The 57,671-nt window shown below is 72.2% G+C and carries 40 protein-coding genes and 1 pseudogene (2 of these 41 cut by a window edge); 18 read left to right on the top strand and 23 right to left on the bottom strand.

Going from position 1 to position 57,671, the window contains the following annotated elements; genetic code table 11:
* The 3 genes from AC6JBM_RS00420 to AC6JBM_RS00410 form a co-directional block, all read right to left on the bottom strand.
* Window positions 1–601, bottom strand: the 5' end (the start) of a protein-coding gene (locus tag AC6JBM_RS00420; protein ID WP_497981612.1) for an aromatic ring-hydroxylating oxygenase subunit alpha. It extends 764 nt beyond the left edge of the window; 601 of the gene's 1,365 nt are visible here — the first part of the coding sequence; its start codon is at window positions 599–601; its stop codon lies off the left edge, out of view.
* A gap of 29 nt (window positions 602–630) precedes the next feature.
* Window positions 631–1,518, bottom strand: a complete 888-nt coding sequence (locus AC6JBM_RS00415; RefSeq protein ID WP_497981611.1) for a VOC family protein — start codon at window positions 1,516–1,518, stop codon at window positions 631–633.
* 111 nt (window positions 1,519–1,629) lie between these two features.
* On the bottom strand, window positions 1,630–2,415 hold the full coding sequence (locus tag AC6JBM_RS00410; protein ID WP_497981610.1) for an IclR family transcriptional regulator: 786 nt from the start codon (window positions 2,413–2,415) through the stop codon (window positions 1,630–1,632).
* A gap of 121 nt (window positions 2,416–2,536) precedes the next feature.
* Between AC6JBM_RS00410 and AC6JBM_RS00405 the strand changes: the two genes are divergently transcribed.
* Genes AC6JBM_RS00405 through hcaB form a run of 4 tightly spaced genes read left to right on the top strand, consistent with a single transcriptional unit; the run spans window position 2,537 to window position 5,821 of the window.
* The gene (locus AC6JBM_RS00405) at window positions 2,537–3,754 is read left to right on the top strand and encodes an NAD(P)/FAD-dependent oxidoreductase (protein WP_497981609.1); all 1,218 of its coding nucleotides are present in this window, start codon (window positions 2,537–2,539) and stop codon (window positions 3,752–3,754) included.
* A 37-nt stretch (window positions 3,755–3,791) separates the two neighbouring features.
* Window positions 3,792–4,100 carry a bifunctional 3-phenylpropionate/cinnamic acid dioxygenase ferredoxin subunit gene (locus AC6JBM_RS00400; RefSeq protein WP_497981608.1) on the top strand — a complete coding sequence of 103 codons (309 nt, stop codon included), beginning with the start codon at window positions 3,792–3,794 and terminating at the stop codon, window positions 4,098–4,100.
* Window positions 4,101–4,134: 34 nt separating this feature from the next.
* Complete coding sequence (locus tag AC6JBM_RS00395; protein WP_497981607.1) at window positions 4,135–5,004, top strand: alpha/beta fold hydrolase; 870 nt, start codon at window positions 4,135–4,137, stop codon at window positions 5,002–5,004.
* A 28-nt stretch (window positions 5,005–5,032) separates the two neighbouring features.
* Complete coding sequence (hcaB, locus tag AC6JBM_RS00390) at window positions 5,033–5,821, top strand: 3-(cis-5,6-dihydroxycyclohexa-1,3-dien-1-yl)propanoate dehydrogenase (RefSeq protein ID WP_497981606.1); 789 nt, start codon at window positions 5,033–5,035, stop codon at window positions 5,819–5,821.
* Here hcaB and AC6JBM_RS00385 read toward each other — a convergent pair.
* Complete coding sequence (locus AC6JBM_RS00385; RefSeq protein WP_497981605.1) at window positions 5,815–6,123, bottom strand: hypothetical protein; 309 nt, start codon at window positions 6,121–6,123, stop codon at window positions 5,815–5,817. The two genes, hcaB and AC6JBM_RS00385, sit on opposite strands and share 7 nt — an antisense overlap.
* Window positions 6,124–6,144: 21 nt before the next feature.
* Here AC6JBM_RS00385 and AC6JBM_RS00380 point away from each other — a divergent pair, with 21 nt between their 5' ends.
* Window positions 6,145–6,477, top strand: a complete 333-nt coding sequence (locus AC6JBM_RS00380) for a hypothetical protein (RefSeq protein WP_497981604.1) — start codon at window positions 6,145–6,147, stop codon at window positions 6,475–6,477.
* 193 nt (window positions 6,478–6,670) lie between these two features.
* Here AC6JBM_RS00380 and AC6JBM_RS00375 read toward each other — a convergent pair whose 3' ends face one another.
* The 3 genes from AC6JBM_RS00375 to AC6JBM_RS00365 all read right to left on the bottom strand — a co-directional run bounded on the left by AC6JBM_RS00375 (window position 6,671) and on the right by AC6JBM_RS00365 (window position 9,150).
* The gene (locus AC6JBM_RS00375) at window positions 6,671–6,958 is read right to left on the bottom strand and encodes a helix-turn-helix domain-containing protein (protein ID WP_497981603.1); all 288 of its coding nucleotides are present in this window, start codon (window positions 6,956–6,958) and stop codon (window positions 6,671–6,673) included.
* A gap of 152 nt (window positions 6,959–7,110) precedes the next feature.
* Window positions 7,111–7,692 carry a dihydrofolate reductase family protein gene (locus AC6JBM_RS00370; protein ID WP_497981602.1) on the bottom strand — a complete coding sequence of 194 codons (582 nt, stop codon included), beginning with the start codon at window positions 7,690–7,692 and terminating at the stop codon, window positions 7,111–7,113.
* A 105-nt stretch (window positions 7,693–7,797) separates the two neighbouring features.
* Complete coding sequence (locus AC6JBM_RS00365) at window positions 7,798–9,150, bottom strand: FAD-binding oxidoreductase (protein WP_497981601.1); 1,353 nt, start codon at window positions 9,148–9,150, stop codon at window positions 7,798–7,800.
* A 92-nt stretch (window positions 9,151–9,242) separates the two neighbouring features.
* On the opposite strand from AC6JBM_RS00365, the gene pdxR reads away from it, so the two are divergent.
* Both pdxR and AC6JBM_RS00355 read left to right on the top strand, forming a co-directional pair.
* Complete coding sequence (pdxR, locus tag AC6JBM_RS00360; protein WP_497981600.1) at window positions 9,243–10,643, top strand: MocR-like pyridoxine biosynthesis transcription factor PdxR; 1,401 nt, start codon at window positions 9,243–9,245, stop codon at window positions 10,641–10,643.
* A 573-nt stretch (window positions 10,644–11,216) separates the two neighbouring features.
* Entirely contained in the window at window positions 11,217–12,146 is a 930-nt protein-coding gene (locus tag AC6JBM_RS00355; protein ID WP_497981599.1) for a class I SAM-dependent methyltransferase, read from the top strand.
* A 248-nt stretch (window positions 12,147–12,394) separates the two neighbouring features.
* Here the strand turns inward: AC6JBM_RS00355 and AC6JBM_RS00350 are convergent, their stop codons facing one another.
* The 6 genes and pseudogenes from AC6JBM_RS00350 to AC6JBM_RS00325 all read right to left on the bottom strand — a co-directional run bounded on the left by AC6JBM_RS00350 (window position 12,395) and on the right by AC6JBM_RS00325 (window position 21,279).
* The gene (locus AC6JBM_RS00350; RefSeq protein WP_497986760.1) at window positions 12,395–12,664 is read right to left on the bottom strand and encodes a sensor histidine kinase; all 270 of its coding nucleotides are present in this window, start codon (window positions 12,662–12,664) and stop codon (window positions 12,395–12,397) included.
* A 124-nt stretch (window positions 12,665–12,788) separates the two neighbouring features.
* A pseudogene (locus AC6JBM_RS00345) lies at window positions 12,789–13,967 on the bottom strand (GAF domain-containing protein); the annotation flags it as partial.
* Window positions 13,968–14,112: 145 nt separating this feature from the next.
* Window positions 14,113–18,114 carry a glycoside hydrolase family 38 N-terminal domain-containing protein gene (locus tag AC6JBM_RS00340; protein ID WP_497981598.1) on the bottom strand — a complete coding sequence of 1,334 codons (4,002 nt, stop codon included), beginning with the start codon at window positions 18,112–18,114 and terminating at the stop codon, window positions 14,113–14,115.
* Window positions 18,111–18,974 (bottom strand): carbohydrate ABC transporter permease, encoded by an 864-nt coding sequence (locus AC6JBM_RS00335; protein WP_497986759.1) that lies wholly within the window; start codon window positions 18,972–18,974, stop codon window positions 18,111–18,113. The genes AC6JBM_RS00340 and AC6JBM_RS00335 overlap by 4 nt, the downstream gene beginning before the upstream one ends.
* Window positions 18,975–19,000: 26 nt before the next feature.
* On the bottom strand, window positions 19,001–19,978 hold the full coding sequence (locus tag AC6JBM_RS00330) for a carbohydrate ABC transporter permease (protein ID WP_497981597.1): 978 nt from the start codon (window positions 19,976–19,978) through the stop codon (window positions 19,001–19,003).
* A 32-nt stretch (window positions 19,979–20,010) separates the two neighbouring features.
* Complete coding sequence (locus AC6JBM_RS00325) at window positions 20,011–21,279, bottom strand: ABC transporter substrate-binding protein (RefSeq protein ID WP_497981596.1); 1,269 nt, start codon at window positions 21,277–21,279, stop codon at window positions 20,011–20,013.
* A gap of 548 nt (window positions 21,280–21,827) precedes the next feature.
* Between AC6JBM_RS00325 and AC6JBM_RS00320 the strand changes: the two genes are divergently transcribed.
* A complete protein-coding gene (locus AC6JBM_RS00320) occupies window positions 21,828–23,582 on the top strand; it encodes a non-ribosomal peptide synthetase (RefSeq protein WP_497981595.1) in 1,755 nt (584 codons plus the stop codon).
* Window positions 23,583–23,616: 34 nt separating this feature from the next.
* Complete coding sequence (locus AC6JBM_RS00315; protein ID WP_497981594.1) at window positions 23,617–32,067, top strand: non-ribosomal peptide synthetase/MFS transporter; 8,451 nt, start codon at window positions 23,617–23,619, stop codon at window positions 32,065–32,067.
* Window positions 32,068–33,025: 958 nt separating this feature from the next.
* On the opposite strand, the gene AC6JBM_RS00310 is transcribed toward AC6JBM_RS00315, so the two are convergent.
* The 3 genes from AC6JBM_RS00310 to AC6JBM_RS00300 form a co-directional block, all read right to left on the bottom strand.
* A complete protein-coding gene (locus tag AC6JBM_RS00310) occupies window positions 33,026–34,195 on the bottom strand; it encodes a zinc-dependent alcohol dehydrogenase (RefSeq protein WP_497981593.1) in 1,170 nt (389 codons plus the stop codon).
* On the bottom strand, window positions 34,192–34,548 hold the full coding sequence (locus AC6JBM_RS00305) for a hypothetical protein (RefSeq protein ID WP_497981592.1): 357 nt from the start codon (window positions 34,546–34,548) through the stop codon (window positions 34,192–34,194). The genes AC6JBM_RS00310 and AC6JBM_RS00305 overlap by 4 nt, the downstream gene beginning before the upstream one ends.
* A gap of 1,116 nt (window positions 34,549–35,664) precedes the next feature.
* Window positions 35,665–35,967 carry a helix-turn-helix domain-containing protein gene (locus AC6JBM_RS00300; protein ID WP_497981591.1) on the bottom strand — a complete coding sequence of 101 codons (303 nt, stop codon included), beginning with the start codon at window positions 35,965–35,967 and terminating at the stop codon, window positions 35,665–35,667.
* A gap of 886 nt (window positions 35,968–36,853) precedes the next feature.
* On the opposite strand from AC6JBM_RS00300, the gene AC6JBM_RS00295 reads away from it, so the two are divergent.
* The 3 genes from AC6JBM_RS00295 to AC6JBM_RS00285 are packed head-to-tail and all read left to right on the top strand — an operon-like array spanning window position 36,854 to window position 38,032.
* On the top strand, window positions 36,854–37,402 hold the full coding sequence (locus AC6JBM_RS00295) for a dihydrofolate reductase family protein (protein WP_497981590.1): 549 nt from the start codon (window positions 36,854–36,856) through the stop codon (window positions 37,400–37,402).
* Between the two features lie 14 nt (window positions 37,403–37,416).
* Window positions 37,417–37,773 carry a DUF1801 domain-containing protein gene (locus tag AC6JBM_RS00290; RefSeq protein ID WP_497981589.1) on the top strand — a complete coding sequence of 119 codons (357 nt, stop codon included), beginning with the start codon at window positions 37,417–37,419 and terminating at the stop codon, window positions 37,771–37,773.
* Between the two features lie 28 nt (window positions 37,774–37,801).
* Window positions 37,802–38,032 carry a YciI family protein gene (locus tag AC6JBM_RS00285; RefSeq protein WP_497981588.1) on the top strand — a complete coding sequence of 77 codons (231 nt, stop codon included), beginning with the start codon at window positions 37,802–37,804 and terminating at the stop codon, window positions 38,030–38,032.
* 349 nt (window positions 38,033–38,381) lie between these two features.
* Here AC6JBM_RS00285 and AC6JBM_RS00280 read toward each other — a convergent pair whose 3' ends face one another.
* The 3 genes from AC6JBM_RS00280 to fucP all read right to left on the bottom strand — a co-directional run bounded on the left by AC6JBM_RS00280 (window position 38,382) and on the right by fucP (window position 42,282).
* Complete coding sequence (locus AC6JBM_RS00280) at window positions 38,382–39,395, bottom strand: hypothetical protein (protein ID WP_497981587.1); 1,014 nt, start codon at window positions 39,393–39,395, stop codon at window positions 38,382–38,384.
* A 230-nt stretch (window positions 39,396–39,625) separates the two neighbouring features.
* Window positions 39,626–40,912, bottom strand: a complete 1,287-nt coding sequence (locus AC6JBM_RS00275; protein ID WP_497981586.1) for an ABC transporter substrate-binding protein — start codon at window positions 40,910–40,912, stop codon at window positions 39,626–39,628.
* Window positions 40,909–42,282, bottom strand: coding sequence for an L-fucose:H+ symporter permease (gene fucP / locus AC6JBM_RS00270; RefSeq protein ID WP_497981585.1), 1,374 nt, complete (start codon window positions 42,280–42,282; stop codon window positions 40,909–40,911). The genes AC6JBM_RS00275 and fucP overlap by 4 nt, the downstream gene beginning before the upstream one ends.
* Before the next feature lie 182 nt (window positions 42,283–42,464).
* Between fucP and AC6JBM_RS00265 the strand changes: the two genes are divergently transcribed.
* Entirely contained in the window at window positions 42,465–43,040 is a 576-nt protein-coding gene (locus AC6JBM_RS00265) for a hypothetical protein (protein WP_497981584.1), read from the top strand.
* Window positions 43,041–43,110: 70 nt separating this feature from the next.
* Complete coding sequence (locus AC6JBM_RS00260) at window positions 43,111–43,743, top strand: hypothetical protein (RefSeq protein ID WP_497981583.1); 633 nt, start codon at window positions 43,111–43,113, stop codon at window positions 43,741–43,743.
* A gap of 218 nt (window positions 43,744–43,961) precedes the next feature.
* On the opposite strand, the gene mhpA is transcribed toward AC6JBM_RS00260, so the two are convergent.
* The 3 genes from mhpA to AC6JBM_RS00245 all read right to left on the bottom strand — a co-directional run bounded on the left by mhpA (window position 43,962) and on the right by AC6JBM_RS00245 (window position 52,950).
* Entirely contained in the window at window positions 43,962–45,515 is a 1,554-nt protein-coding gene (mhpA, locus tag AC6JBM_RS00255) for a bifunctional 3-(3-hydroxy-phenyl)propionate/3-hydroxycinnamic acid hydroxylase MhpA (RefSeq protein WP_497981582.1), read from the bottom strand.
* A gap of 5 nt (window positions 45,516–45,520) precedes the next feature.
* Window positions 45,521–48,619: an ATP-binding protein gene (locus tag AC6JBM_RS00250; protein WP_497981581.1), complete on the bottom strand. Its 3,099-nt coding sequence runs from the start codon at window positions 48,617–48,619 to the stop codon at window positions 45,521–45,523.
* A gap of 641 nt (window positions 48,620–49,260) precedes the next feature.
* Complete coding sequence (locus tag AC6JBM_RS00245; RefSeq protein ID WP_497981580.1) at window positions 49,261–52,950, bottom strand: nSTAND1 domain-containing NTPase; 3,690 nt, start codon at window positions 52,948–52,950, stop codon at window positions 49,261–49,263.
* A gap of 393 nt (window positions 52,951–53,343) precedes the next feature.
* Between AC6JBM_RS00245 and AC6JBM_RS00240 the strand changes: the two genes are divergently transcribed.
* The 4 genes from AC6JBM_RS00240 (at window position 53,344) to AC6JBM_RS00225 (ending at window position 57,279) form a co-directional block, all read left to right on the top strand.
* On the top strand, window positions 53,344–53,856 hold the full coding sequence (locus tag AC6JBM_RS00240) for a peptidoglycan-binding domain-containing protein (RefSeq protein WP_497981579.1): 513 nt from the start codon (window positions 53,344–53,346) through the stop codon (window positions 53,854–53,856).
* A gap of 81 nt (window positions 53,857–53,937) precedes the next feature.
* Window positions 53,938–54,369 (top strand): hypothetical protein, encoded by a 432-nt coding sequence (locus tag AC6JBM_RS00235; RefSeq protein WP_350623266.1) that lies wholly within the window; start codon window positions 53,938–53,940, stop codon window positions 54,367–54,369.
* Window positions 54,370–54,635: 266 nt separating this feature from the next.
* Complete coding sequence (gene arfA / locus AC6JBM_RS00230) at window positions 54,636–56,156, top strand: arabinosylfuranosidase ArfA (RefSeq protein WP_497981578.1); 1,521 nt, start codon at window positions 54,636–54,638, stop codon at window positions 56,154–56,156.
* A gap of 262 nt (window positions 56,157–56,418) precedes the next feature.
* Entirely contained in the window at window positions 56,419–57,279 is an 861-nt protein-coding gene (locus tag AC6JBM_RS00225; protein ID WP_497981577.1) for a substrate-binding domain-containing protein, read from the top strand.
* A gap of 60 nt (window positions 57,280–57,339) precedes the next feature.
* On the opposite strand, the gene AC6JBM_RS00220 is transcribed toward AC6JBM_RS00225, so the two are convergent.
* Window positions 57,340–57,671 carry the final stretch of a sigma-70 family RNA polymerase sigma factor gene (locus tag AC6JBM_RS00220; RefSeq protein WP_497981576.1) on the bottom strand. The gene runs 1,213 nt beyond the window's last position, so only the last 332 of its 1,545 coding nucleotides appear in the window; the start codon falls outside the window, past its right edge — the gene reads right to left on this strand; it ends in the stop codon at window positions 57,340–57,342.

The following is a 57,671-nucleotide window of genomic DNA, read 5'->3' as shown; positions in this document are numbered from 1 at the left end:
TGCAGTTGAGCGTGAACTTCTGGACGCCCGGACGCGCCTCGATGTCACCCCGCTCGGCCAGCAGGTCGATGCCGATCCGGCCCGTGCGCCCGAGGAACTCCAGCAGCGGCGGGGCCTCCGGGTCCATGGTTGCGAAGACGAATCCCTTGTAGTTGTCGAGCTGGGCCACCTTGCGCAGGGGGTGCTTCGTCTTGTCCAGGTCGTCGTGGTAGAAGTCCGACATCCCGGGCACCCCGACGAGCTCGCCGTCCAGGCCGAACGTCCAGCCGTGGTAAGTGCACATGAAGTTCCTGACGTTGCCCTCCTCGGCCCGGCAGACCGCGTTGCCGCGGTGCGTGCAGGTGTTGAGCAGGGCCTTGATGCCGCCGTCGCGCTGGCGGACGACGAGCACATTGTCCTTGCCCATGGGCGCCTCGAAGAAGTCGCCCTTCTTCGGGATCTGCGTCTCGTGGCACAGGAAGAGCCAGGCTCGCCTGAAGATGTGCTTCATCTCCAGCTCGAAGATCTCCTCGTCACTGAAGATCCGGCGGTCCAGCTCCCCGGTCGCCACGTTGACGAGCGACTCGAGGTAGGCGGTGGTTCCGGGCGCCGCGATGGTCATGTCGGTTCTCCTATCGTTGCTCAGACAGGTCACGCAGGATCGAAGACGTGGCCCCAGTACGCCGAGGCGTCGTAGGTCACGACCGACCAGGTCTCGTCATCGATGAGCAGCCCGTCGGTGCCGTACTCGACGCCGAAGCCGGACGGGGACTGCACGTAGAAGGACAGCATCTTGTCGTTCGTGTGGCGGCCCAGCGTGGCCAGCTGCCGGATCTTGCGCTGATGCACCTTGTCCAGGGCGCGGCCGACGACGTCGAGGTCGTCGACCTCCACCATGAAGTGGTTGATCCCCGCCGGCCCGTCCCCGTAGATCGGAGCCACGGCGAGGGAGTGGTGCCGCGGGTTGGTGTGCAGGAAGGTGAGGAGCAGCCCCGGGACCGGGATGATGTGGTCGCTCACCTTGAAGCCCAGGACACGCCGGTAGAACTCGGTCGTCTCGACGGCGTTGTCGCAGACCACGACGACGTGGCCCAGTCCCGTGTCCGCGCCATCGGGAGCGGTGGTGACGAACCGCGCACCCGTGGGCGAAATGAACGGCTCCTGCATCATGGTCGCGCCGTAGTGGAACTCCAGCGCGTACCCAGCAGGATCGGTGCAGCTCAGCAGCCGGCGTACGCCACGGAGCTCGGCGAGCCTCGCATCGTCCTTGTAGATCACACCAGCCTCGTCGAGCGCGGCCGCCACCTCGTCCAGGGCATCAGGCCCGGAGACCTGCCAGCCGACGTAGTCGAGTTCGTCGTCGCCGGCCCGCAACGTGACGCGATGAGCGCGCTCGTCCATGCGCAGGACCAGGGCGTCCTCGCCGTCGATTTCCTGGCGAGATGCGGTCATGCCCAGGATCTCGGTCGCGAAGACCTCCCACTCCTCGAGGCTCTTCACCCGGAGCCCCAGGTAGCCGAGTGCTTCGACTCTCGTCATGCGTCGATCCGTCCCCTCTGGTTCACCTTGAGCTGGTCCACCGATGGTGCGAGTGGTCGGCGCGTCCGACAACGAAGCTGTTCCGTCTGGTGAACCGGATCGAGGGACGCATCAGGCGACCAACGTGCTAACGTGCCCAGAGAGCTGCTCGGCCGCCTTGAGTATCACGCCCTTGTAGCGCAGGACGGAGCGGCCGACAGCCGCGGCCGACAGTGACAGCGCGGCCACCGGCTTGTAGCTCCGCCGATCGAGGACCGGCACCGCGATGCACGAGACCCCGAGGAACGTCTCCTCGAAGTCGGTCGCGAACCCCTCCTGGCGGACCCGGTCGAGCGCCCGCCCCAGCAGGTCGGGGCTGGCGATCGTAAACGCGGTAAACCGGTAGTAGCGGGCCTGCATGGAGCCGCCGGTTTGCGGCTCGGAGAACGCGAGCATCGATTTCCCGAGCGCCGTCGCGTGCTGTGGCCGACGCATGCCGACCGTGGTGTTGATCCGAACGGACTCCGGTCCGAACAGCTTCTCGACGTACAACACGCTCGAGCCGGCAGGCACGGCGAGATGGACCGCCTCGCGGGTCTGCGCGTAGAGCTCGGTCAGCACCGGCATCGCGCGGTCGCGCAAGCCGTTCGCACGCGCGACCGCGACCTGGTTCCCTAGCTCGAACGCCCGGGTCGACAGTGCGTACTTGTCGCCCGCCCGCCGTACGTAACCGCTCTCGATGAGAACCATAAGGAGGCGGTGCGCGGTCGACTTGGGAAGGCTGACGACCCGAGCGAGCTCGGAGACGCCCATGACGGCGCGAGGGCCGCCCAGCGCATCCAGGAGGGCCAACGCCTTGCCTGCCGACGTGTCGTGACCGCTGCCGGCCCCTGCGTTCTTGGCCTGCTGGAGATCCACCAGACCCTCCTCTCGCACTGCTGTCCTCGTGCCGTTCCACCTTTGGGAACGGCGGAGATGTGAGATACGGTATCTCAGACGCCATAATTTTCAATTACAATCTCTTGAAGGGAGGAACGGGATGCGACACAGCGCGATCGTGGGCGCCAGCGCCGCGGGCATCTCAGCCGCGATCGCGATGCGCTCGCACGGCCATGCCGGACGGATCACGGTCATCGACCGTGACCCTCACCCGCCGTACGAGCGCCCCCCGCTGTCCAAGCTGGCGGACCGCACACTCCGCCCGATCGCTCCTCCGGGCAGGTTCGCGGAGCTCGACATCGAGCTGCGGCTCGGCATCGAGGTACGCGGAGTCGATCCGGTTTCCCGCACCCTCCATCTCGGTGCCGACGACTCCCTGAGGGTCGACACCCTCCTGCTGAGCACCGGGGTCGCCGCGCGGCGGCTGACTGTCCCGGGCTCCGACCTCTCCCACGTCCTTGTGCTGCGCGATGCGTCGGATGCCAACCTGCTGGCTGACCGCTTCTCTGTTGGCGGTCCGCTCGTCGTCGTCGGAGCGGGTTTCATCGGACTCGAGATCGCGGCACTCGCCCGCGAGCACGGGCTCGAGGTCACCGTGGTCGAGGTAGGCGCCCGGCCGCTCCAGGCCCTCGACGAGCGCATCGGTCTGCGGGCGCTGGAGCTCCACCAGGACCGCGGAGTGCGGTTCGTTCTGGGGCGGACGGTGGAGCGGTTCGAAGGGGTGGACGCTGTCGAGGAGGTCGTGCTCGACGACAGCACGCGGATCCCGGCGGCAACGGCGGTCGTCGGTGTCGGTGTCGAGCCCCGCACCGAACTGGCCCGCGCGATCGGCGTACGAACCGACGACCAGGGCATCGTCGTCGACGCCTACGGACGCACCGACGTGTCGTGGGTGTACGCCGCCGGCGACGTCGCGAGCCAGCCGCATCCCCACCTCATAGCCGGGCCGGGCCGGATCGAGCACTGGGACGTCGCTCTGAAGCACGGCGCCGCGGTGGGCGCGACTATGGCAGGGCATCCGACAGCGTTCACCGAGACGCCGTACGTCTGGTCCGACCAGTTCGGACTCACGTTCCAGATGTTCGGGCGCCCGCGCACGACCGACGAACTCGTCATGCGACGAGACTCGACATTGGAGTCCTACCTGGGTTTCTGGCTCCGCGACGGAGTCGTCGTCGCGGTGTGCGGTCTCGACCGCCCTCGCGATGTCGGGGCAGCGCGCCGGCTCATCCAGCTCCCCGTGGGAGCACATCGCGACGCTCTCGCCGACGGCGGCATCGAGCTCAGGGACCTGATCAAGACCATGACGCGCGGCTGACGCCCGCGATCCGACCCATGGAAGGTGTGGGGAGCGCGTGACCTGGACAAAGGCATGCAGCACGTCCGACATCGAGGAGGGCGAGGGCTTCCAGCTCAAGCGGGAGCGCCCGATCGCCCTCTTCAACATCGACGACGAGTACTTCGCGATCGACGACACCTGCACTCACGATGAGTCGTCGCTGGCCGAGGGGTACGTGGATGGGGACGTAGTCGAGTGTGCGTGGCACTTCGCCAAGTTCTGCATCAAGACCGGAGAGGTGCTCAGCCTTCCGGCCACCTGCCCGGTCGCCACCTACGCCGTCAAGGTCGAAGGCGACGACGTCTTCGTTGACCTCCCCGACTGAGCCCTCCGACCCGACACGAGGAGTCCGCACGCCCATGACGACCCAGACCGACTCAACACCAGCCCTGACCTACAACAGCACGAACCGGATCGTTCACACTCCGGACTACGAGATCCAGATCAACGAGGCCGGCGAAGGTCACCCGGTCCTGCTGATCCACGGCACCGGCCCAGGTGCCACGGGCTGGTCGAACTTCGCACCGAACATCGAGCCGCTGTCGCGACACTTCCGGGTCATCGCCGTGACGATGCCGGGCTGGGGTGAGTCGAGCCGGCAGAGCGCGGCGTCCGGCTTCGACCAGGGCGAAGCGGTCAAGCAGTTGATGGATGCACTCGACATCGAGCAGGCGGCCATCGTGGGTAACTCCATGGGCGGTGGGGTCGGCATCATCATGACCGCGAGGTGGCCGGAACGGGTGTCCCACCTGATCACGATGGGATCCGGAGTGTGGGGCGTGAATGTTTTGTCGCCAGCCGGGATGAGCGAAGGGTTCAAGGTCCTCGTCGAGGCCTACCAGGACCCGTCGCCGGCGAACTTCAAAAGGCTGGTCCACGTGATGTGTTTCGACCCCACCTTCGCCACCGACGAGCTCGCCGAGCAACGGTCCCAGGCGGCACTGGCCCACCCCGAGCACCTCGACGACTGGCTCGATCGCGCCAAGATCGGCTTGGGTCAGGAAGCCTTCATGTCCGCGGCGGGGGCGCTGTCGACCTCTAGCGTGCCGGCGCTCATCATCCATGGTCGCGATGACCGAACCGTCCACTGGGAGGTCAGTCTCCGCGCGATGTCGATGATCCAAGACTCGCGGATGGTCCTGCTGAACCGATGCGGTCATTGGGCGCAGCTCGAGCACGCCGCGGAGTTCAACCGGCTCGTGGCCGAATTCGTCACCAACCACCACTGACCGAACCCAAGGGAAAGGACAGCTCGACGTGCGCGGACTCGAGGAGCGTGTCGTCCTCGTCACCGGCGGCGGCTCCGGTATCGGGCGGGCCATCGTGGACCGCTTCCTCGATGAGGGCGCGCGTCTCGCGGTCCTCGAACGAGACGCCGACAACGTCGCCTCGCTGGAGTCGATCGGCAGCAACAAGCTCGTCACGGTGACCGGCGACGTCACCTCCTACGCAGACAACGAGCGGGCCGTCGCTGCGGCTGTGGACAAGTTCGGACGCCTCGACGTACTCATCGGCAACGTCGGCATGTGGGACTTCAGCCGCAATCTGGTGGACCTCTCGCCGAGCGAGCTCGAAGCGGGATTCCGTGACCTGTTCGCCGTGAACGTGCTCGGCTACCTGCTGGGCGCGAGGGCGGCAGCGGCAGCGCTCAAGAGGTCGCGCGGCGCGATCATCCTCACGCTCTCCAACGCGTCCTTCTACCCGCAGGGCGGCGGCGTCCTTTACACCGCGACGAAGCACGCCGGACTCGGCATCGTGCGGCAGCTGGCCTACGAGTTGGCGCCCGAGGTTCGGGTGAACGGAGTGGCTCCCGGAGGGATGGCCACCAACCTGAGTGGGCCGAAGTCGCTGGGCCTCGACCAGCGCCAGATCAAAGACATCCCGATCCAGGAGTACCTGGAGAAGTACTCGGCCCTCGAGCGGATGATCGAACCAGCGGACTACGTCGGTACCTACGTGCTGCTGGCTTCGAGCCACGACGCCCTCACCATCACCGGCACTGTCTTCGACATCAGTGCAGTGGGTACGCCGCATCGCGCTCAATGACACAGGGGTGACCAGTTCGGGTCACCGACCGGCAGTGGCGGGACGTCCAGGTCGCGAGCGAGGCCGCGGCCACGGGCCCAGATGATGAAGGGCCGCAGCGCGTACCTCGTGGTCGGCCCATCGCGCAGCCAGCGTTCGACGTGGCCTTGGTCGGCGGTGGCGAGGGTGGCCGGGATGGTGTCAAGCCAGGCGAGGAACCGTAGTGGCTGCATGACCCGGGACTTCCAGCCGTCGACGGCTCCGCGGGTGAGGGGCTGCCCGCGGGATCGCTGGCGGGCCCGGCGCAGGATCACCCACTGCACGAATGGCCGGACGATCGCGACATGCCCAGCTGGCCGATCGCGCAGCACCGTCGTCGTCCAGGCCGTGAGCCTCTCGATCTCCTCGTCGCGCGGTGGCAGGAGCTCGAGCGCGACGAGCAGGTCGCACAGGTGCCGCGTGTTGCCGTCGAGCTAGTCGATCGCCTCGTGGGTGGGCTGCTTCGGAGCGGCCACCAGCGCGCGCAACGCCGCGGCGGTGGCCGATTTGCCGAGCCAGGTAACACCGCTGGCCGGGTTGCGGCCGGCCACACCTGGCCGATCGGCTTGCCGCCGCGGTGGCTCGGACAGGCGCGCCGCCGACCGCAGCTGCCGCACATGTCGATCGGGCCCTGGTAGCAGCCGTTGCACAGGTCCGGCTGCCCGTCCCGGGCCCGCCGCGCGATCGCACCGACCCGGCCGCACCGCCCGCACAGCCGCTGCGGCGGCCGGTAGCAGCGGCGGCAGACCCGCTGCCGAGCCGGATCGAGCCGAGTCAGCGGGAGTTCCGCCCGCCCGCAGCCCGGGCAGACCGGCTCGTCCCCGCCAGTACTCATGCGCCTCTCGGCCTCCGGATCTGCGTGCGTTGCACCGGCGGCGGCACGCCAGCCGCGGCCGCGCGTTTGGCCACGGAGGTGTTGGTGGCCTCGACCTCGATCAAGTCATTCGGAGTGCACTCGAGGATGTCGCACAGCGCGGCCAGGGTGTCCATCGACAGCCGCTGCGGCGGCTGGGTGACGAGGCGGTAGACCTGCTCGCGTAACAGATCGACGCCCGCTCGGTGACAAACAACGCCGGGTGGGCGCCCGGCCCGAACCTGGGCCGCAGCTCGGTGAGCCATTGCTCGAGCACCGGAACCACCCAGTCCATCTCCGGCACCGTCAGCACAGTCCGCCGCTTCGGCGGCCCGCCGTTGCTGGACTTGCCATACCGCACGAACATGCCACCGATCTGGCCGTACGACCGTCGGGTGTCATCGCGAATCCCCTGCCGTCAGCGCAGCGCGCGGTAGCGAACGTGGGTGACGCCACCCTCGCCCTCGAGCACCCTGATCCGTTCCAGCCGGCTCGGTTCGATGCCGAGGTGCTCGAACAACCGGCGCCCGTCGCCGAGCAGGACCGGGATCAGGTGGATCTCAAGTTCGTCGAGGACCCCTGCGGTGAGCGCGCGTCGCACCATGACGCTCGCCCCGTGCACGAGCACATTCCGGTCGCCGGCCGCATGCTTGGCGTCTCGGACCGCGGCCGCCACGTCGCTCACGTAGTGCACTGCGGGCCATTGCGCCGCCCACGCGGGCGCCGGGTTGCGGCTGAGGACGTAGATCGGTACGCCATCGTGGTGGTCGCCGCCCCAGCCGTTGGCGGCCTCGAAGGTCCCACGTCCGGTGATCACGGCGCGGGTCGACATGGCCTCGTCGACGATCTGGCCGTTGACGCTTCCCGGGCCCCCGACGGTTTCCCTCGGACGACCACCGGCTTTGAAGAACCACTCGTGCAGTACTTCCCCGCCGTCGCCGAGACCGTTGCCCGGGCCTTCATTAGGTCCCGTGACGAATCCGTCGAGGGACATTGACATGTACAGCACAGTCGAAGACATCCGCTCACTTCCCTTTCAAGGTCGTCAGATAGAACGCGCGAGCTCGTCGGCGCAGCCCTACCCGCAAATGGCATACGGCAAGGCTCAGCGCCGGCCGTTGGGCACGATGTTCTGGTTGAGATGCAGGAGGTTGCCGGGGTCGTAGCGGTCCTTCAGCTCGGTCAGCCGGGCCAGCTTCGGCCCGCGGTAGGCGCGGCGGATCCCGTCCTGCCCTTCGTCGTTGAGCACGTTGACGTACGCGCCGCTCGCAAAAGGCTCCATCGTGGCCGCGTACCGGCGCGCTTCCGTGATCCGATCGGCGTCCTCGGCCGGGTCGCTCCACCGCGCCGCCACCACGAGTTCCACAAGTGCATCGCGCTGGCCGAAGGCCGACTCGTGATCCGGCACCTCTGCGATGGCACCGCCGTAGGCCTGGAGGCTTGCGGCCGGCGCGCACGGGCCCCGCTCCAGCGCCAAGAACCGCCGCAGCACTTCGTCGCCGAAGTCGCGGAAGTAGTGGCCCTTCCAATAGCGGCGATAGCGGTGCCCCTGCGTGTCGTCCTCCCGCCGCTGCAGCTCCAGATACGTCAGCTCCCCTACGACCTCGGAGACCGGCGAGGCCCCACCACGCAATGCCGGCAGAAAGCGTCGCCCGGCGTCCGGGTCCCCGACCCACACGTACCCGATGTTGGCCACCGGTTGCCCGCGCAGCGACGACGGTAGATGCGCCCAATCGCCGGCGGTACCGACCCAGGCGGTCAACGTCGCCTCACGCGGCGCCTCGGGCAGCAGGTCCCGCCAGCGACGCAACACCGGTTCGGCCTCGCGCAACGGAAAAAACATCTCAACGCTCAACGCACGGGTGTCCAACCGGTGCAGGACGAACTCGAACTCGGTGACTACTCCGAAGTTGCCGCCCCCACCGCGCAGCCCCCAGAACAGGTCGCGGTTTTCCCGAGCACTGGCTCTCAGCACCTCGCCACTGGGGATGACCACCTGGTACGACGCGACGTTGTCGCAGGTGAGGCCGACCTGACGGGCCAGCCAGCCCATGCCGCCACCGAGGGTCAGTCCACCGACTCCGGTGTGCGACACGTTTCCGGCGGTCGTCGCCAGGCCATGGCGCTGCGCGGCCTCGTCGAAGGCGCCGAGCAGCGCACCGCCCTGCACCCACGCCCGGCGCCGGTCCGCATCGACGCGAACCGCGTGCATCGGTGAGAGGTCCAGCATCAGACCGCCGTCGGGAACCGCGTGCCCGGCGATGCTGTGCCCGCCGCAGCGCACCCCGATCTCCAGCCCGGTCTCGGCGCCGAACCGCAGCGTCGCCGCCACATCCGCCGGTCCGGTACAGGCCACGACCGCGGCCGGTCGACGATTCACCATTCCGTTCCAGACCGATCGTGCCACGTCGTACGCCGCATCGCCCGATTGCCACACCGTTCCGGCGACGCGGTTCACGAGTGGATGCGGCCTCATCATGCCCGTTCCTCCTGCCGTAGGTGATGCGGACAACGCTAAAGGCATTTGGCTCGGTAGTACGATCCAAAGGCGTGGCCGATTCCCAGACCAATCTCGCCTGGAGCGCGCTGCTCGATGTTGCCGGCCCAGGTGCGAAGCACGAGCGGCTCATCCGGGCCCTGCGGGCGTCGATCCGCGCCGGTCAGTTGGCGACGGGCGCCGCCCTGCCGCCCAGCCGCACGCTGGCCGCCGACCTGGGCTGGTCCCGCTGGGTCGTCACGCAGGCGTACACCCAACTGGTCGCCGAGGGTTATCTGGATGCTCGGGTCGGGTCCGCGACCCGAGTGCGCTGGACGCCCGACACCCCGTCCGTCCTGCCAGAGGCGGACCCGGCGCCGCAGGTGCCGATGCGGTTCGACCTGACGCCGGGCCTTCCTGACCTGCGCGCCTTTCCGCGGGCCCGGTGGGGCGACGCGCTGCGCGACCAGGCGCGCCAGATGACCACCGCCGATCTCGGGTTTCCGCCGCCGGGCGGCCACCGCCGGCTCCGCCGGGTGCTGGCCGAGCACCTGCGCCGCAGCCGGGGTGCGATGGCGGCCGCCGACGACATCGTCGTCACCACGGGAGTCACGGACAGCGCCGCCCGGGTGTTCCGCGCCATCCGGCAGGAGGGCATCACCCGCGTGGCCGTCGAGGATCCCGGTTGGATCCAGCTGCACATGGTGGCGCGGGAGGCCGGGCTGACCGTCGTGCCGGTTCCGGTGGACCGGTATGGGCTACGGGTGGCCGAACTGGACGGCGACCCGGCGATCCGCGCGGTCCTCACCACGCCGTCCCACCAGTTCCCGACCGGTGTCTCCCTCAGCGCGGAACGCCGCGCCGCACTGGCTGACTGGGCGCAGCGCGTCGACGGGCTGGTGCTGGAGGACGACTACGACTCCGAGTTCCGGTACGACCACCGGCCGCTCAGCGCGATCCAGGGGATGAGCCCGTCGAGGGTCGTGCTGCTCTGCTCGGTCAGCAAGACCCTGTCGCCGGCCCTGGGCATCGGCTGGATGGTGCTGCCGTCCCGCTGGCGCCGCGTGCTGCTGGCGAGCGGCACGGCCCGGTCGGCGCCACCGGTCCTCGATCAGCTCGCATTCGCCCAGCTGATCGAGAACGGCGGCTACGACCGGCACCTGCGCTCGGTCCGGCAGCGCTACCGCAGCCGCCGAGCCGCCCTGCTACACGCCCTGCGCACCCGACTGCCCGCCTGCCGGGTCAGCGGTTCGGCCGCCGGTTTGCACCTGGTGGCCCACCTCGGCGACGAGGTGGAGGCGGCCGACGTCGTCGCGGCCGCTGCCACCCGCGGGCTCCGGCTGACCAGCCTGCGCACCTTCCAAGTGGACCGGCAGCAACCGGCGCACAGCCTCGTCCTCGGCTACGGCAACCTCCCCGACGCCGCCGTCGACGAGGCCGTCACCGTGCTGGCGACCGTAATTCAGCGGTTTTAGCCACGATCCGTGGATCAGCTCGGTCGGTGACGACGTAGACGTCCACGAGAGCGCCCTTCGAGCTGGGATAACCGGGCAGAGCTGGAGCCGACATGACGACGAATGAGAACGCCACCGCCGCCGAGCGTCATCCCAGGGGCGACAAGCGGCGAACAAGATCTGCGCCGCGAAGGAGGGAGCAACGCGTGACCGTGGGGGGACAGCGTCTTCGGCGCCCAGGACGTCTATCGCGTGCCGAACACGACGCGAGGTTCTGTTCTAGCAAGCAACTCGGCCCCTACCGTCTCCTGGACCATTCGCTGGCCCATGGCCAGCAATTGGGCAATGTACGGCGTGTTGCGTGGCTTGCCCCCAGCGACACACAAACGGTACAGCGTCGCGATGACGACGGTCTCGGTGTGGTCGAGATACTCGACTGTAGTGTCCTGCCCGTGTTCTGAACAGTCGACACTGGGGGTGAGACCGTTGACCAGCTCTCTTCCGTATGTCTGTCCCGTTTGCCGGGCCGGCTTCGCTACGCACGACGGGTTCTACTGCACGGGTTGCAACGTACGGTATCCCGTCATCCGCGGCATGCCCGTGCTGTGTCCTGCCCCGTATCGCCATCTCGGGGAGGAGGCTCTGCGCATCGTCGAATACCGCCAGAGCAACCGGGCTCACGGGAAAACGGTCCAACCGGACACGACATTGCTGGACGACATCTGCGACAAGATGACGGATGCGATCAGCCCGTTGCTGACCGTGCGGTCTGTCCTGGCCACCGCGGCCGCCCGGCCGCCGGTAAGGTCTCGAAACTCGTACTCGCCGGTGCAGTCCCTGCATTACCTGCGCCGAGACTGGAGCGGCACACCGGAGTGTGAGGAGGAGATCCAGGACGTCACCCAGGCGGCTCTCAAGGCACTGGACAACGCCGGCGGTGAGCGTTCGAGGATCCTGCTCCTGGGTGCGGGCACCGGGCGGTTCGCGAGCGTGCTATCGCCGCATTTCGCATCGACACACGCCATGGAGCTGTCAGTTCCCATGGGCCTCCTCAGGGACTTTCTGCGCGACGGACCGCTGCGCTTCACCGTTCTCGACCGGCGGAACCGGCGATCTGAGGCCGACCTACGCCAACAGCACACCGCGTCGAGCCTTGGCGTCGAGCTGGATTCGGTGGACTGGGCGATAGCGGACGCCTTGCACTGCCCATATCCCGACGGCTATTTCTCGACTGTGGCGTCGCTGTACTTCTCGGACGTCGTGCCGCCCAGTCGGTTACTGACCGAGGTGTCTCGCATACTCGCTCCGGGGGGAACCTTCGTGCACGTCGGTCCTCTGGGGTACCAGTTCGACCAGCCCGCCGACGACCATTGGCCGGCCGAGCGATGGCCCGGCGAGGTCGAGAAGTTCGGCCTGCGAGCGGTGTTCACCGACTGGGTTCGATCGACCCATCACGTCGATGCGTCGTCGATGTTCACCTCGCTGGTGGACAACTTCGTGCTCGCCTGCGAGAAGCGCGTGTGAGCGTCCCGCGCCCCGGGAGGTTCATGGGTGTACCTCGGCAGGGCGCGCGGGCGCGGGTGCCGGTGAACATGTCCAGCGCGGTCGTGACGCCCATGGTGGCGAGGTCGCCCAGCGCGGCCCGCTCGACGATGAACGTGATGGCGGCGCCGTCGAGGACGTCCTCGCCAACTCGCCGCCGTGCACGGGTGGGCGGCCGCACGGGCCGGCGGCTGACCTGGCGGTGAGCCGAAGAGCGGCGGGGACGGTGATCAGCTCCCGCTGATGGGAAGCTCGGCGTGGATCAGCGTCCCCTGGCCGGCGGGGCTGTGCACGCTCAGGGTTCCGCCGAGCGCCTCGACCCGGTCGGTGAGGCCGACGAGCCCGGAGCCTCGGGTGCGGTCGGCGCCGCCCACGCCGTCGTCGTGGACATTGATGTGCAGCAGCTCGTCCACGATGCCGGCGTTCACGTGTGCCATCGACGCCCTGGCGTGCTTGACGGCGTTGGTGAGCGCCTCGCTGACGACGTAGTAAGCCGCCACCTCGACCGGCGCCGGCAGGGGGATCTGGATGGCCACCTCGAGCCCCACGGGAATCCCGGCACGGCGGGCGAGTGCCTTGAGGGCGTGGGAGAGGCCCCCCCTGCGACAGGATCGCCGGATGGATGCCGCGGGAGATCTCGCGCAGTTCGTCGAGCGCGTCGTTGAGACTGTCCACGATGTGCCCCAGCTCCGCCTGCTGGTCACGTTGCTGCGGTGGCAGGGAACGCTGCAGGGTGCGCAGGTCCAGTCCCAGCGACACCAGCCGTTGCTGGGTCCCGTCGTGCAGGTCGCGCTCGATCCGCCGCCTCGTCTCGTCGCTGGTGGCCACGATCCGGGCCCGCGAAGCGGCCAGGTCCGTGCGTGCCTGCGCGTTGGAGATGGCGGTGGCGATGAGTTCGGTGAACTCGCTCATCCGCAGCTCGGCGTCCACGGGCATCGGCAGGGTCCGGACGGCCGCGGCGATCACTCCCCACAGCCGCCGGTTGACGAAGATCGGCCCGCCGGCCCCGGCGGTGTACCCCATCCGCCGGGCCAGCGCCGCCTCCAGGCCCGGCACGTTCGTGAAGTCGTCGACCCGGGCCGGCCGCCCGCTGCGGGATATCCTCCCGGCGACACCCTCGTCGTCAACGGTCCCCAGCCCGCCCGTCGGCACCCGCCCACCCACCTTGTTCCAGCCGGTCACGATGGTCACATCGCCGCCCGGCTCGATGCGGTAGATGGCCGTGGCGTCGACCTCGAGCACCTGTCCCACCTCGCGGGCAACGGCGGTGAGGATCTCCGCCGGTGGTGCTCCCCTGGCCACGAGGGTCGCGACGCGCCGCAGCGCGGCCTGTTCCTCGACCAACCGGCTCATTTCCTGCCGCACCTGCAGGGCCCAGATCGCCGCGCCCGTCAGTTCGGTGAGGTCTACGACGCGGTTCTCGGTGTCGCTGGGCAGCGGCTCCGGGCGCGTCACCGACACGACGATCGTGCCCCACAACCGGTCGTTCACGAGCACCGGCAATCCGACCGACCCGGAGACCCCCATCTCGCGAAGGCGCTCGGCGATCGGCCCTGAAGCATGGGCGTAGGTGTCGAACCTCGCGGGCTGACGTGTCCGCTTCACCAACGTCGCGATGTTGTGCCCGGCCACCGGGACCCGGACGCCGAGCGGCATCCCCAATCCGCCGTGGTCGCTCCACACCGCCTCCACGACGGCATGATCGCCGTCGTACCGCACCACGTGCGCGATGTCGGCGTGCACCAGCCGCCCGACCTCCTCCGCCACCGCGGCCAGCAGCTCCGGCAGGGGCGCCCCACGCATCACGAGCGCGGCGTTGCGCCGCACGGCGGCCCGCTCTTCGAGCAGCCATGCGCGCTGCTGCTCGTCAGTGGATGCGCCTTCCCGGCTGACCACGGGTCGCTCCCTCCATCAGCCTGACCACCAGCGTATCCCCGATAAGTCCGATCTATCCGGAGGCACCGGCGGGTCGGATGACGATGCGGACGGGTTCGCAGTAGGCGATCCGGCCGAGGGCGCAGATCTTGGGCTGGGCCCAGAACTGCCCGGGTGGCGTGCCGACCGGGACGGCGACGGGGAACTCGATGCTGCGCGTGGACCCGGGTTCGATAGTGAAGCCCCGGGTCGGCTCGCTCGTCAGCGGCCAGATGTAGTGCGGGGTGATGAGCTGGGCATGCCCCCGCAGCGGGGTGCGCAGCTCGTGGCTCACCCGCACGCGGACGTGGCCACGCACCCCGGGGTCCAGCGTCAGCTGCGGGGCCTCGGCCCGCGCGTGCAGCAGCGGCCCGGGCACGGGCCGGCCCACGGGCACGACCAGGGCGTCCTGCAACTCCTGGTCCTTGTGGGCGATGCTCGCCGCGATTGCGTACCAGCCGGGCTCGGCGTCGTCGGGAGCCGTGACGGTGACGGGCACGCCGAGGTGGCCGCCCGCGGCGACGGTCACGCGCCTCGACCGCGGGGTGGCGACCCAGCCCTGCGGCGCCGTGACGAGCAGGTCTCCGTCGTAGCCGGCGTCGGTGTCGTCGCAGACGACCTGGGCGCACAGCCGCACGCCCGCCGCGGCGCCGTCGTCGCGCGGCCGGTCGTCCGGCCGGAGGGTGAGCGCGACCGGCAGGTTGCCCATGGGCGCGGGGCCGCAGTTGTGCAGCCAGTACCGGGTGAACACGGGCTGCACGGGCTCGGCGCTCGCCGCGAGCGCCGTCCCGCCCCGCTCGGCGCGAGCCGGTGACAGGGCCAGCGACGCGATCCGGTACCCCTCGACGCCGAGCCGCACCTCCCCGCCGTCGTGCTCCAGGGGCGCGCCGGGGCGGTCGAGCAGGTCGGCGTCCGTGGCCGAGGCGATACCGCCGGCGAGGCGGATCGCGACGCGGCCGGAGCGGCCGTGGGGCTCGTAGCCGCGGACGATCAGGCCGTCACACGCGTCGGCAGGCGCCGCGGAGCCGGTGGCGAGCGGCTCCCCCAGCGGCTTGACCGCGGTGACGACGAAGTCCTCGGCGGGCTCGACGCTCAACAGCGATCCGGTGGCCGGCAGCGCCCCGTCGCCGGCCGGGGCGGCGGTCGCGGCGAGCGGATGGTTGACGGACTGCCCGGCGGCGACGAAGCCGGCGGTACGCCATCCGCCGGGGCCGCTCACCAGGTGGTACTCGAAGCGCCGGCTGGTGTGGTGCTGGAAGCTGCGCCCGCCCGGCGCGTTGCGGTCCGGGAAGTTGATCGCGGTTCCGGTGGGCCAGCCGGTGCAGGCGCGGGCCAGCGACATGTTCAGCGTGCCGTCGGGCTCGACCGCGAAACCGGGGGTGCCGCGGTTGAGCAGCGCGACGGCGTAGTCCTCGACGGTCGACTCGCCGTGGTGCAGCGCGGACGGCTGCGTGACGTGCACGCTCGCGTCGCCGAGGTCGTCGAGGAGCTCGGTCAGGGCCCGCCGCTCGGCGTCCGCGTCGTCGCCGGCGATCAGCAGGACGGGCAGGTCCCGGATCGAGCGCACGTCGGCGCCCGGCCGCCAGACCTCACCGAGCGGCCGCTCGGCCGGGATCCAGAGGCGGGCCGTGCCGGTGGCCGCGAGCCGGGCGGCCAGTTCGGCGGCGAACGGCGCTGGCGCCCGGTCGAGGAGCTCGGCGACGAACCCGTTGCGCTGCGGGGTGCCGACCGCGACACGGCAGTCGGGAAGGTTGGAGTCGGTGTCCAGCGCGCCGTAGCGGTTGCCCGTCGCGCTCGTCACGGTGGCGGTGACACCCGCCCGGGCCAGCCCGACGGCGAGCCCGCGGGTCGAGGGCAGGCCCTCGTCGCCGTCGGGAACGACGATCTCGGCGATGGAGACCGCTCGCGAGCGCTCGGCGCGCTCCTGTGGATCGTGCAGGTGGACGGTCAGTGCCGCGGCGAGGCCGAACCACTGGTGCGCCGTGTTGTCCAGGGTCCGGGGGTGCTCCGCGGCGTCGGCGTCGAGCAGGGCGTAGCCGCGGCCGATGACGGCGGCCGCGGTCTCGCTGACGGGCATGCCGCCGGGGACGTCGCAGGGTATGCGCACCCGCAGCAGCCGGTCGGTGGCGGCGAACCCGTCGATGCCGGTGGCGAAGTCGATCCGGTCGAGGCCGTACCACAGGGTCGTCTGCTGCGTGTAGCGGCATCCGTCGACCTCCGCGGTGGCCGTGATGCGCTCGCCGATCGGGCAGCGCTCGGCGGTGACGGCCGCCTCGGTGTCCGCGCTGCGCCAGGCGACGGCGTGGGGAAGCAGGTGCCACGGGCCCTCACCGAACTCGGGATGATCGCGGTGCTCGGCCACGCAGACCAGCTCGTTGCCCACCCGGCCCGGCGGGAGGAGGTCCCGGCCGGCGGCGAGGTCGGTGATCTCGGTCAGGGCGCCGCCCCGCGCGGGGTCCGCACGAACCCGGTAGCGGTCGTTGGCGATGCTCGTCGCCTCGACGGGTTGCCACGCGGACTCCGGCGGCTCCGCGGTGCCGGGCAGCAGGCGGTAGGTGCGGTAGCCCATCGACGGCACGTCGCGGGCGACCCACCGCAGCAGCACCCGGCCCGGCCGGCCGTCGGCGGCCGGCGCGAGGGCCTCGGTGAGGTACGGGACCGGGACCCCGCCGTCGTCGGTGAGCGTGAGGCCCACGGCGGGGTCGAGGTCGGCCTCCAGGCCGACGGTGTCCGTCCGGGGATGCGACAGCGGGTTGAACACGACGACCGCGGTGCCCTCCCCGCGGGTGTCGACGTGGCCGGCCAGGTGCCGGCGGGCCGAGCGGTCCACGTCGGCGGCCAGGTCGTGCGCCTCGCGCCAGCCGGCGACCAGGTCGAGATAGACCTGGTCGGACTGGGTGCCGGTGACCGCGTCGTGGTGCGCGCCGAACAGCAGCAGCCGCCACGCCTTGTCAACGGCCGCGGCGGGGTAGGCCGCGCCGTGCAGCGCGGCGAACGTGGCCCACTTCTCGGCGTCCAGCAGCAGCGTCTCCACCAGGCGATGGGCCTGCTTGGTGTCGATCGCGGTGACGTCCTTGCCGGTGTAGATCGGGTTCATGTCGCGGGTCTGCGGCGTGGCGTGCACGCCCCGCGCGGCCAGCTCGTCCCGCACGGCGGTGAAGAAGTCGCGCGGCAGGCCGTAGCGCAGCCGCACCTGCGGGTACCGCTCCTCCCAGGCCGCGCGCAGCTCGGTGACCCAGCGCATGGGAGGGCTGAAGTCGCTGCCCATCGGGATCATGACGTTGCGGGTCGCGGCGGCCGGGCGCAGCTGGGTGAACAGCTCGTGCAGCTCCGCCGCCGCGGTCTGCGGGTCCTGGGCGGCGTCGAGGCTGAAGCCGGCCGAGTAGTGGCCGGCCATGTAGTGGGTGAGCAGGCCGTCCCCGCCGGGCGACACCCACTCGAACTCGGTGGGGAACTGGGTCGGCGCGAAGGGCTTGCGGTGCTCGCGGATGTTCCAGCTGCTCAGCATCGGCCCCCACTGGTGGTAGGGGCCGCGGGCGAAGGCGATCGAGGTCAGCCCGGCGCCGGCCATCACCTGCGCGAACTGCGGATCGTGGCCGAACACGTCCAGCTGCCACGCGGTGGCCGGGACGCCGCCGACGACGTGGCGCTGGAACCCGGCGCCGTGCACGGCGTTGCGGATCGTCGTCTCGATGCCGGTGAGGTTGGTGTTGGGCTCGTTGTAGGTGCCCCCGACCAGCTCCAGGCGGCCGTCCGCGATCAGTCGCCGGATGAGCTCGCGGTCCTCGGGATACGTGTCCCAGTACGGCTTGAGGTAGTCGACCTCGGCGAGGACCACGCTGTACTGCGGATCCTCGCGGATCTTCGCCAGGTGCGCCTTGACGAGGCTGAACGCGCTGTGCCCGGGCCAGGCGAAGCGCGCCTCGCCCGCGTCGGGGGCCTGCGGCTGGTCCCAGGTCTGGGTGTACGCGGACTGGGTGTTCCACCACACCGGGTCGTAGTGGAAGTGCGGGATGAGCCAGACCGTCCAGCTCACGCCTTCACCGCCCCCTGCATGATGCCGCCGATGATCTGCTTGCCGAGGAAGAGGAACACCAGCAGCACGGGCGCCGTGCTGATCAGGGTTCCGGCGAGCACGAGCGAGTAGTCCATGTAGTAGCCGCCGGCCAGCGTGGACAGCGCGACCTGGGTGGTCGGGTTGCCCTGGCCCAGGGCCAGCAGCGGCCAGAAGAAGTCGTTCCAGGTGTTCATGAAGGTGAACAGCGCGAGCACCGCGGCGACGGGCCGCGCCGCCGGCAGCACGACGTGCCAGTACAGCCGGTGCGTGGAGCATCCGTCCATCCGGCCGGCCTCCAGCAGCGCGTCGGGCAGCGCCTCGGAGAGGTACTGGCGCATCAGGAAGACGCCGAAGGCGGAGGTGGCCGCTGGGACGATGACCGCCTGCAGGTGCCCGGTCCAGCCGAGCCACTGCGACATCATGATGTACAGCGGAATGATGCCCAGCTGGGCCGGCACCATCATCGTCACGAGCAGGAACCCGAGCAGGGCGTTGCGGCCGCGGAACCTGAGCTTCGCGAAGGCGAAACCGGCCAGCGTGCTGGTGAGCACGACGCAGACCGTGACCACGATCGAGACGATCATCGAGTTGGCCAGGGCGAGGCCGAAGTTCGCCTGGGTGTACGCCCGCTGCAGGTTCTCCCACAGGTGACTGCCGGGCAGCAGCCGGGGCGGCCAGCTGCCCGCCGCGGAGTTGTCGTTGGACGCGGCGACCAGCGACCAGTACAGCGGGAACGCCGACACCGCGCCGATGAGCCCCACCAGCAGGTAGGTCCTCGCTCCGGCGCGGCGCTGGCTGGGCGCCGCGGACCGCCCGCGGACGCGGCGAGGGCCGGTCATGGCCCGGGAGACCGGGATCAGGGTCGTCATGCGGAGCTCCGGATGCGTCGGGACAGCAGGTAGTTCACACCCACCGCCAGCACGATGATCATGAACATGGCCCAGGAGACCGTGGCGGCGTAGGAGTACTTGCCGTGGGTCCAGAACTGCTCGTACACGTACATGGCGAGGGTCTGGAACTCGCGGGAGTCACCGCCGGTCGGGCTCATCCCCGGGTTGAACATCAGTGGCTCGGTGAACAGCTGGATCGTGCCGATGGTCGACATGATCACGCTGAAGATGATGGTCGGGCGCAGCGCCGGGACGGTGATGGTCCGGAACTTGCGGAACTGCCCGGCGCCGTCGAGGTCGGCCGCCTCGTAGAGGTCGTCCGACACGGCCTGCAGCGCGGCGAGGTAGATCAGGGAGTTGTAGCCGGTCCAGCGCCAGGTCAGGATGACGGCCAGCGCCAGCCACGACTGCCAGGTGCCGGACTGCCAGTCGACCTTGCCCAGCCCGACCAGGCTGAGCACCCAGTTGATCAGGCCGAGGTCCCGCCCGAACAGCTGGGCGAAGATCAGCCCGACCGCGGCCACCGAGGTGATGTTCGGCAGCAGGACGCCCATCCGCAGCAGGGTGCGGGCGCGCATCCGGCGATGCAGCAGGTGGGCGATCCACATGGCCAGCAGCAACTGCGGCACGGTGCTCAGCACGCCGATCGCGACGGTGTTGAGCAGCGCGTTCCAGAAGTAGTCGTCGTGGATGAGCCGCACGAAGTTGCCCAGCCCGACGAAGGTGTGCTCGCTGCCGGGGATGTCGCGGTTCCACTGGGTGATGGCCATCCAGCCGGTGTAGAGCAGCGGGAACAACCCGAACGCCGCGAACACCACGAAGAACGGTGCGATGTAGAGGTACGGCGTGCCGCTCACGTCGAACTTGCGGCGCAGGTCGGACAACCGCCCGGCCTTGACCGGCGCGGTCTCCCGCCGCTCGGTCCGCACCGGCGGAGGTGCGATGACTGCCATCAGGCTCGTCCTTCCTTTCTGCTGCTCGGTGTTTACGGCTCGGTGGCGTTCGCGACGTCTTTGAGGACCTGGTCCCACGCCTGGCCGGGTTGCTGCTTGCCCTTGTCGACCCGGGTGATCCCGAGGCCGATCAGCGGTCCGATGTCGCCGTCCTTGGGGCCCTGGTACTGCGGCCGGAGGGTCCTCGCCGCCCCGGTGAAGATCCGGCCGGTGGGCGCGTTGTTGAAGAACGCGTTGGTGTTGCCCAGGACGGCCGGGTCGTTGTAGAGCGCGGCCTGGCTCGGCAGGTGGCCCTGGGTGCGGAAGATCCAGCTCGCCTGCTCGGGTGCGGTCAGGAACCTGGCGAGCTCGGCGGCCTCCTTGCGGTGCTTGCTCTGCTTCGGCACGGTCAGGAACGAGCCGCCCCAGTTGCCGCTGCCGCCGGGGATCGTGGCGATGTCCCACATGCCGCTGGTCTGCGGCGCGTTCTGCTTGATGGTGTCGGTCATCCACGCCGGGCAGACCACGGTGGCGAACGACCCCCGCTGGAACCCGGCGTTCCACTGCTGGCTGAACGTCGCCAGCTTCGCCGACTCGCCGGCCTGCACGGCCTCGACCGCGAGGTCGAATGCGTTCTTGACGGCCGGATTGTCCGCCACCACCACCTTGTTGCCGGGGGCGGTGTAGCCGACCGGTGCCTGGCCGATGATGGCGTTGAAGATGTTGGAACCGGAGTCGAACCAGGCCACGCCGCCGGGCGTGTTGGCCTTGAACCGCTTGCCGGTCGCGATGTACGACTGCCAGTCCGGCCACAGCTTGGCCACCTGGTCGCGGTCGGTCGGCAGGCCGGCCTGCGCGAACAGGTCCCGGCGGTAGCACATCGCCAGGCCGCCGACGTCCGCTCCCAGCCCCATCAGGCTGCCGTCGGGGCCGGTCGCCTGCTGCGACTTCCACGGCAGCCACTGGCCCGGGTCGGCGCCGTAGTCCCTGAAGTCGACGAACTTGTCGGACATGACCTTGAACTGCGAGATGTAGCCGCCGTCGATGGCCTCGATGTCGCCGGTTCCCGATCCGCCCAGCAGGTGCGCCTGCAGGTTCTTGTGGTGGTCGTCGTACGAGACGATGTGCTCGACGATCTTGACCCCGGGATGGCTCTGTTCGTACTTGGTGTACAGGTCGTGGTAGCCCAGGTCGCCGAAGATCTCGACCACGAGCTGCGTCTGGCCCGGCGTGGCGGAGCCGCACGCGCCTACCGTCGTGGCGACCAGCGCCAGGCAGCCCAGCATCAGCGCGATCAGCGTTGCGGGCCGGCGGGTACGCATCGGAACTCCTCCAGGTGTGTTCGGACTGCTGGCAGGATCGGATGCGCAGGAATGAGTTCACGGCATCGCCGCACGACGAGCGCGTCACCGAATCCGGGGGGGGTCGGCCCAGGGGGCCGTCGCCGGCCCGGTCGACCGGGCACGGACGCGAGGCCGCGGCGGAGGCGCTAGCAGGACGACGGCTTCATGCAATGCGATCATCAGCGCAGTGCACCCGGCCTCCGCGGCGGCAGTCGGCGCCGGCCCGCGATGCATCTCACGGAAGCGGCCCAACTTCCGGGAACTGTAGCCCGCTCGTTTTGGTCCTGTAAAGCCCGAATTACGGAGAACATTCGTATTGTCCGCTCGGCAACTATTGAGCAGAGAAAAAGGCCAGCTCAGCTGGCCTTTTTTGCCGGCATCCGGCACGGAAGGCTCGCGATAGCCAGAACTTAGCGTTCGGTTAGCGGGGGTTGGTAGGTTTGCGGCCGCTCGACGGTCTCGGCTCCCTGCGCCGACGAACGCGTGACGCTGACGCGGATCCGGGCCTCCGGGAAAGGAGACTCCGCATGCCCGACCGCATCGAGGTGGCGTTCGCCCGGCAGGTGCGCCGGACGCCGGACACCGACGCGCTCGTGGTCGGTACCCGCCGGTTCACCTACCGCGACGTCGATGCGCGCGCCGACGCGGTCGCCGTCCAGCTGCGCAGCCAGGGCGTGGGCCGCGACGAGTACGTGGGCGTCTGCCTCGACCGCGAGGAGTGGCTGATCCCGGCGCTGCTCGGGGTGCTCCGGGCGGGCGCGGCCTACGTACCGATGGACCCGGCCCATCCCGCCGAACGACAGACCTTCGTCATCGACGACGCGCGGCTGCGGCACGTCCTGGTGGACAAGCGGCAGGTCGACGCGGCGTGGCTGGGTGACGCCCGCCCGATGGTGCCGGGCGACGGCCCGGTCGCCTCGCCGGACGACGCCGGCGCCGACGGCCCGGCCGGCGGGGACGGACCGGCGTACCTGATCTACACCTCGGGGTCGACTGGAAAGCCCAAGGGCGTGGTCATCGACCACGGGCAGACGCTCAACCTCGTCCGGTGGGCGGTGGAGACGTACTCGGCCGACGAGCTGCGCGGCACGCTCGCCTCCACGTCGGTGTGCTTCGACGTGTCGGTCGTGGAAATGTTCGCGCCGTTGCTCAGCGGCGGCACGGTGATCCTCGCCGACTCGCTGCTCGCCCTCTCCGACCTGCCCGCCCGCGACGAGGTCACGTTCCTCAACGGGGTGCCGTCGGTGCTCGCCGTCCTGCTGGGCTCGCCGCTGCCGCCGTCGGTGCGCACGGTCAGCCCGGCCGGCGAGGCGCTGACCCGGGCGCTGGCCCGGCGGATCTACGCCAACCCCGGCGTCACCAGGTTGGTCAACTGCTACGGCCCGACCGAGTGCACCACCTACTGCCTCGTCGCCGAGGTGACGCGCGCCGACCTGGACGCCGCGCACGAGCCGCCGATCGGCGCGCCCATCGCCGGGGCGGTGGCGAGCGTGCGCGACGAGGAGGGGCGGCCGATGCCCGACGGCGCGGTCGGTGAGCTGTGGATCGCCGGGCCCGTCGTGAGCTCCGGATACCTCGACCGCCTCGAGCTGACCGCGCAACGGTTCCCGCCCGATCCCGACGACCCGGCCCGGCGGGCGTACCGCACGGGCGACCTGGTGCGCCGGGTCGACGGCGTCTACCACTACCTCGGCCGCAGCGACCACCAGGTCAAGATCCGCGGCATCCGGGTCGAGCTCGGCGAGGTCGAGGCGTTCCTGGCCGCCTGCCCGGGCGTCCAGCACGCGGTGGTGACCGCGCCGGCCGACGCCGCCGGCGACCGGCGGCTGGTCGGGTACGTCCAGGGCACCGGCACGGAGCCGATCGACGCGAACCGGTTGCACGACGACCTGAGCCGCCGGCTACCGGCCCACCTGGTGCCGAGCCGGATCGTGGTGCTCGACGAGCTCCCGCTCGGGCCGACCGGCAAGGTCGACCGGGCGGCGCTGCCGGTACCGGCCGACCCCACCCGGGTCCCGACGCCGCCGCGCACGCCCGTCGAGCGGTTCGTGGTCGGCGTCTGGGCCGACGCGCTCGGCGTCGCTGCGGAGACGATCGGCGTCGACGATCAGTTCATCCGGCTGGGCGGGCAGTCGCTGACGGCGGCCCGCGTGGTGGCACGGCTGCGGCCGGCACTGGGCTTCGCCGTGCCGGTCCGCCTGCTGTTCGACCATCCGGTGCTGGCCGACTTCGCCGCGGCGGTCGAGGAGCTGGCACTGACGGAACTCGCCCGCGAGGCCTGACCGGGCCCGGGCAACGTCCACGGGGGGCGGATCGATGACGGAACAGACGCGGGATCGGGCTGCGCTGCGCGCGCGCCTGGAGGCGCGGCTCGCCGCGTTCACAGCCGCCGAGCCGGCGGCGGAGCCCGACGACAGTCCACAGCCGGCGTTGCCGCTCACCGGCGCGGAGCGGGCGATGTGGCTCGCCTCCCAGCTCGACCCGGACAGCCCGGCCTACCACGTCCCGATCGTCGTGCGACTCGTCGGCCCGCTCGACCGGCCGGCGCTGCTCGCCGCCGTGCGCGACGTGATCGGGCGGCATCCCGCCCTGCGCAGCACGATCACGGTCGACGGCGGCACGCCCGTCGCCGTGGCCGCGCCGGCCGACGCGGTGCCCGTCGACGAGCGCGCGGTCACCCCGGACACGCTCGCCGCCGCGCTGTCCGACCACGCCCGCCGGCCGTTCCGGCTCGCCGCGGAGCCGCCGCTGCGCGTGACGCTGTTCGCGGCCGGCACCGGCGAGCACCACCTGGCGCTGACCGCGCACCACGTCGCCATGGACGACGCGTCGATCACGCTGCTGGTCGCCGAGCTGGCGGAGCGCTACGCCGGCCACCACGCGGGCGACGGCCCGCCCGCGCCGTTGCGGCCGGTCCGGGCGCGCGGACGGGCGCCGGAGCCCGACGAGGACGATCTGCGGTGGTGGACCCGGCGGCTGGCCGGGTTCGCGCCCGCGCCGTTGCCGGTCGGCCGGGTGACCGCGCCCGGCCGCACGCCCGACGATGCCGGGGCGCAGGTGCCGTTGACCGTGCCGGCCGCGCTCGCCGACCGGGTCCGCGCCGTCGCGGCCGCGCACGGCATGACGCCGTTCATGGTGCTGCTGGCGGCACTCCAGGCGATGCTGGCGCGCACCGGCGACGACCCCGACGTCGCCGTCGGCGTTCCCGAGGCGGGGCGCCGGGAGCCCGGCAGCGGGTCCGCGATCGGCTGTTTCGTCAACACCGTCGTGGTCCGCACCGACCTGTCCGGCGATCTCACCGGACGCGACGTGCTCTCCCGCGTCCGCGAGGCGGCCCTCGACGCCCTGAGCCACGCCGACGTGCCGCTCCCCCGGATCGTCGAGCTCGTCAACCCGCGCCGCGACGACGGCTCGACGCCGCTGTTCCGGGTCCTGCTCAACGTGGTCCCCGCCGACCCGCACCCGGCCACGTTCCCGGGGCTGGCCACGACGGTCACCGTCGGCGGCACCGACCGGGTCCGGTCCGACCTGACGGTACGGCTCAGCGACGCCGGCGACGGCCCGCTCGACGGCGTGGTGGAGTACCGGCTGCGCGACTGCGACGCGGCGGCCGCGCACCGGATCGCCGGGTGGTTGCTTGCCCAGCTCGCCGGCCTGACGTCCGATGTGGACAGTCCGATTCGGACGGTGCCGCTGCCGGGCAGCGTGGACCCGGCCGTGGCCGGTGCACCGGTGGACGCGCCGACCGGCACCCTGCATCCGATGGTCACCCGGTGGGCGGCGGCCACCCCGGACGCGACCGCCGTGGTCGCCGCCGACGGCACCCTCACCTACGCCGAGCTGGACCGCCGGGCGAACCGGGTCGCCCGTCGCCTGCTGGCCGACGGCGTGGCGCCGGACGCGCCGGTGGCGGTGCTCACCGAACGCAGCACCCACCTGCCGGTGGCGCTGCTCGGCATCCTCAAGGCCGGAGCGGCGTACCTGCCCGTCGACCCGACGTACCCGCCCGCGCGGCTGGCCGCACTCCTGCGGGCCGCGGGCGCCGCCACGGTGCTCGTCGCCGACGGGCTCGACGAGGCGCTGGCCGACGGGCTCGCCGACGCCGACCTGCCGGTCGCCGTGCGACGGCTGGACGATCCGGAGACCTTCACGGTGGGCCCGGACGGGGACCCGGGCGTGGAGTGCGACCCCGGCCGGCTGGCGTACGTCATCTTCACCTCGGGGTCCACCGGCACGCCGAAGGGTGTGGCCGTGGAGCACCGGGCGATCACCCGCTATCTCGCCGGGGTCGCCGACCGGCTACCGACCGGCGCCGCGTCGTTCGCCCTGGTCTCGACGCAGGCGGCCGACCTCGGGCTGACCATGCTGCTCGGTGCGCTGACCACCGGCGCGGCCGCCCACCTCGTCGACGTCGCGACGGCCACCGACGCCGCCGCGTTCGCCGGCTACCTGGCCCGCCACCCGGTCGACGTGCTCAAGCTCGTCCCCGGCCACCTGCACCTGCTGGCCTCGGAGACCGGCGCGGACCTCGCCGACGTGCTTCCACGCCGGCTGCTGATCCTGGCCGGCGAGGCGTGCCCGTGGGAGCTGGTCGACCGGGTCCGGGCCGCCCGGCCCGACCTCGCCGTCCAGGTGCACTACGGTCCGACCGAGACGACCGTCGCCGTCCTGGCCCTCGACGTGTCGACGGTGACCGACCGGGCCGGCGCCGGCGTGGTGCCGCTGGGCGGGCCGCTGCCGGGCGTGCGGTGCCGGGTCGCCGACCGTGCCGGCGCGCCGCTGCCCGCCGGCCTGCCGGGTGAGCTGTGGCTGGCCGGCCCGAGCCTCGCCCGCGGCTACCTGCACGACGACCGGCTGACCGCGCGGCGGTTCGTCACGGAGTCCGGGGTCCGCTGGTACCGCACCGGTGACCGGGTCCGCCTCCGCGCCGACGGCCACCTCGACTTCCTCGGTCGCACCGACGATCAGGTCAAGATTCAGGGGTACCGGGTGGAGCCCGGCGAGGTGGCCGCGGCGCTGCGCCGGCTCGACGGCGTGGACGCGGCGGTCGTGCTGCCGGTGGGCCCGCCCGGCGGGCGCCGGCTGGTGGCGTGGTTCACCGGCGCCGAGGGTGGCGGCCCCGACGAGGCGCGGCTGCGCGACGAGCTGCGCGGGCGGCTTCCGCGCTGGATGGTCCCGGCGTCGATCGTGCGGCTCGACGCCCTGCCGCTGACCCCGAACGGCAAGGTCGACCGGGCCCGGCTGCCCGAACCGGTGACGGCCGTCGACACCGGCCCGGTGTCGTTGAGTCCCACCGAGGAGGCGGTCGCCGCGGCGTGGCGCCAGGTCCTGGACGGCCGGCCCGGCGCGCCGGCCACCGGTGCCATCCGCCCGGACGACGACTTCTTCGCCCTCGGCGGGCACTCCTTCGCCGCCACCCGGGTCGCGGCGCTGCTGCGCACGACCACCGGCCGTGACGTGCCCGCCCGGCTCACGTTCCGCCACCCGGTACTGCGCGACTTCGCCGCCGCCCTGGACCGCACCGCACCACCCGCGAACGGCGTGGCGCCGGCGGCCGGCCAGCGCGGGCCCGGGACCGTGGTGCCGTTGTCGGCGGCCCAGGCCCGGCTGTGGTTCCTGGCCAGCCTCGACCCGGACAGCCCGACCTACCACGTGCCGATGGTCCTGCGTCTGCCGGCCGGCATCGACCGCACGGCGCTGCTGGACGCGGTCCGATTGCTCGCCGACCGGCACGAGGTCCTGCGCAGCACCGTGACCACGGTCGACGGGCAGCCGTGCGCCCGGATCGGCCGGGCCGCCGACGTGCCGGTCCGCGAGCGGGCGGTGCCCGCCGCCGACCTCGACCGCGTGCTGGCCGCCGAGGTGGCGCACCCGTTCGATCTCCAGCGGCACCCGGCGATGCGCGCCGTGCTGCTGCGGGTCGTCGACGGGGCCGACCACCTGGCGATCGTCTTCCACCACGTGGCCACCGACGCCTGGAGCCGCGGGCTGATCCTGGCCGACCTCGTGGCGCTCTACCGGTACCGCGTCGGCACCGGTCCGCTGCCCCCGCCCGCGCCGCAGTACGCCGACCACGCGACCGCGCTGCGCGCCGAACCGGATGGTCCGGCCCTGGACTGGTGGGAGCGGCAGCTGGCCGGGCTGTCCCGGCTCGACCTGCCGACCGACCGGCCGCCGCCACCCACCGCGGGCGGGGCGTTCGCCGCGGGCACTGCCGGCGCCGCCGTGCCGATCGAGGTGCCCGACGCGCTGGCCGGCCGGATCCGGGCGCTGGCGGGCAGCCGCGGTATGACGCCGTTCATGGTGCTGCTGGCCGGCCTCCAGGCGCTGCTCGCCCGGGTCACCGGTGCGAGCGACATCGCGGTCGGCGTACCGGAGACCGGCCGGCACGGCCCGGGCACCGAGGACGTCGTCGGCTGCTTCGTCAACACCGTGGTCGTCCGCGGTCAGGTCGACGCGGCGGCGACCGCGGGGCACCTGCTCGACGCGGCCCGGGCGGCGGCGCTCGCCGCGTTCGCCCACGCCGACGTGCCGTTCGACCGGGTGGTGCAGCGGCTGCGCCCGGACCGCGACGCCGGCACCGGCTCGCTGTTCCAGGTGAGCCTCAACGTGCACGACGCCGGCCCCACGGTGGTGGAGTTCGGCCCCGGGCTGCCGTCGGCGGTCGTGCCGGTGCCGGAGACCGAGGCGAAGTTCGACCTGTCGTGGCACGTCGCCGCCGACGGGACGGCGCTGCGCGGCAGCCTGACGTACCGGTCGGCGCTGTTCGACGAGCCGACCGCGCGGCGGCTGGTCTCCTGGTACCTCACACTGCTCCACGGCCTGCTGTCCACTGCGGACGTTGAGCTCGGCGCGATCCCGCTGGCGCCCGTCGATGGCCCGGCGCTGACCGGCCCACCCCTGCCGCACGAGGACGGCGTCCTGCATCCGCTCATCGAGCGGTGGGCCGACGCCACCCCCGACGCGACGGCGGTGGTGGCCGCCGACGCGACGCTCACCTACGCCGAACTCGACCGGCGGGCCAACCGCGTCGCCCACTGGCTCCTCGACCGCGGGGTGCGCGCCGACCAGCCGGTCGCGGTGCTCACCGAGCGCACGAGCCACCTCGCGGTCGCGCTGCTCGGCGTCCTCAAGGCCGGCGCGGCGTACCTGCCCGTCGACGCGGGCTACCCGCCGGAGCGGGTGCGGATGGTGCTGCGCGGCGCCGGCGCGGTCGCCACGCTCGCCGAACGCGAGTTCGCCGGCAACGCCGAGGGGACCGTCGCGGTCCTCGACGACGCCACCTGGGCCGGTCTGCCCACCCGCCGGCCCGACGCCGGAGTACGCCCGGACCGGCTGGCCTACGTCATCTTCACGTCGGGCTCCACCGGCGCGCCCAAGGGCGTGGCCGTGGAGCACCGGCACATCACCCACTACCTGGCGGCGGCGCTCGCGTACCTCGGCGCGGCCCCCCGCACGAGCTACGCGCTGGTCTCCACCCAGGCGGCCGACCTGGGCATGACGAACCTGTTCGGCGCGCTGACGACCGGTGCCGCGCTGCACCTGGTCGACCGGCAGACCGCCACCGACCCGGAAGCGTTCGCCGCGTACCAGGAGCGTGAGCGGGTCGACGTCCTCAAGTGTGTGCCGAGCCACCTGGAACTGCTGGCCGCGCACGGCGACCTGGGCCGGGTGCTGCCCCGCCGCGTGCTCATCCTGGCCGGTGAACCGCTGCTGTGGGACCTCGTCGACCGCGTCCGCGCGGCGCGGCCCGACCTCACGGTCGTCAACTCGTACGGGCCGTCGGAGACCACCGTCGCGGTGTCGATGTGCGACGTGGACGCGGTACCGCGCACCGGGTCCACGGTGCCGCTGGGCGAGCCACTGTCCGATGTGGACTTCTACGTCACCGACGCCGCCGGGCGGCCGCAGCCGGCCGGCATCCCCGGCGAGCTGCGGATCGGCGGCCCGACGGTGAGCCGGGGCTACCTCGGCCGCCCCGACCTGACCGCCGAACGCTTCCCGGTCGACCCGCTCGACCCCGCCCGCCGCTGCTACCGCTCCGGCGACCTGGTGCGGCTGCGGCCCGACGGCCAGCTCGAGTTCCGGGGCCGGGCCGACGACCAGGTCAAGATCCGGGGGTACCGGGTCGAGCCCGGTGAGATCGTCGCGGTGCTGCGCCGCCTGCCCGGCGTCCGGGAAGCCGTCGTGCTGCCGGTCGGCGAGGGCCACCAGCGCAGGCTCGCCGCGTGGATCACCGGGACGGCCGACGTGGACCAGGTGCGCCAGCGCCTGCGTCAGGACCTGCCCGAGTACGCGGTGCCGACCACCATCACCGGCCTGGACGCCCTGCCGCTGACCGCCAACGGCAAGGTCGACCGCGCGCGGCTGCCCGCACCGGCCGAGGCGGCGCCGGCCGCCTACGTCGAGCCGGCCACGGCGACCGAACACCGGGTCGCCGCCGCCTACGCGCAGGTGCTCGACGTCGAGCGGGTCGGCGCCACCGACGACTTCTTCGCCCTCGGCGGCGACTCCTTCCAGGCGGTGCAGGCCGCCCGCGCGGCCGATCCGGATCTGCGGGTCATCGACCTGTTCAACCACCCGACGGTGCGGGACCTCGCGGCGTTCCTCGACCGGCGGTCCGGCGAACCGGCCGGGCTGCTGCACCGGCTCGGCGCAACGGCCGGCACGGCCGAGGTCACCGTCGTATGCGTCCCGTACGGCGGCGGGTCGGCGGCGGCGTACCGGCCGCTGGCGATGGCACTCGGCCCGCGCGTGGCGACGTACGCGATCGAGTTGCCCGGGCACGACCCGGCCCGCCCCGACGAGCCGCTGCTGCCGCTGCCGCAGCTCGTAGACCGGGTGGCCGCCGAGGTCGCCGGGCAGTTCACCGGGCCGGTGGTGGTTTACGGGCACTGCGTCGGCACCGCGACGGCGGTCGCGCTGGCGCAGCGGCTCCAGGCCGACGGCGCCGAGCTGGCCGGCGTGGTGCTGGCGGCGGCGTTCCCGACCGCGCGGCTGCCCGGACGGCTCTCCGCGTGGTTCAACCGGGTGCTGCCCAGCGACCGGTGGATGTCCGATCGCGACTACCGCGACGTGCTGCGGGCCATGGGCGGGATGCTCGACGACCTCGACGACACCGACCTCCGGACGATGATGAACAGCCTGCGCCACGACGCCCGGCAGGCGCAGCTGTTCCACACCGGCGAACTCGCCCGCGCCGACCGGACCCGGCTGTCCGTCCCGGTGCTGTGCGTCGTCGGGGAGCGCGACCGCAGCACCGAGCTCTACCAGGAGCGCTACCGGGAGTGGGGCGCATACGCCGACCGGGTCGAGCTCGCCGTGGTGCCGAACGCCGGCCACTACTTCCTCAAGCACCAGGCGACGCACGTCGCTGAGCTGATCGGCGGGCGGCTGGCGGCGTGGCGGGCCGGGCGGATGCCGCCGCCGGTCGCCGACATGGCGGTCGCCGGATCGGCGGCCCGCCGCAGCCTCCGGGCGTTCTCCCTCGTCGCCGCCGGGCAGACGGCGTCGCTGATCGGCAGCGCGCTGAGCGCGTTCGCGCTCGGCGTTTGGGCGTACCAGACCAGCGGCCGCATGGCCGACTACGCGCTGATCACGCTGCTGGCGGTGATGCCGGCCATCGTCGGCGCGCCGGTCGGTGGCGCGGTCGCCGACCGGTTCGACCGGCGCCGGGTGATGCTGGTCTGCGACGCCGTCGCCGGGCTGACGGTGGCCGCGCTCGTCGTCCTGCTGTGGCTGGACAGCCTGCGATTGTGGCACGTTGCCGTGATCGTGGGGACGGGGTCGCTGGTCACGGCGTTCCACCGGCCCGCGTACCTGGCCGCGATCACGCAACTGGTTCCCAAGCCGTACCTGCCGCAGGCCAACGCCGTCGCCCAGCTCGGCACCGGGCTCGGCATGCTGCTCGCCCCGCTGGCCGGCGGCGCGCTGATCACCGCGTTCGGGCTGCCCGCCGTGGTGGGCATCGACGTGTTGACGTTCGTGCTGGGGCTGACCACGCTGCTGGTGGTGCGCTTCCCGGACCGGTTGTTCCGGCGCCAGGAGGAGACGTTCCGGCAGGCGATCGCGGGCGGCTGGCGGTACATCGTCCGGCGCCGCCCGCTCGTCGTGATGATCGTCTTCTTCCTGGTGGACAACTACCTCAGCTCGATCGCGACGGTGGTGGTTACCCCGCTGGTGCTGTCGATCGGTGACGCCGCGGACGTCGGCCTGGTGACGGCGGCGAGCGGCCTGGGTGCGGCGTTCGGGGCCGTCGTCATGGTCGTGTGGGGCGGCACCCGGCGGCGGGCCACCGGCATGGTCGGGTTCGTGCTCGGCGTCGGCGCCGGCATCCTCATCATGGGGCTGCGGCCCGCGGTCCTCGTCGTCAGCGTCGGGATCTTCGTCTGGTGGGCGTCGACGAGCATCCTCAACGCGCACTGGCTGGCGTTGATCCAGATCAAGGTCGGGCTGGAGCTCCAGGGCCGCGTGCTGGCGACCAACCAGATGCTCGCGGTCGCGATGGCCCCGGCCGGCTACGTCAGCGCGCCGTGGCTGGCCGACCGGATCGCCGGCACCGGGATCGGCCCGGTGCGCGGCATGAGCCTGCTGCTCGTGACCGTCGGCGCGGTGCTCATGGGATGGGCCGCGCTCGGCCTGCGGTACCGGCCGCTGCACCGGATGGAGGACGACCTGCCCGACGCCGTGGCGGGTGCGAAGATCGAGGGCGACCTCGACCAGGTGCAGGCCGAGGCGGACCGGGAACTGGCGTCGGTCAGGTCGTGACGGTGGTCGCCTGCGCGGCCTCGATCCCCTGCCGCGCCCGCTCGATCTCGTCGGCGTAGCCGATGGTCCGGGCGACGTCGAGCGCCGACCGGTGCTCCCGGGCCGCGTCGCAGTTGCCGGCCCGGCCAGGCGGTAGGCCTCGCCTAGGCTGTTCAGCACCGTCGCCGTGGCCTCGCTCGCGTCGCCGGGGAGCGCGGCCGCCTATCGGCCCGCCTCGATCGCCGCGTCGTGGCGGCCCAGATGGGCGTTGCTGACGCACAGCGACGCCAGCGCGTACGCCTGGCCCCGGGCCGCTGCCGATGTCGCGGTGCAGGGCCAGGGCCACCGTCCCCTGCTCGATCGCGCTTTCGCCGCGGAAGGGTGTGTGCCGACCATGCGCTCGAGGCAGATCCCGCGAACCACACCGGCGGCAACAGTCGGCATCGCGCACTGTGCGGCTCGTGCGGAACCGTGTCCATGCCGCTGGCGCGTCCGCCGCGGTACGGACACGCAGTGGCCCAGCTACCGATCGCGCGCTTGCGGCCCACCGCGCAACCGAGCGGATACCGGCCGAGAACTACTTGCCGGTCCGGAGCCGTATGCCGTAAGCGGCTTCGGCCTCGCCGGCCGGCGATCGACGCCAGGTCGACCGGCACGGCCGGCGCGATGAGGATCCGCAGCCACCAGTCCGCGGCCGGCCCGGGGTGTGGCCGCAGTACGAGGATGTCGTCGGTCGCTGCGCACACCCCCGCCTGCAGTGGCCGGACGTGCCGGAACATCTCGCGCATCCAGGCGCCGACGAGCGTGCCCGGTCGGGCGATCAACGACGTCAATGGCGCCACGACGTCAGCCTACGGCCGCCGCAGCTGGGCTGGCCTGCCGCGGCGCGGAAACGACAGACGTCGATCCGGTGAGCCCGGACCGCAGCTGCGCGTGCACGGCACCGGGGCGCCGCGCACGCGCTGTCCCGCCTGGCCACTCACGGTACGAAGACGCTCCGGACGCAGCCGTCCTCCTTGTTCTTGAAGATGTCGTAGCCGGTCTGGCCCTGTTCCAGCGGCATGGTGTGGGTCGCCAGGTGCTCGGTCCTGAGCTCGTCCTTCGCCATGCGATCCAGGAGCATGGGGATGTACCGCTGACCATGCATCTGCGCTCCCCGCACCGTCAGACCCTTGTTCATCAGCGCACCGAGCGGGAACTTGTCCACGAATCCGGCGAACACGCCGAGCACGAAGACGCTGCCGCCCTTGCGGCAGTTGTAGATCGCCGAACGCACCGCGGCGGGCCGGTCGGTCTCGAGCCGCAGCTGCTGCTTCGCCTTGTCGTACACGTGCTGCGGGCCGGGTGTGTGGGCCTCCATGCCGACCGCCTCGATGCACACGTCCGGGCCGCGGCCGCCGGTACGCTCGAGCAGTTCGGCCCCGACATCGACGGCGGTGTAATCGATCGTCTCGGCGCCGATGTGCTGGCGGACCATGTCGAGGCGGTAGTCGTACCGGTCGATGCATACGACCTGCTCCGCGCCCAGCAGCATCGCGGCCCGGGCGGCCATCTGCCCGACGGCACCGGCCCCCCACACCGCGACCACGTCGCCGGGGCGTACGCCGCCGAGATCCGCGCCCATCCAGCCGGTCGCGGCCGAGTCGGACGCGAACAGGGCCCGCTCGTCACTGACCGGCTCGGGTACGGGAAACGCCCCGACGTCGGCGAACGGCACCCGGATGTACTCGGCGTGGCTGCCGGCGTTGCCGCCCATCGCGTGGGAGTACCCGAAGCAGCCGCCCGGTGCCGCACCCCACAGGAATTCGGTGATGTCCGGGTTGGTGTTGCCGTTGTCGCACAGCGAGTACTCCTCGCGGCGGCAGTGCCAGCACTGCCCGCACGCGATGAACGACGACACGACCACCCGGTCGCCGACGCTGTGCCTGCGCACGCCCGGCCCGACCTCGACGACCTCGCCGAGGAACTCATGGCCGAGGACGTCACCACTGCGCATGAACGGGATGTACCCGCCCAGCAGGTGCAGGTCAGACCCGCACGTCACGGTCCGTGCGACCTTCACGATGACGTCGCCGCTGTTGCGAATCTGCGGATCCGGGACCGTTTCCACGCCTACCTTGTTCACGCCCTGCCACACCAATGCCCTCACAGCCGGCCCTCCTCACGTCCGTGCTTCGTCGCGTACGCCAGCGGAGCGGATCTGAGCGTCGGTTTCGTAGTCGCCGGTGCGTCCGGCAGCAGCACCTCACCGACCTCGGCAAGTGACCGCGCCTCGCGCAGCGCCGCTCGCAGCCGCCGTACGCGCTTGGGATCGGCGCCGGACGCGACCCGGGCCGCCAGCTCCGTACCCCGGTCTCCCGGCGCCGGCCGTATGCGGACCTCCACCGGGAAACCAAGCTCGTTCAGCGGCGGCGGCAGCGGATCGAGTTGCCCGGGCGAGCAGTTGACGGTGACAGCGTGCCAACGGTCGGGTCCGGCGGCCCGGCGCCGCCTGGCGACCATGACTCCGCCGGCGATGGCGCCAGCTCCCACAGCGGCCAGAACGACGGCGGCCGGGAGCGGTCGTACTAGGAATCTGCGCATCTGCCCCGGCTACCCGGCACCGGTGCGGCGACACATCACGCGGGACCAGCCGCGGAACGCGACTGTCTGCGCGTGCCTGCGCCGTACCGGGGTTAGATGCGTGGGTGGTTCCGGTCCGCAACGGCCGCGCCGTGACGGCGTCGTCGAGACGTTGCTCGACGACCTTGGTCGCCGGCGGGCCGAGGCGCGGTGGGATGTCGCGATCTGCCTGACCGATCTCCGCTGTACAGCGAACAGGTGCCGCTGGTGCGCACGTCTCCGCTCGGCGCCGGCTCGCGGGGGTGTTCCTGCCGGCGCTGGGACTGTGCCAGCTCCGAGCGGTCCGCGCAGCCGTCCCGCATCTCGTGATGCCGGCTGCTCACCCATACCTCCGACGACCGGGTGTCGCCGGCGGGCGTTGGGCCGGCCGAACCGATCGGCGGGGTGGCCGCGCCCGGCGCGACGCACGAGCGGCCTCGCCGTGGCGTTGGGCCGGCGCCGGCCTGGCCGCCGGGCTGATCATCGGCGCGGCCACCACGGCGGAGCTGACCCGGCGGTGCTGGACGGAGCCCGCGGCGCCGTCACGACCCTCGCCCGACGAGCCGGCGAGGCGGCGCACACCGCCGCCGAGGCCGCCGGGCACGCCGCGGATGAGATGAGGCCCGGCAGGAGACGAACAGCCGTCAACCTGCAGCCGAGCTCGCGTGAGCGCTGACCCCGTCCGGCCCGGACAGCGGCGACAACCAGCGTGGTGGCAGGGCGGCGCACCGCCGAACAGGCGGTCGCGGCGTGCCGCGACGACGCGGAAGACATTGCATGAGCCGGGCACGGCGCACCAGGCCGGACTCGAATCCAGGTCTTCGGGTCCACGCGCAGCGCGGTGCAGCTGACCCGGGACGGACACGATGACACCGCCAGACCCTGACCGGCCGACCCGCACCGGATGGCCACCCTGCAGACGGATTCGATCGCCTCCACCGGACGGCAACGCGCGCCGGGCACTGCCCCGCCCTACGGCATTGGTTGCCGCCCGCACCCGGCCGCGGCGGGTGGAGGTCAGGTGGGGTCGCGTTCTGCGTTGATGCGCAGCGCTTCCTCGAGCTGGTCTTCGAGGATGATGATCCGGCAGGCGGCCTCGACGGCGGTGCCCTGATCGACCATCTCCCGGGCGCGGGCTGCGAGGCGCAGCTGGTAGCGGGAGTACCGGCGATGTCCACCGGCAGAGCGTTGCGGGGTGATGAGTTTCAGCTCATCGAGGCGGCGGAGAAAGTCCTGTGAAGTGCCGACGATGTCCGCGGCACGGCCCATCGTGTAGGCGGGGTAGTCCTCGTCGCCGAACAGGTCATCGGGTTGGGCCATAGCGCCTCCGCGTCGAGGGCCCCGGCGCTCTCGCGCCGGGGCCCAAGGGTTATGGGTCAAACACCATCTACCGACACGTCCGTCGGATTGTCTTTTCCGCCCCGAACGCCACAGACAGCGTCGGGTGCGAGGATCGCATAAGCGTGACCGGAGACCACCTCTCGTTCGATGGGACCAACGGTGTCCGCCCAGCTGAACTGCCGCCAGTGCGGGCGATCCAACGGTGTAGAGCCCTCCCTTTCCTCTGCATCTTTTGTGTTGCCGTGTGCCGCAACCCCGAACATCCGGGGCTTCCATCTGGTACTGCCGTGCCGAGCGAACCGTGGTGTTGCTGGCTCAGCTCTCCACCCAACTGTCGGGGCGGCTCGTCAGCGTCTCTCATACTCCCTGTTCTCGACTCCACAAAGACTAGTCGACGCTCGCGAGCATGTCTAGGTTCTCCAGCACAGATTTCTTGGGTGATCCGCCGGAACTCCCGGGAAGGGCCGCAGCCCGCCTGGCACCACGTGCCTCGCGGGAACGACCGCCGAAGCGGCTGCCGCAACGGCAACTGCCCTGCCACACTGCTCAATCCGCCGCACGTCGCGGGCCGGCCCAAGCCGCACGTCGAGCAACGCCGTGACGAGTCAACTGCTTCGCGGCCGGAGCGCCATACATGGGCCGCGTCAGATGCGGCTCGATGTCCCGCTCCGTCCCGCCCGCGCTGAGCTGCGCCGGGTGAACAAGGTTCTGGGTGCGGCGTCCGGCTGTTTCGCGTCGGAGCTCGGCCCGACCTGGCGACGGTCACCAAGACAGAATTCTTTGGGCTCTGATGTCGAAACGGCGCGCTGTCGCGCGAAGGACGGGTGCGGGCCGGAAAAGCCGGCCCACCACCAGGGGAGACCCGATGCGACGCATCATCGCTTCGACCTACAGCACTGTCGACGGCTTCATCGACAACCCCCACGAGTGGTCGCTGGCATACAACGACCCGGCGGCCATGCGGTACGCCCTGGATCTGGTGCTCAGCGCCGACACGCTGATCCTGGGCCGCATCACCTACGAGGGCATGGCGCAGGCGTGGCCCAACATGGGTGGCAACCCGTACGCCGACCACGTCAACGCCATGCACAAATACGTCGTCGCTTCCCAGCCGGTCGACACCAGCGGCTGGCACCCGACGACCGTCATCGCCGGCGCCGAGCTGCTGACCGCTGTCAAGGCACTCAAGGAGAACGACGGCACCGACATCCTGATCTGGGGCAACGGCCGGCTGACCGATGCACTCGCGACGGCCGGCCTCCTCGACGAGTGCAAGATCTGGACCTATCCGGTCCTCAAGGGCATTGGCGAGCCGCTGTTCCGCGCCGAGAGCCGAACCGGCCTCCAGCACTTCGAGACCGCCACCTTCGAGTCCGGGGTGGTCGTGTCGACCTACCGCGTCACCACCGCCTGAACAGGAGCGCCGAGATGAGCGACGACATGAGCCAGGACGTCACCGATTACCTCGCCAAGAGGAAACCGTGGCAGCAGGACCTGTGTGCGACGCTGCGCCAGACCGTTCTCGACACCGTCCCCGGCGTCGAGGAGGTCATCCAGTACGGCAAGCCGCACTTCAACCTCGCCGGCCAGAACACCGCAGTGCTGCACGTGGCCGCCGCAAAGGTCTCGTTCATGGTGTTCGGTGCTGGTTGGGTCGACCCGGTGCCGGGCGTGCTGCGGTCGATGGGCAACGGCGACCGCAAGGTCGTCGACCTCGCCGAGGGCGACACGGTCGACACCGACTTCATCGCCGGCCTGCTGCGCCGGATCACCGGCCTGGCCTGAGACCAGATCGACCGAGAGGATTCTGCTCATGCGTGTGATGGTCATGACCAAGGGCGATGCCGCCGACGAGGGCAATAGTGAGCCGACGACCGAGATGTTCGAGAAGATGCGGGCCTTCAACGAGCAACTCGTCAACGCCGGCATCATGCTCGGCGGCCTACGAACGCCCTCGCCCAGATCACCCGGTCACCCGTCGTGGAGCTCAACCGCGCGGTCGCCGTACTCCACGTCGACGGACCCGAAACCGTACTCGCCATGACCCGACCACTGCTCGCCGACCGCCGGATGGCCGGCTATCACCTGCTGGGCGCGGTGCGGGCGGACATCCTCACCCGGCCCGGCCGCCACGCCGAGGCCGCAGCCGAGCTGGAACGCGCGGCCGAACTCGCACCGACCAAACGTGGCCGATGGGTGCCGCCGCTGGGCCGCGGCACGCGTTCGACCTCCGTGAAGCCGGCTGTCGCCAGCCCATTTCGGCGACGGCAACCGGCAGACCAACGTCTTTCCCGGCGGCGTCGGGCGCACCGGCGGCATCGCAGCTACGCCCGTCCACGCCGCGGTGGGAGATCGTCCGAGCCGCGGAGGATCATGCGCTCGCCGGTCCGCGATTATGGAACCCGGGTCGGCACCGGCTCGCACCGGTTGGACGCGGGCCCGGTGACCCAGCCGGTGATGCCGGCCAGGATCAGCCCGCAGACCACCGCCGCGAAGGGCAGCGCGAGGTCCGTGTCCGCCGAGTTCACCGGCGGGCTGCCGGCGGCGGACGTCATCGCCGCGCCGAGGGCGGAGCCGATGAGGTACACCATCAGAAAGGCCGGAACCATCAGGACGGCACCCCCGGCGGCGGCGACGATCAGCCGCCACAGCGGGGTGTCGCGCGCGGCGGCGACGGCGGCCGCGGCGGTGACCGGCAGGACAACCAGACCGGCCAAGCCGTCCAGGCCCTCCCCCGCGATGACCGGCCAGGCGGCCAGCGCGGCGACGGCGCCGAACACGGCGACCCGCCGCCAGCCGGCCGGGCGGATCAGGCCGGCGGCGACGGCGGCGCACGCGACGGCCAGCGCCACTTCGAGCAGCGTCAGCGCGTGCTCGACCCGGACCTTCGCGGGGTCGGTGACGGGCTCCTCCCACGGCGTGGTGACGAGCAGCGTGACGGCTCCGAGCACCGCGGTCATGGTGGCCGTCAGGTGCACGGTGCGTTCGCCGCCGGGCTCGCCCGTCGAGAGCCGCCGCGCGACCAGCGCGGTCACCGCGAAGGCGGCCGCCCCGGCGCCGGCGAGCACGGCCGCGGTGCCGCTCCCGTGCACGTCGGCGCGGTCCAGGACCAGGTCGGCGGCGATCCACGCCGCGGTGCCGGCGGCCGCCACCAGGGTGGCGCGCAGGTTCGCCCGGCAGACGAGGACCACGGCGGCGAACGCCACCAGGATCGCGATCTGCCGGATATCGCGCGGCCAGTAGGTGTTGTTGCTGGCCACAGCCGGATACATCGCGCCGGTCGCCGGGTCCGTCCAGAATCCATGGGGCTCCATGATCGGCTGGTAGACCGCCAGGCTCACGGCCCAGACCACCGCGGCGACGGTACCGGCGACGACTCCGACAATGCTGCGCCAAGCGCTCCCCATCCACGCATCCTGGCAGCGGCGACCCGCATCTGACCAGTCGCACACGCGGCACCGGGCCGTTGCCGCCCATGCCGCCACGCGCGCGGCCGGCAGCAGGTCGATCTCGTTACACCCCGGCCGAGAGCGGGCGGCGGCGCGCGTACCTGCGCCTGACGCGATCCCCCGAACCGAGCATCGGGGCTCAGCTCCGCCACCGGCACGCCGATCGTCGCGAAGGTGCGCAACGCAGGTCAGCGTGGCGGTACCTTGTCCCTGGTGACCGCGCTTTCGAGATCCCGGGCGAAGGCGTCCGGATCGCGGGTGCGCACGTAGGTCGACACGGCGTCGTAGAAGCCCTCCTGGAGATTTGGGCTCGTGGCCTCGCCGTGAGCGACCGACAGCAGCACCGACGAGCCCCAGAGGCTCCTCGAGGCATCTCGCTGGTAGACAGACAACGACGAAATATCGACGTTGCGGAGCACCGGTACCGACCCCTTCGCCTTGCTGAACGGTATCTGGGTCGCCGGCTTGCTGATGTCGCCGAGGAAGGCGAGCGCGTTCCGGGCGTTCTTGGCTCCGGTCGCGGCCACGAAGACGTCGACGACCGCGAGGAAGCTGTCGTCGGTGCCGGGAAACGCCGCAGCTCCGAAGTCTTTGCCCTCCCGTGCGCCGGAGGTGACCAGCTCGCCGTACGCCGAGTCGTTTATGGATTCGAAGGCGCAACCACCGGTGCCGAGCTTCTTTGTCGCCGCGTCCCAGGTCAGCGTGCCGGCTTCGGGATCGGCGTAGGCGAGGATGTCGCCGAAGGTCCGCAGCGCTGTCCGCACCTGCGCGCTGCGCCAGTTGAGGCGGTCGCCGGTCATGTTCTGCCAGCCTTTCACCCCGATGGTGCCGAGTAGCACGTTCTCGAACAGCTCGACGGTGGTGAACGGGTCCTTGCCGCCGAGACACAGAGCGGTGGCTCCGGACGCCTTGACCTTCCGCAGGTCGTCCAGGAAGGCGGCGACGGCGTAGTCGCCGGAGGGTGGCGTGACGCCCGCCCGGTTGAGAAGCCCGGTGTTGAACCACAGCATGTTGCTGCGATGGGCACCTGTCGGCACCCCGTACGGCTTGCCGCCGTGCATGAGCGAACCCAGGATGGTCGGCTGCATCGTCGCGCGTAGGTCCTCCTCGGCGAAGACAGGCGCGACGTCGCGGATGACGCCGCGGTCGGCGTAGCCCTGCACGGACTTGCCCGCGAAGGTCTGCCAGACGTCGGGCGGGTTGCCGCTCTGCAGCCGCTTGGCCAGGGCCACGACCGCCTGTGACCCGGCGCCGCCCGGGACCGCGGCGTTGACGACGTCGACGTTCGGATTCGTCTGGTGCATGGCGGAGAACAGGACGTTCAACGCGGCGGCCTCCGAGCCGGAGGTCCACCACGACACGACCTCGAGCTGCTTGGTTTCCTTCGTGGGGCTCGTCGGCTTCGGCTGGCCGCAGCCGGCCAAGGCGAGCACCATGACCGCGACTGCCGCTACCACGCGGCGCCGGCGATTCATGCCGTGCTCCTGGTGACGGTGCTCGGCCCGGCGCCCCTGGGCAGGACCGGCTCGGTGCTCCCGCGGACGGGCCCGGCCGCGGCCCTGAGGTCGTAGAAGGCGAAGAGCCCGACGACGGCAAAGCAGACGGCTGGGACGATGAAGGAGATCGCCGCGCTCGTCCGGTCCACGAGCCTGCCCTGTACCACCGGCATGATCGCGCCGCCCACGATGGCCATCACGAGGCCGGCGGCGCCGAACTTGGTCGCCGGACCGAGCCCTTCGAGGGCCACGCCGTAGATCGTCGGAAACATGAGCGACAGGCAGAAGGACAGAGAGACCACGGCCAGGACCCCGGCGACGTTGGGACTCACGATCGCGAACATGCACAGCGCCACCGCCAGCAAGGCCACCACGGCGAGCACCTTGGTGGCCTGTACACGACCGATCACCCACGTCATCAGGAAGCGTGATCCGAGGAAGATGAGCAGGCTGAGCTGCAGATAAGCGCCACCCTTCTGCAGGCTGCCGCCCAGTGCCTGCTCCACGTACTGGATCAGGTACGTCCAGGTGCACACCTGAGCCCCGATGTTGGCGAACTGGGCGATCACCCCGAAGCGGTACCGCTTGCTGCGCCACAGCACGCCGAACAGGTCGCGGGTGCCGCCGGGGTGTGGGCCGGCATCGGGGAACTCCTCGACGATCGGCGGCGCCTTCTGGCTCGCGATGGCGACGGCGATGAGTACCAGGAGGACGGCCAGCCCCAGGTAGGGGGCCATCACCGCGCCGAGCTCGCCCGCGCGGACGGTGCGCAGCTGATCCGGGCTCAGCGACGCGATGTCCACCGGCTCCGCGAGCTTGGGCAGGATGAGCGTCGAGGCCAGCAGCACACCGATGTTCGTGCCCACCGGGTTGAATGCCTGGGCGAAGTTCAGCCGCCGGGTCGCCGTCTCCTCCGGGCCGAGCGACATGACGTACGGGTTCGCGGAGGTCTCCAGGATCGAGCAGCCGGCGGCCATCGCAAACAGGGCCAGCAGGAACGCCTCGTACGTCATGATCTTGCTCGCCGGATAGAAGAGGAAGGCGCCCAGCGCCGCCAGCCCCAGTCCGGTGAGGATTCCCGTCTTGTAGCCGAAGCGCTGGTTGAGAAAGGCCGCCGGGAGCGCGAGCACGAAGTATGCGCCGAAGTACGCCAACTGGACGAGCGACGCCTGGAAGGTGCTCATCTCGAAGATGCGCCTGAAGCCCGCCACCATCGGCGTGGTCAGGTCCTGCGCTATCCCCCAAGCGGTGAAACAGCCGACCAGAGCGACAAAGAGCAGGTGCATCCCACGGCCGAGCAGCGGCCGCCGCCGTCCCCGCTCGTCTTCATCCGCTAGTGGCAGCGTCATGCTGGCCCTCGGTACTCCCTCCGTGCACCGCGTACCAGTGGGTGGTCGGTAACCTGGCGCCGCGGACGATCAAGAGCGGATCAGGCGCTACCCACCCCGACGCCCCATAAACCGGTCATCACGTGGGTGTCGCGCGGCGCGTCGCCACGGTCCCCGGAGGTCGCCCGCTGAGCGCTGCTCGGGTGATATCGCCGCCCGGCAAGGGTGAGGCCACCCGGCTCGTCCGCGCCGTGCCGGTGCCCGGCCGGGCGCGGCGCTCGCGGCGGGTGTGGACCGGCAACGGCCGCGCGCACATCGAGGTGCGCGGCGTCGACCGGCCCGCGGACGAGTCGGTCGCGCAGCAGCTACGGGCGCGGCTCGAGCGGGTGCGCGGGGTCCACTGGGCGGACGACCTCGTCGATGCGGTGGAGGACGTCGAGGACGCGCACGACCTGCGCACGGAAGGCTTCCCGGTCGAGCGGCCCGACCACCCGGGCGACATCGAGCCGCTGCTGCAGCAGGCGATCGCGCTGGGCGGCGACGCGCTCGGCCTGCTCACCGACGCCGCGCTGCGTGCGCTGCTCATCGCCGAGATCGACGGCCGCCGCACCGTGTGGCGCCGGCGCGAGCCGGAGCTGTCCGGCCGGGGGCCCGGCCGATCGAGCGCTACGCCGACCGGGCCACGCTCGCGGCGTTGGCCGGCGCGGTGGGGTTCGCGCACACACGCTGGCGGGCCCGGACGATGCTCACCATTGCGACGCCGCAGGCGGCACGGCTGAGCCGTCAGGCGTTCGCCGCCCGGCTCGGGCGGGCACTCAGCGCCCGCGGCGTGGTCCCGCTGGACGCCACGTGCTGTGGCGGCTGGACCGTGTCGACACCGTCGTGCTCGACGCCCGGGCACTGACCACCGGCCGCTTCACCGTCGGGCGGCTCGCCGGCCTCGGCGCTGACCTCACCGCCGAGGAGGAGAGCGACCTGCGCGCCCGGGCCGGCGCCCTGCTGGACCCGGACGCGCCGGAGCGGGTCGTGCGCGCCGGCGAATGGCAGCTCGGGCCGCTGCCGGAGGTCGCGCCGAAGGACGGGCCCGCAGGCGGGCGGGCGGTACGCGCGGGTCCGGACCCCGGGCGGCGTCACGCTCGGGCTGGTACACGGCGGTCAGGTGCGCGCGATCGTCGTCGCCGGGCCCGAGCTGCGACCCAACGCCGCCGACCTGGTCGCGTCGGCCCGCGCCGCGGGCAGGTTCGCGGTCGCCGCGTCGGCAGCGGCCTGGGCGAGCGGTTCTCGCCCGACGAGGTGGTGGCCGGGGGCACCCACCTCGCCGGGGAGATCCGGCGGTTGCAGGGGCAGGACCGGGTGGTCGCGCTGGTCACGTCCGGCGGCTCCGCCGCGCCCGCCGCCGCGGACTGCGCGATCGGCGTGCTCGACGGCGACGGCCCGGTGCCCTGGGCCGCCGACCTGCTCTGCGGGCCGGGGCTGGCGTAGGCGTGCCGTGTCCTGGATGCTGTCGTCGCCGCGCGGGCGGTCTCCCGGCGCGGCGCGCTCATCTCGCTGTACGGCTCGGTCGCGGCCGCCATGCTTGCCCTCTCCGGGCCGCGTGCCGACCAGCCTACCGGCACCACATGTGACCGCGCCTGACCTTCGGTTCCGTGTTCCGGCCCGACGAGCCTGGGCCACCGACACTCGTGCCGCTCAGGACCAGCTCAACGCTCCGAGCGCAGCGGCACGGCGTCCGCGGCGGTGGAGTAGACGAAGCGGTCCGGGCGCAGCACCGCCAGGTCCACCCGATGCCGGTCGAACCATCCGCCGAGCACGCCGTTGACGTCGACCACGTTGACGACGTCGTGGGCCGGCCCGCTCGCCGAGCCGGACGAACGGACCGGCAGGACCCGGACGAAGGTCGCCGGGGGCCCCGCCCAGGCCGCCGCCGTCCGTGCGTCGACGCCCGGGCCGATCACCGCGAAGGCCGGGCCGAGCACGTCGTCCAGCAGGCGCGGGGTCGTCGTTCCCGGGGTCGTGACCTCCGGCTGGGGAAACATCGTGCCGATCGGGCCCTTGCGCACGCCACCGGACAGCATGCCCGTCCGTACTGCCGGGGCGGGCTTGAACTCGAAGTGACGCACGAACCGGCGGACCCGAGGCACGATCTGCGCCGCGCGGAGCACCGCGTCGCGCGCGGCGGCGGCGTAGCGGTTGCGGACCAGGAACACCCTGCCCAAGCGGACGCTCGTGACCGCCATCTCCTCGGTGTGCGGGCGCCGTTCGGCCTCGTACGTGTCGAGCAGGTCGGGGCCCGCCGTGCCGTCGAGGACCAGCGCGAGCTTCCAGGTGAGGTTCGCGGCGTCGCGCAGGCCGCTGCACAGGCCCTGGCCCAGGAACGGCGGCATCTGGTGAGCCGCGTCGCCGAGCAGGAACACGCTCCCGCTGCGCCACCGCTCGGCGACCAGATGGTGGAAGGTGTAGACGACGGCGCGGGTGACGGTGAAGCGCTCCGGATCGACGTACGGGGCCACCAGCCGCGCGATCGTCTCCGGCCGGCTCATCTCCTCCGGCGTCTCGCCGTCGCGGAGCATGAACTCCAGGCGATGGGTGCCGAAGGCGCCCGGCGAGACGAACGCGGGACGCCGCCAGTCGCAGACGAACCGGGTCCGCGGCTGGCGGACCCCGCCGGGCCCGACGTCGCCGGAGATCGCCAGCCAGGGCTCCTCGTACGACGCGCCGACGAGCCGGATGCCGGCGGCGGTCCTCGTCGTGCTGCGGGCGCCGTCGCAGCCCAGCACGTACCGGGCGCGTACCGTGCTGGCCTCGCCGGTCGCGACGTCGCGGAGCCCGACCGTGACGCCGTCGCCGTCCGGGGTCAGGTCGGTGAGCTCCACGCCGGTGCGCAGGGTGACGTGCGGGAACCGGTCGAAGCCCGCGCGCAGCGACGCCTCGAGGCGCGGCTGGTCGAAGAAGTGCAGGGGTGCGCTGCCGAGGCCGAAGTCGATCTCGTCGAGGGCGATCGTGGCGAAGGGCCTGCCGCTGCCGTCGACGTAGTCGACGACCGGCGGGGGGTACATGTCGGCGGCCACCTCGTCGCGCAGCCCGGCCTGCTGGTACACCCGCAGCGCCTCGTCGTCGCAGGAGAACGCACGGGGCTGCTGGTGCGCCGCGGTGCTGCGCTCGACGACCAGGGTGCGCACGCCGCGCATGCCGAGCAGGTTGGCGGTGAGCGCGCCGACCGGCCCGCAGCCCACCACGATGACGTCAGGATGCATGCCGCCTAGCGAAGACGACGGCTGTGGAGATCCTGTGGAGGCCGGTCTCCACAGCGGCTCACCAGCAGCCCGGCGCCCTGCTCGGCGGCGGTCGCGGCGCCGCGCCGCACGTCCCGGTCGTCGCCGCGGGCCAGGCCCCGCACGCGGCGCAGCTCGGCGGTGAGCACGCGTTCGCCGACGGCTTCGGCCGCGGCGAGTCCCTCGTCGGCCAGCGCCGCGGCGGTCGCCGGGTCGCCGGCCGTGAGGTACGCGTCGGCCATCGCGGCGATCACGATCGTGCGCGTGGCCCGCAGTCCGTGCCGGTAGATGGCCTCGCCCGCGGCCCGCATCGCGGTGAGCCGCGCCCGCTCGCCCCCGTGCACCGCCGCCCAGTCCGCCAGGAAGTCCCCGATGCCGACGAAGTGCGGCATGTGCTGCCGCTCGCCGATCTCACGGCACCACCGGGCGGCCTCGCGGCCCGCCGGGGCATCGCGTTCCTGCAGGGCCACCCAGGCCGCGAACAGCACGGCGTTGCCCCGGCCGTACGGATCGTCGGCGTGCTCGGCGAGCTGCCGCGCGGCCGCCAGGTCGGCGTGCGCCGCCGGCCGGTCGCCGCGCAGCGAGCGCACCAGCGCCCGGAAGTTGTACGGCGACAGGGTCGGGGTGCGCCCGACCTGCCCTCGCAGCCTGCGCGGCTCGACCGTGCGCAGCCGGTCGACGGCGATGGTCAGCTGCGCGTCGGCCTCGACGAGACGGCCCGTGAAGTAGCCGACGACGCCGAGCAGGTACGGCCCGGCGGCGGCGATCAGCGGGTCGTCGTCCGCAGCGGCGCCGGTCAGCCGGCGGGCCAGGTCGGCGGCGATGGCGAACTCAGCCCGGTTGCAGGCGACCTCGCCGAGTGTCCACAGTGCCGTGCGCAGGTCGGCGCCGGGGCCGGCGAGCGGGAGCAGCCGCCGGGCGCGGGCCGCGGCCTGTTCGACCGCGTCGCTGCCCACGCCGACGGTGATGTGCAGCAGCGAGGTGCGATGCAGCTGTACCGTGAGCTCGGCCTCGGCCGCGTCCGGCGAGGTGGCGGCGGCGGGGGCGAGCCGGGCGGCGGCCCGGTCGAGATGCGCGAGGGCGTCCTCGTAGGCCAGCCGCCACGTGGCGTCGTCGGCGGCCCGCAACGTCCAGCGCAGGAAGTCCTCGCCGTGGCCGAGCCCGACCGCCTGCCCGTAGTGGCGGGCCAGCTCCGCCGGGGTCAACCCGCCCAGGCCCGGCATACTCGCGGCGGTGCCGGCGAGGCGGGCGTGCAGGACGGCCCGTCTCGGCGCGGTCAGCTCGGCGTAGGCGACCTCGGCGAACAGCGGGTGCCGGAACCGCACCGCGCCCGGACCGGCCCCGGCGATCAGGTGCGTGGCGGCCGGGGCGGCCAGCAGCTCGGCCGCGTCGGTGCCGGTCGCGGAGTTCAGCAGCCGCAGGTCGAGCTCGCGGCCGGCGACGCCGAGCAGGTCGAGGCATTCGCGGGTGGCCGGGTCGGGTGCCTGCAGCCGCAGCAGGACCGCGTCGCGCACGCTCGGGGGCAACGTCCCCCGGTCCCGGAAGGGGCCGCCGGACGCGAGCAGCTCGGTGAGGAAGAACGCGTTGCCGCCGGTTCGCCGCACGAGCCGCTCGACGAGCCCGGCGGCCGGTGCCGCGCCGGTCCGGTCGTGCACCAGGTCGGCCACCGCGGCCGTGCCGAGGCCCCCGAGCCGCAGCTGCCCGCCGCCGGCGGCGCGGGCCAGGTCGGCGAGCGTGGCGACGAGCCCGGCGTCGTGGTCGTACGGCCGCGACGTGACGACGACCAGCGCCCGGCCGCGGTGGACGGTGGTGGCCAGGTACCGCAGCAGCAGCCGCGAGTCGGGGTCCGCGGCGTGCAGGTCGTCGAGGACGACGACCAGGCCGGACGGCTCGGCGACCGCGTGGACGAGCCCGGCGACCGCCTCATAGGCCCGGAACCGGGCCGTCGGGTCCGGCCCGTCGGCGCCGTTCGCCGTCTCGGCGGTGAAGCCGGCAAGCGCCGCGCTCGCGCCCGGCTCGCCGAATCCCGGCAGCGCCGCGATACCGCGGAGGACCTGCGTCCACAGCCAGAACGGCGGCGCCTCGCCAAGGTCGGGGCAGCGGCCCCACACGACCGGGACCGCGGCCGCGGCGGCCCGGTCCGCGATCGCGGCGGCCAGGCTGGTCTTGCCGATGCCGGGCTCGCCGACGATGGTCGCGATACGCCCGCCGTCGCGACCGGCCGCCGCCAGCAGGTCCGCCAGCTGGGCCAGCTCGGCATCCCGGCCGACGAGCGACCTCCCACGCGCCCCGCGCGCCGGGCCGATCGGACCCGCCGTGGCGGGCGCGGCGGCGGGCGGAACCGTATGGGTGAGAATCCGGCGGTGCAGTTCGCGCAGCCGCGGGCCGGGCTCCACACCGAACTCGTCGGCCAGCAGCACCCGGCCCGCGTCGAACACCTCGAGCGCCTCGGTCTGCCGGCCGGCGCGGTACAGGGCAAGCATCAGCTGCTCGCGCCCCGACTCCCGCGCCGGGTGCCCGTCGACGAAGCGCCGCAGGTCCGGCAGCACCGCACCGGGGCGCCCGGCGGCCACGGCGGCGGCCAGCCGGCCCTCCTCCGCGGCCAGCCGGGTCTCGGTGAGGCGGGCGACGTCGGGACGCACGGCGGCGAACTCGGCGACGCCCGGGTCGCCCCGCCACAGGCCCAAGGCCTCGGCGTACCGCCGCTCGGCCGTGCCGGGATCGCCGTCGGCGAGCGCCCGGGCGCCCTCGTCGGCGAGCGCGGTGAACCGCACGGCATCGATCGACTCGGGCGGCACACACAGCTCGTAGCCGCCGGTGTGGGAGCGCACGATCCGGCCGGGCGAGCGCGGCCCGCGGCCGGGTTCGAGGGCGCGGCGCAGACCCGCGACGTATGTCCGCAGCGTCACGAGCGCACTCGACGGCGGCGCGCCGTCCCAGAGCGCGTCGGCCAGCCAGTCGGCTGTGAGCAGCCGGTTCGGCCGCAGGAGCAGCAGGGACAACAGTGCCCGCTGCTTGGGGCCACCGACCGCGACCGGCTCGCCGTCACGGGACACCAGCAACGGCCCCAGGATCCCGAACCGCACGGCGTTTTCCCTCGTCATTCCCGGCACGGACCCGGCGATCCTACCCGGCCCGTGCCCGGCGGCGCCGACCGAACCGCCGGGGCGGTCGATCGGCGCCGCGCTGACATCTGGGCACCCTGACCGGCCCCCGGGGGCAGCGGGTCGCTCTCGCTCGCTGTCTGAGCCGGCTCGGCGACGCGCTCGTGGAGGGCCGCTACCTGGCACCGCGCGAAACCGTCGCACAGCACCAGGGCGGCCAGTCCAGCCGGCTCGACGTGCCGGTGCTCGTCTCCACCAACCCGTACGTCGACGGCCAGGCCGAGGTGACCGTCGAGCGGATCGATGCGGCGCCGGTGCGAAGTCGCACCAGGATCTACGGGCCGCCGCCCTGCTGCAGTCGATGGCGGCGGACCGGTGCTGCTTCGTCGATGCGTACTGGACGACCAGGCCGGCCGCGATGACCAAGGACGACACCGGCGCGATCGTGCCCGGCACCGTCGAGAACCCACCCTCGGTCTGGATGTCGGCCGCTGGGGCTTCATCCCGGTCCGGCGTGTCCGCGGCACGCTCGTGGCGCGCCTGGCCGCGACCGGCGGCTGACGGGCCGGCCGCGGGCGCAGCGCGACGCCCCGCTCATTCCGTCACGGTGATGTTCGCTGTGCCTACCGGCACGGCGGTGCGAGGGGACGGTCGGGCACGTACTGCTGCCATTGCTGAGCGCTCAGCACGGTGGTGGCGCAGACGCGCTGGATGGCCTTGTCCAGGTCGAAGTCGGTGAACTGGATGGTGCGATCGTCGCCGGCGGTGGCCAGGACAGCGCCGCCGGGTTGGTAGGCGGCGCTGGTGACAGGGCCTGTGTGGCCGGCGGTGAGGGGCTTGCCGATCGGGGCGGCGTGTGCCGGATCGGTGACGTCCCACAGCCGTACCGTCTGGTCGGCGGCCGTGCTGGCGAGCGTACGGCCGTCGGGGCTGAAGCCGACCCAGGTGACCGCGGCGGTATGCCCGGTCAGCGGTGGTGCCAGGGCACGGGGGTGCGTGGGGTCGCGCAGGTCCCACAGGCCGACGGAGTGCCCCGCCCCGGCGGTGGCGAGCAGGTGCCCGGCCGGGTCGAACGCCGCGTGCAGGAGGCCGTCCGTGTCGCCGGTGACGATCGTGCCCAGGGGGTGCGGCTGCGCCGGATCGCGGACGTCCCACAGGCGTACCTTGTCATCGGAGCTGACGCCGGCCAGAACCCGGCCGTCGGGGCTGAACCCGGCCCATGTCGCGGGACTGATCTGCCCCGTCAGCGGCTGGCCCAGCGGTGCCGGACGGTCAGGGTCGGACATGTCCCACAGCCGCAGGGTGTTCCCGGGCCCGTCGGTCGCCAGCACGGCGCCGTCCGGGCTGAACGCCAGGGCGCCGGCCGGGGCCGTCGCGCCGGTCGCGATCGATCCCGCCGGCACCGGCCGGGCCGGTTCGGACAGGTCCCACAGCCGGACGGTGTGATCGTCGCTCGCGCTGGCCAGGATACGGCCGTCGGGCGGGCGGAATGCCACGCGGCTCACCGCGCCGCTCGCGCCGCTCAACGACTGGGGCGGCGGGGTGGGGCGGTTGCCGGGTTCCGGCAGGTGCCACAGCCGGACGGTGCCGTCGCCGCCGGCGCTGGCCAGGATGCGCCCGTCGGGCGGGCGGAATGCCAGATCGTTGACGGTACCGCCCGGGTTGGCCAGGACGGTGCGCGGCAGATTCCACAGCCGTACCGTGTGATCGTCGCTCACGCTTGCCAGCGTGGCGTCGGACGAGCTGAACACCAGCCAGTTGACGATGCCCGTGTGGCCGAGCAGGGGCGGTCCCACCGCGGTGGCGTGTGCGGGGTCGGTGACGTCCCACACCCGGACGGTGTGATCGGCGGCGCCGGTGGCCAGGGTGCGCCCGTCGTGGCTGAACGCGACGGCGAGGATGGCGTCGGTGTGGCCGGCCAGCGGGCTGCCGAGCGCGACGGGACGGGCCGGATCGGCGATGTCCCAGAGGCGCACCGTGCGGTCGGCGCTCACGCTGGCCAGTGTCCTGCTGTCGGGGCTGAACGCCACGGCGTAGACGGTGTCCGCGTGGCCGGACAGCGGCGGCCCCCACGGCTGCGGGCGGCGCGGGTCGGTGACGTTCCACAGCCGGATCGTGTGGTCGTGGCCGGCGCTGGCGACGGTACGGCCGTCCGGGCTGTACGCGGCCGACGCGACGGAGCCGGTGTGCCCGAGCAGCGGTGGCCCCAGGGCGGAGGCGTGTGCGGGGTCGGTGACGTCCCACAGCCGTACCGTCTGGTCGTAGCCGGCACTGACCAGGGTGTGCCCGTCCGGGCTGAAGGACACCGAGAACGCGTAGCCGCTGTGCCCGGTGAGCGGCGGCCCCCATGGGCGCGGGTGGCGCGGGTCGGTGACGTCCCACAGCCGGATCGTGTGGTCGCGGCCGGCACTGGCCAGGGTGTGCCCGTCCGGGCTGAACGCGAGCCAGTACACCCAGCTGGTGTGACCGGTGATGGGCGCGCCGAGCGCCACCCGGTGTGCGGCGTCGGTGACGTCCCACAGCCGGATCGTGTCGTCACCGGCGCCGGTGGCCATGAGGTGTTCGTCCGGGCTGAACGCGACCGCGTACACCGCCGCGCTGTGGCCGGCCAGTGGCGTGGACAGCGCGGTGTTCCCGGTGTCCAGCAGGGCGGTGACGGCCCGCGGTGTCGGGCGGATGCGGTCGGCGGCCAGGTCCAGCTGGGCGGCCAGCGATGGGTCGCTGCCGCGGACCAGATCGGCCTCGGCCAGCACTTGTTCGGCCACTGCCCGGTCGCGTTGGGTGCGGGCGGTGGAGCGCTGCTGGAACGCGACCACGGATGTCACGCACGCCAGTACGGTCAGCACGGCCAGGCCCGCCAGTGCGGTGCGGCGTGCCAGCGACGCGTGCCGCTGCTGGCGCAGCGAGGCGGCCAGGAACTCCCGTGCCTTCCCGGTCAGCAGCGGCTCGTGGGTGCGGCGCTGTGCCCACTCGGCCGCCGCTTCCAACCGGCTGCCGCGGTACAGCAGCGAGTGGTCGCGGTGGTCCCGTTCCCAGGCCTGAGCCGCGTCCAGCAGTTGCTGGCCGAGCAGCAGGCCCGCACGGTCCTCGTTGATCCAGCCGCGCAGCCGGGGCCACGCGTGCAGCAGCGCCTCGTGGGTGATCTGGACCGACTCGGCGTCCAGGGTGATCAGGCGGGCCTGCGCGAGGATCTCCAGCCCGTGCCGGTTCGGCTCGTCGGCGGCCAGTTCGATCCGGCTCACTCGCCGCTTGGTGTCCTCGGTGCCCGCGCCGAGCGCGACCAGCCGCAGGAAGATGCCGCGCGTGAGGGCCCGCTGCCCGGCGTCCATGCGGTGGTACACGGTTTCGGCGCTGTTGGCGAGCGCGTGCTGGATGCCCCCGGCGGCCTCGTATCCGGCCAGTGTCAGCGTGTTGCCGCGCCGGCGCCGCCAGGTCTCCCGCAGCGCGTGTGAGACCGATGGCAGCACCCCCGCCTGCCCGGTCGCGTCGGCGATCACCCGGGACAGCAGCCCCGAGTCGACCGCGTACCCCGCCCGGGCGGCAGGAAGGCTGATCGCCCGCCGCAGTTCGTCGGTACTCATCGGCCCGACCAGCACCTGTGCGTCACGCAGCGCGTCGACGAGGTCCGGGTACTCCGAGCAGGCGGGGTAGAAGTCCGCCCGTACCCCCAGCACCACCCTGGTACGGCTGTTGGCCGCACCGGCCGCCGTGACCAGTCCGGCGATGAACGCCGCTCGCTCCGCCGGATCGGCGCAGAGGGTGAACACCTCCTCGAACTGGTCCACGACCAGGACGAGATCCTGCTCAGCGCGCTGCCTGACCAGTGCCTGCAGCACCGCCAGGTGCAGCGCCCGGGGCTCCCGGCGCAGCTCGCGGACCAGATCGGCGGCCGGCGTCCCGCCGAGGTCGGCCACCCGGACGGCCAGTTCGTCGAGCGGATGCGGACCCGGGGTCAGCACCAGCGCCGGCCACCCGCCGGCGCCGGGCACCGGGCCGGAGCGCAGCGCCGGCAGCAGTCCGGCGCGCAGCAGCGAGGACTTCCCCGAGCCCGACGCACCGAACACGGCCAGGAAGCGGCGCGTACGGACACGCGCCACCAGATCTTCCGTCAGCTGCTCCCGCCCGAAGAATCGGTCGGCATCCTCGGCCTGGAAAGCGGCCAGTCCCACATACGGGCAGCGCCGCTCGTCATCCGCATCCCGTTCGGCCTCGCCCGTCCCCGCCTCCGCGTACGGCCTCGCGGCCAGTGCCCGCCAGCGGTCCTCCCAGTCCTGCGGGTCTCCCCCGCACGCCCGCGCATAAGCCAGCGTCACCGCCAGGCTCGGCAGTTTCCGGCCGGATGCCGCATCCGCCAGCGTGGTCGAGGAGAAATGCGCTCGCCGCGCCAACTCCCGATATGGCGGAGTCCCCGCTTTCGTACGCAGCAATCGCAGTTCGGCAGCGAAATCCCGCAACGGGCCGTCATCGGAATCCAGTGGTCGCTCAGCACGCGGCATCAATACCTCCCATTGCTGAAGACCAATCTATATTGCCCGAAAGATCCTGTCCCGCCGCCCACCGGCGCGGCCCCCTGCCGATCGGTTGTCCGGACGTTGTCGTCCGGTAGCCATGCATCGACACCGGACAACTCCTCGGCGGTACCACTGGTGCATGGACGGCGGTCGCCGGAAGCGGCCGCGCAGGCCAATGACCGGAGAGGAGCACACATGACGCAGGATGCCCACAGGAGGGTGGATGAGCCCCACGGCACCCATGGCGCTGCCGCGCGCCCGGTTGCCGCGGTCGTCCGCCGGCCCAAGCGTGCCGCGGCGTTGCTGGTCACCGCCGTTGCGGTCGCGACGGCGGTACTCGTCGGCACCGCGGCGCCGGCCGGCGCGGCCGGCCGGTCCGCCACGCTGGCCTACTCACCGACCAGGTGCTCCACGACCAAGTACTACAACTCGTGGGTCGGCGTGAGCGAGACCGTCCCCGACCACGTGCTGTCCCAGGGGGACTACGGCGACTACTGCGTCGCCAACCTGCAGTGGGGCATCGACAACATGTACGGCAGCGCGGCCGACCAGGACCCGATCGCAATCGACGGGAATTTCGGCGCGCAGACCTACGCATGGGTGCGGCGGTTCCAGTCCGACTACAAGAGCTGCTCCGGCAATTCCGTCGACGGGATCGCCGGAAACAAGACCAACAGCTGCATGCAGTACCTCGAGGGCGTGTTCTGAACATCATTGGCGCCGAGCGCCCTCGCCCGTGACGCCATCGCACAACTCGATGCAACATCCCAATGACCCGAGGAGAAGCACATGCGGAACACGAAGGCCAAGGTCCTGACGGCGGCGCTGAGCGGCGTGGCTGCCACCTTGCTGATGGCAGCGCCCGCCATGGCCGCGAACGACGACTTCGGCCAGGCGACGACCGACCCGGGCGGATGCGGCGTCGTGGACTTCATCGACTACGGGCCCGGCGCGCCCGGCGGCGGGGACAACGACGACTACCTCGTCATCCACGACTACTGCGCCGACGGTCACGGCGTCGAGGCCTACGCCTGGCTCGACGGCACCTACCTCGGCAAGCACTACGACGGCAACGGCCTGGACGGCGCGCCCGTGGTCTGGGACCCGTTCGGTGACGTCAAGTACGGGCAGACCGTCGGCATCAAGGTCTGCCTCGTCGACGGCGCCAACGACGCCACTCCCTCCTACTGCGCCTCGGCCGAGGCCACGATCGACGGCTGATCCGGCCCCTCCCGCGCCCGGGAGGCACCGCACATCAGGAGCCGCTGGCGGGTATACGCGCCGGCGGCTCTTCCGCTCGACGCCACCACCATCACGAGGACGGCCGCCCGGGCCAGCCGGCCTGAACCTGGCTACGATGCCGGCGTGGAGGGCGCTGCGCGCTTCGCGCCGGTCGCGGGCCCGGCGTCCTCGGCGAGCGGGTCCGGCACGTTCTGGATGCCGCTCCTGAAGATCGACAGCAACCGAGCACTCCACAAAGGACATCGATGCTGCAAGCGCGCGTCACCCTCGACCCCGCCGCCGTCGTCGCCCCGGTCAGCCGCCGCACCTTCGGCTCCTTCGTCGAGCACATGGGCCGGTGCGTCTACACCGGCATCTACGAGCCCGGCCACCCGCTCGCCGACGAGGACGGGTTCCGCACCGACGTCCTGGCGCTGACCCGCGAGCTCGGCGTGACCACGGTGCGCTATCCCGGCGGGAACTTCGTCTCCGGATACCGCTGGGAGGACGGTGTGGGGCCGCGCGAGCACCGTCCCCGCCGGCGCGATCTGGCCTGGCACGGCATCGAGACGAACGAGGTCGGCATCGACGAGTTCGCCCGGTGGGCGACCAAGGCCGACGTCGAGATCATGTACGCGGTGAACCTCGGAACCCGCGGCGTGCAGGAGGCCCTGGACGTCCACGAGTACTGCAACCAGCCGGTCGGTACCCATCTGGCCGATCTGCGCCGGGCCAACGGCGCCGAGAAGCCCCACGGCATCTCCATGTGGTGCCTCGGCAACGAGCTCGACGGGCCGTGGCAGATCGGGCACAAGAGTGCCCACGAGTACGGCCGGCTCGCCGCCGCCACCGCCCGCGCCCTGCGCGCCGCGGAGCCGGGACTGCAGCTCGTGGTCTGTGGCAGCTCCGGCTCCGCCATGCCGACGTTCGGCGCCTGGGAGGCCACCGTCCTGGAGGAGACGTACGACCTCGTCGACTACGTCTCCTGCCACGCCTACTACGAGGAGCACGACGGCGACCTCGGCTCGTTCCTGGCGTGCGCCACCGACATGGACCACTTCGTCGACAGCATCGTGGCCACCGCCGACAGCGTCGGTGCCCGGCTGCGCAGCCGCAAGAAGATGCAGCTCTCCTTCGACGAGTGGAACGTCTGGTACATGTCCCGCTTCCAGGCCGAGCCGAAGCCCACGCAGTGGCAGGTCGCGGCGCCGGTGATCGAGGACGAGTACAACGTCGCCGACGCCGTCGTCGTGGGCAACCTGCTGATCTCGCTGCTGCGGCACAGCGACCGGGTCACCGCCGCCTGCCAGGCCCAGCTCGTCAACGTCATCGCGCCGATCCGCACCGAACCCGGCGGGCCGGCCTGGCGGCAGAGCATCTTCCACCCGTTCGCGCGCACCGCCGACCTGGCCCGCGGCGTCGTGCTGCGCACGGCGATCGACGCGCCCGTGTACGAGACCTCGCGCTACGGTGAGGCCCCGGTCGTCGACGCCGTCGCCACCCACGACGCCGCCACCGGGAGCCTGGCGCTGTTCGCGGTCAACCGCGACCAGGACCGGCCGGTGGAACTGACCGTCGATCTGCGGGCCTTCGGGGCACCGGCCCGGCCGGACGGGTCGTGGACGCTCTGGGACGACGACGTGCGCGCCACCAACACCCGCGACCGGCCCGACCGCGTCACGCCGCGGCCCGCCGAGGGCGTGACCGTCGACGGCCACACGACGACGCTCCAGCTGCCCCCGGTCTCCTGGACCGCGATCCGCCTCACCACCGCGCCGGCCGGCTGACGCCGCCCGAGGACGCCGGTTGACATCGGGGTAGTGAGCGCTAACACTTCCGAATATATTCGCGAAATTCTGACCGGCCGACCGCCACCGGTAGATCCCTGGAAGGACACCCGTTGCCTGAGCGCACCATCCGCCGGCGGTGCTTGCCGTCCGACGCCACCGACAGCGCGGTGCCGACGAACATCGTCGCCGCCGGGTACCGCTGACGGTGCTCCCAACGGATCGGCGTCAGCCCGAGCGCGTCCGGTCGCGGGTGATCGGTGTGATCACCCGCGACCGGGCCGTGCACGGAGCCTCATCGGCGCTGCTCGGCATCGAGCGCGCCGCGCGCATGGCGGGCTACAGCCTGCGGGTCGAGTCGCTGCGGCGGGCCGACCAGCACACCGTGGCCGCGGCGCTGGCCACCCTGGCGAGCCAGGCCGTCACCGGGGTGATCGCCGCCGCGTCGCTCCCGCCGACCGCGCTGCTGCGGCTCGCCGGCAACGTGCCCGTCGTCGCCATCCAGTCCGACACGTCCGGGACCGTCCCCGCGATCGTCGCGGACCAGGCCGCCGGAGCCCGGGCCGCCGTGTCGCACCTCCTGCGGCTCGGGCACGCGCAGGTGTGGCACGTGTCGGGCGCGGACGACTGGCCGGAGACGCACAGCCGCATCGCGGGCTGGCGCGCGGCCCATCGCGCATTCCGGCGCCCGTCACCGTCGATGCTCGAGGGCGACTGGAGCGCCCAGTCCGGCTACGCCGCCGGGCTGCAGCTGGCCCGCCGCGCGGACGTGACGGCGGTCTTCGCCGCCGGGGACCAGATGGCCGTCGGCGTGCTGCGCGCCTTCGCCGAGCGGGGCATTCGCGTGCCCGACGACGTCAGCGTCGTGGGCTTCGACGACATCCCGGAGGCGGCGTACCTGCACCCGCCGCTGACCACGGTCCGGCAGGACTACGACGAGATCGGCCGGCGCTGCGTCACCGCACTGCTGGAGCTCGACGCCATCACCAGGCACGGCGGATTGGTGGGCCAGGACCTCGACCGCGCCCTCCCGCCGCAGCTGGTGATCCGGGACACCACCAAGAGGGCCCGGCGCCGTGGGCGAACCAGCGCGGCCGCGCGCAACCCCGCCGCCGGGTCGTGACCGCCGGCGGATTCGGCGAACGGCGAGGATGCGGCCATCGCGGCCATCGCGGCCGCCGTGTCAGCCCAGCGCCGGCCGGACACGGAACGTGCTGGCGGCCCGGAACGCCGCGGTGCCGTCCGCCTGCCGCACCCACAGCTGGTCGCCCTCGCGGTGGATGAAGTACCCGCGGTAGTTCGACGCCTCCAGCATCACGTCGCCGCCGCCGGTGCCGAGCGGGCAGAAGGTGGCGTCGCCGCGGAACAGCCACGTGCCCTCGTCGCGGCTCAGCCGCAGCCGCCAGGACGCGTGGCGCAGGTACTGCCCGTCGGCGGCCCGCAACGAGTAGCAGCTCGCGTCGGCCAGGCCCGGCACCGCCTCGAACGTGGCCCGCTGCCGCGACGACGCGGTGT

The organism is Dactylosporangium thailandense (assembly GCF_059739745.1).
Note: the sequence above shows the minus strand (reverse complement) of the source record. Positions and strands in the feature narration are given on the sequence as shown.

Bases quoted from the DNA above. Each gene is read 5' to 3' on its own strand.
- AC6JBM_RS00355 (WP_497981599.1), top strand. From the start codon at position 11,217: ATGCCCGTGCTGTGTCCTGCCCCGTATCGCCATCTCGGGGAGGAGGCT.
- AC6JBM_RS00235 (WP_350623266.1), top strand. From the start codon at position 53,938: ATGCGGAACACGAAGGCCAAGGTCCTGACGGCGGCGCTGAGCGGCGTG.
- AC6JBM_RS00295 (WP_497981590.1), top strand. From the start codon at position 36,854: ATGCGACGCATCATCGCTTCGACCTACAGCACTGTCGACGGCTTCATC.
- AC6JBM_RS00315 (WP_497981594.1), top strand. From the start codon at position 23,617: ATGACGGAACAGACGCGGGATCGGGCTGCGCTGCGCGCGCGCCTGGAG.
- AC6JBM_RS00395 (WP_497981607.1), top strand. From the start codon at position 4,135: ATGACGACCCAGACCGACTCAACACCAGCCCTGACCTACAACAGCACG.
- AC6JBM_RS00380 (WP_497981604.1), top strand. From the start codon at position 6,145: ATGCCCAGCTGGCCGATCGCGCAGCACCGTCGTCGTCCAGGCCGTGAG.
- AC6JBM_RS00370 (WP_497981602.1), bottom strand. From the start codon at position 7,692: ATGTCAATGTCCCTCGACGGATTCGTCACGGGACCTAATGAAGGCCCG.
- fucP (WP_497981585.1), bottom strand. From the start codon at position 42,282: ATGACGCTGCCACTAGCGGATGAAGACGAGCGGGGACGGCGGCGGCCG.
- arfA (WP_497981578.1), top strand. From the start codon at position 54,636: ATGCTGCAAGCGCGCGTCACCCTCGACCCCGCCGCCGTCGTCGCCCCG.
- AC6JBM_RS00325 (WP_497981596.1), bottom strand. From the start codon at position 21,279: ATGCGTACCCGCCGGCCCGCAACGCTGATCGCGCTGATGCTGGGCTGC.
- AC6JBM_RS00280 (WP_497981587.1), bottom strand. From the start codon at position 39,395: ATGGGGAGCGCTTGGCGCAGCATTGTCGGAGTCGTCGCCGGTACCGTC.
- AC6JBM_RS00240 (WP_497981579.1), top strand. From the start codon at position 53,344: ATGACGCAGGATGCCCACAGGAGGGTGGATGAGCCCCACGGCACCCAT.
- AC6JBM_RS00330 (WP_497981597.1), bottom strand. From the start codon at position 19,978: ATGGCAGTCATCGCACCTCCGCCGGTGCGGACCGAGCGGCGGGAGACC.
- AC6JBM_RS00305 (WP_497981592.1), bottom strand. From the start codon at position 34,548: ATGGTCGCCAGGCGGCGCCGGGCCGCCGGACCCGACCGTTGGCACGCT.
- AC6JBM_RS00415 (WP_497981611.1), bottom strand. From the start codon at position 1,518: ATGACGAGAGTCGAAGCACTCGGCTACCTGGGGCTCCGGGTGAAGAGC.
- AC6JBM_RS00300 (WP_497981591.1), bottom strand. From the start codon at position 35,967: ATGGCCCAACCCGATGACCTGTTCGGCGACGAGGACTACCCCGCCTAC.
- mhpA (WP_497981582.1), bottom strand. From the start codon at position 45,515: ATGCATCCTGACGTCATCGTGGTGGGCTGCGGGCCGGTCGGCGCGCTC.
- AC6JBM_RS00275 (WP_497981586.1), bottom strand. From the start codon at position 40,912: ATGAATCGCCGGCGCCGCGTGGTAGCGGCAGTCGCGGTCATGGTGCTC.
- AC6JBM_RS00335 (WP_497986759.1), bottom strand. From the start codon at position 18,974: ATGACCGGCCCTCGCCGCGTCCGCGGGCGGTCCGCGGCGCCCAGCCAG.
- AC6JBM_RS00405 (WP_497981609.1), top strand. From the start codon at position 2,537: ATGCGACACAGCGCGATCGTGGGCGCCAGCGCCGCGGGCATCTCAGCC.
- AC6JBM_RS00285 (WP_497981588.1), top strand. From the start codon at position 37,802: ATGCGTGTGATGGTCATGACCAAGGGCGATGCCGCCGACGAGGGCAAT.
- AC6JBM_RS00290 (WP_497981589.1), top strand. From the start codon at position 37,417: ATGAGCGACGACATGAGCCAGGACGTCACCGATTACCTCGCCAAGAGG.
- AC6JBM_RS00320 (WP_497981595.1), top strand. From the start codon at position 21,828: ATGCCCGACCGCATCGAGGTGGCGTTCGCCCGGCAGGTGCGCCGGACG.
- AC6JBM_RS00375 (WP_497981603.1), bottom strand. From the start codon at position 6,958: ATGGCTCACCGAGCTGCGGCCCAGGTTCGGGCCGGGCGCCCACCCGGC.